Here is a 45,998-nt window from a genome sequence, read left to right as displayed (position 1 = left end):
GACGCTCGCGCCAGGCTCCAGCGCCTCCATCACGACTTGGGCCTTAAACTCGTCCGACCAGCGTCGGCGAAGCTGCCGCGGCGCTCCCTCAAGACGGTCGGCGACCGCTTCGATCATATGGAAGGTTCTAGTTCCAGAACTAGGCGCAGACATAGAAGCTCACATCGGCTCACAAACTTAGCAGCCGATAGCCGATCGTTCACCTCCTCCGCCAGACGGGGTCTCCTTGCCGCTTACCTCCGAGCGCACGGCGCGGCTGCTCGAACAGTTGGAACTGGAGCTCGAAGACCTCGTCACCACGGCGAGCGAGGATGAGCTTGCGGCGCAGGCCGCAGCGGCGAAGACTCAGAACGTCCGCCCCTTCACGCGCAAGCGGCCGGTGCGCAAGCCCTGGCCGGACGACATCGAACACGAGCGCGTCGTCATTGACGCTCCGACGAGCTGCGCCTGCTGCGGCGGATCGCGGCTGGCGAAGATCGGCGAGGATGTGACCAAGACGCTGGAGGAGATCCCGCGTCGCTTCAAGGTCATAGAGACAGTGCGCGAGAAGTTCACCTGCCGCGATTGCGAGAAGATCAGCCAGCCGCCTGCGCCGTTCCATGCCACGCCGCGCGGCTTCATCGGCCCACAATTGCTGGCGACGATCCTGTTCGACAAGTTCGGCATGCATATCCCGCTCAACCGCCAGAGTGCGCGCTTCAAGGCCGAGAGGATTGATTTGCCGCTGTCGACGCTGGCCGACCAGGTCGGCCACGGGACCTTCGCCGTCATGCCGCTCTTCCACTTGATCGAACGCCATGTGCTCGCTGCCGAGCGCCTTCATGGCGATGACACCACCATCCGTATCCTGGCGAAGGGCAAGTGCACGACCGGGCGGATCTGGACTTATGTGCGGGATGACCGGCCCTTTGCCGGGCCGGCGCCGCCGGCGGCGGTCTATTACGCCTCGAGCGACCGACGAGGCGAGCATCCCCAGAAGCATCTGGCCGCCTTCGCCGGTATCCTGCAAGCCGATTGCTACAACGGCTTCGAGCCGCTGTTCGACCCGCAAAAGAAGGTGCTGCCGATTACGCCGGCGTTTTGCTTCGCCCATGCGCGGCGGGGCTTCTTCGAGCTGGCTGACATCGAGAAGAATGCCCGGGAAGGCAAGAGAGGTAAACCGGTCTCTCCGATCGCGCTGGAGGCGGTCAGGCGCCTGGATGTGTTGTTCGAGATCGAGCGCGCCATTAACGGCTGCGGCGCCGAAGAGCGGCACGCCGTGCGCCAGGAAAAGAGCAAGCCGCTCCTCGGGGACATGCACGCCTGGTTGTTGCGTGAGCGCGAAACCCTCTCTCGCTCGTCCGAGGTCCTGAAGCCGATGAATTACATGCTCAGGCGCTGGGACAACTTCGCCCGCTTCCTCGACGATGGCAGGATCTGCTTGACCAACAATTGCGCTGAGCGCGCATTGAGAGGCATCGCCCTGGGAAGGCGCAACTGGACCTTCGCCGGCAGCCAGCGTGGTGCCGACCGTGCCGCCATCATGCTGACGATCATCACGACCTGTCGTCTCAACGACGTCGATCCCAAGGCCTGGCTCGCCGACGTCCTCGCCCGTATCGCCGATCTTCCCGCTTCGCGTCTGCACGAACTGCTACCCTGGGAATGGAAGCTCCTGCGCCAAGGCGACAAGCCTGCCGATCAGCAGGCCGCCTGATCTTCACGCAACACCATCATAGAGCTCGCCGTGCCCGCGCGCATGCATCAATCAGGCGGTCTGCGTCGTATGCGTACCGAAGAACTCCGATGCGGCCTCCAGCAGATCGAGCGAGCAGGTGCCCTCGTCGAGATCGATGTTCGTCGATAACACCCGGGCCTTGAGATCAGTTGGAACGGGATTGAGGTCGTATGCCGGCGAGAGAGACCATCCTGCCTTTCCCAGCCACAGGAAACCGTGGTTGCGGAGGTGATCGTCGACATTGGAGATCAGCACGTTGAAGACGACACGCCGATAAAGGCCATGGGCATCCGTTTTCCCTTGTGCGCCGTGTTGAGCAAGGGCATCGACGACCTCCGGATAGCTGCCGCGCTCACCGTCCTTGGCGCCCATCATGGCCATCGCCGACAGGAACGGGATGCGGATCGCACCGTCGCGATCGAAGCGCCGCGACAGCATGACCGGCTTGCCGGCGACGTCGATCAGTTCGTGTTGCGGAGTAGCGATACCTGCCTGGCCAGCCAGCCGCAGTGCGATCTCTTCCCAGGTCTCCATGCTATAGTCGTCGGTCTCCTTCGGGAATTTGGCGATGGAGAGGCGACCATGTTGGTCAATGACTGAGGCCTTCGGGCGCCCGCCGCCGAGGGAAGAGCCGGGGGCAAGGATGAGTTGGAGATCCTCATCTGTTTCTTCATCCCGGAGAATCCGCTCGGTGATTTGGAGTAACCGGCCGAGTTCGATCAGGGCAGGAACGCCGGCCCGGGTCGGTGCCCGGAAAACGTCGTCGCCGATCCAGCGGAAACGGAGCGCGCCTAGCCGGCTCTCGTCGGCGACGCCCAGCAGATAGTCGCTTTCCGCGAGGGGTGCCAACAGCACGGCCCTCGTGTTCGGCGAGGCGGCGCTCGGCGCGCTGCATGAGACGGCGGCCCCAGGTGTCCGGCGCCGAGTCGCCGATGGAGCCAAAGATGGCCAATCGGGCAGAAGGAGCGAATGCGCCGCGTGTCAGTGCAAGCGCCGGCTCCAGCGAGAAGCGGTCCGGATCCTCAAGCCATGCAGCGTCGTACTCGAAGAGGATGGTCTCCGCGCCTCTGACGCGATTGCTCCTCGCCAACCCTATCGGGCGCGTGCGGCCGTCCAGATCGATGTGCACCTCGAACTCAGCCATCGTGGGATGGTCCGGTTAGCCGCTTGAGGTGGACGTGCTTGGGAAGATGCGCGCTGGCGAGGGCCTGGCCGACGCTGTCGTTGCTGATGTCGGCGACCTGACCCAGGCCGTCGAGCAGGCCGAGTGCCTGCAGCACGCCTGCGTAGATGCCGATGCTGACGCGGGTGTCACCGGCTTCGATTCTTTGCAGTGTCGACCGGGACGTGAATGCGCGCTCGGCCACGACCGCCATCGGCAGCCGTCGGCGTCGACGGGCGTCGTGGATGTCCGCCCCAAGCTTGCGTAGCGCGCGTCGGACCGCACCGGGAGGATTGTGGGGAGTAGGCATTGACGTCTTCATGCTTCAAATTCGGGAAATATGTAGCACGAAGGCTCCAATTTTCCTATGCGGTAGGCCCACGAGCCGAACGATAGATGGTATTATTTCCCTAATTCACGCCGGTGTCGGCCTGGAGTTTCGGACCTGGGCAGCCGCCCGCGCTCTGGCTTTCACACCGGCAGACTCGCTGAAGTGTCTGTCAATCTGAGTGAAGGACCATCTGTTTCCGTCAGGATTCGATCGATTGACAAGTCGATGCCAGGGCACGGTGTCGATCCAGGCGGATCATTTCAATTTTGAGCAAGAAATAGCAGCCGAGCGTCACCGCACGCGGAGCCTCACTCTTGATTCCGAGCATGACCGTGCCACGGACCAGCGGAAGATATTGCTCGATCATCTCAGGCACCGTCGGAGCGCTTCTGTGGGCCGTGAGAATTTCGCTCCAGCTTCTGCGCATCGCATCAAGGATGCTGCGGAACGCAAGCGTTCGGATATCCAGCGATTATGGAAGCGCGTACCGGCGCCGAGGCTCACTTCGCCGACATAGCGTGTCAGACAGTCGACGCTCCCATAGCGGCAGCTCGCCCTCCGCAACGAGTTGCGGATGTCCGAGCGCCCGCCGCGCATTGCTGCCGATGGCGTCTATCGAATCATCGCCGGAGCGCTGCTCGGCAAAAAATGCATTCCGACCGCGCTTAGAAGACACCGGCCCTCGCAATTGAACGATCCGAGGGGACGGAGCCTCGCTCTGATAGATCGGCGGCTATTGTTCCGCGGCGAGCGCCGTCGATGGGGGTATCGAAAATCACCGCATCATCTTCGGCATCCCCCTAAGCACCTCTACTCCGCGATCATGGCAGTCGACGCGCGGCGAACCTCGTACGCGCTCCAAAGGAGCACGGAGCTTTTCAAATGTCCGATCCGAACACGGATAAGCCGCCGCGTTACTTACGCACGTCCGAAGCCGCGCGCTTCTTGAGTTTGTCCGGCCGCACGTTGGAGAAACACCGAACCTACGGAACCGGTCCCGAGTATCACAAGATTGGCGGGCGTGTGGTCTACTCAGTAGCTGACCTGACAGCATGGGCCAAGCTCGGCAAGAAGAAGTCGACATCGGATCCTGGTGTCGGCACCGTACTGCCCGCAAAACGGCATGCGCCAATTCCCTATGCGGGTAAAGAGCGGCGCTAGGCCATGTCCGTCAGCAAATCCTCAGCGTATCGCCGCCGGCGTCGCGGCGCACTTCAGATCCTTTTTCCCGGCGAGCTGCGGGCCCCCGAGACGCGGCTTGAAATTGACGGGAATGCTCGTCAGGATCGTGATGGCCGCCTTGTGCGGCATCGCCCGCGTCAGTTCGTCGCCGCATTTGGTGATGCTCCCGATGCGACCGGTTTGCCCGGATTTATGGCGCCGTGGCGCCAATCGGAAATGAGCCCGGACATTGGTCGACTTCCTAAATCGTCTCGGATCCAGCGACACGTCGAACCCTGCGTGCAAGTCCATCGTTCGACTTCGTCGCCGACGGCTGGAATGCGCGATTCGCTCCAGCCGCGAATCGTTGCGCGGCATCGTCGCCGTAGCGCGGCATGCAAGGGGGCACAACTCGATAGTGCTGCTAGCCATAAATACCTGGGCTTCTTTCTGGCGAACCAGGCCTCAACTTTCATGGGAACTGACTGGCAACGTCAGGCCGCCAGGCCTGCTCACCTTCAGAAGAGGCACACGCGCTTCGCTGAGCCCAAAGCATACCGTTCCCGATTCGAGCGTCAGGGAGCGGCGGCATGAACGATCTCACGGAAGTGGAAGTCTTGTGGCTCGAGAAGCGTATCGAAAACCGCATTCGGTTCGGTCGTATTGTCAAGGAACGAAAGCTTGATCGTCACCGGCGTGTCCTATCATTTGCACCGGGTAGCATCTTTGCCTTCGTCCGTTGGACATCCAACGACTTTGGCACGATCATCTCGCGGATTGACATCTTACGCGCTGTCGCACCGGGACAGCGCTGCTCGACCGTACCCTATGTGAGGCCCGGCGGAGAGATCGTGCTGCGGCTCTCTGGCTGGCAGAAGGTCGAGCGCGTGTTGCAGATGATCGATGCCGTCGAGGCGCTTGGAATCGATCCGGCTGACGTCGCTCCCGATCATTGGCATCACGTTCATAACCGTCTGTCCGTCAACGAAAACCCGCGTCCATACACGAAAACACGCCACCAGGCCTGGCTCCATCGTCGCAGAGTGATGCGATGACGAGCCGCCTGATGACGCTGACCACGACGTCTGCGGTGGCTGCCGCGCTCATCGCGACGATCGTCCTGGAACCGCTTCCACTCTACATTTGGAATGCATCGGCAAGCGTGCCAATCGGTCTCTACAGCATACGACCGACGAAGCGCTTCCATGTCACCGAGCTGGTCGCCGTTCAGCCGCCGGAGCCGCTTGCGACCCTCCTCGATTTGAACGGCTATCTGCCGGTCGGCGTCCCCATGCTCAAGCGAGTCTTGGCAGTGCCCGGGCAGACGGTCTGCAGAAGCGGGCTCACGATTTCGGTGGATGATATTGCGGTGGGCGAGGCGAAGGACCGCGACGGACGCGGCCGGCCGCTGCCCAAATGGCAGGGCTGCCGCGTCGTCGGCGAGGGCGAGCTCTTTCTCATGAATTGGCAGTCGGACGACTCCATGGACGGCCGATATTTTGGATTTCTTCCAGCGTCGGCGGTGATTGGCTGTGCGCTCCCGGTCTGGACCTGGGAGGAGTGACCGTGCGTGTTCTAAGTGTTTATCCCGCCATTCCTCGGTTGGATCGGTTGCGGGACCATTCCTCCGTCCCAGCCAACGCTCGCAAGCCTGGCGGGCGCGGCGGTGGTCCAAATGATCGGCGCGAAGCGGCTTTACGCTGCACGGGCGCGAGCACGATAGCAGACTTGGCTCGGTCAGGTGTGCCTGTTTGGGTGGTCGTGTCGCTGCTGCTTGCTCTGACCGCATCGGACACTACCGCTCTGGCCCAAAACGGGTCCGATGCGCTCCCAGCGATCTGTCGAACCAACCACACGCTTTCGGCCTTCATCGAAGAAGCCTCACAACGTTTTACGATCCCAGCGCGGTGGATATGCTCGGTTTTGAGCGTCGAAACTGCTGGAAACATGCATGCCAAGTCGCCCAAGGGCGCAATGGGACTGATGCAGATCATGCCGGCAACTTGGGCGGAACTGCGCCAACGCTATGATCTAGGAAACGATCCATACGATCCGCGTGACAACATTCTGGCCGGCACGGCGTATCTCCGTGAATTGTTCGACCGCTACGGTCCGCGTGGCGTTTTTGCTGCGTACAACGCGGGACCAACTCGCTACGAAGAACATCTCGCGGGAGCCCCTTTGCCAGACGAGACGCGAGCATATGTAGCAAAGCTTGCAAATTTGCTTAGCATCCAACCGCCGCCGTCGTGTGCCGAGAGCCGGAGGTCATCAGTAGCTGCGACGCTGTTCGTTGAGCGAGCTGACCCGATGGAAGCGCGCGGTAGGCCGACAGCGTTTGTGCTCTCGCGCTACGCAACGATCGCAATCTCGCCGGGCGATGTTACGCAGATGGCCCCCAGGCGTACTGGCGTTTTTGTAGCTCGACCGGACTCGAGGGCGTTGCGATGACCAGCAATGGCTTGCTTCAGCAAGCAATCGGCGGAGCGGCGAGAGCAGTGGGCAGGCACGACATGTGCGTCCAGGGTGCTGCACATGACGTCATGTCTTGACGAGACTAGGGGCCTCGGCCGGCAATGCGTCGACTCGGCGAGCTCCTACTCCGTGCGGGGCCCTGCCATGGCAGCTGCCGCCTTCGCGATCACTGCTTCGGCGCGCTCTATGGCGGCGCGGAATTCTCCGCTCTTCCAAGTATCAACCGAATGGCCGTCATCCTACGACTCGTCTGTGACGTCTTGCGCGGGTGAGACCAACTCGCGAAGCACCGCAATGGCTTCGGCGAGCAGCTTGGCGTTAAACTCATCGCGGGAAGATCGCGTCACCTCTTTAGACTCACCGCATCGCAATTGTGAACCGTTAGGCAACGTCGTCGCAATAAATGACTATTGCAATTGGCTACGGAACACGACGGCAGAGCGGCCCTTCAAATCGAACTTCGAGAAACCGTTGCACGGGGACAGACGCCGTGTGGTCGAATCCAGCCCGGTGCAACGACGTAGGTGGTCGTTACCACACAGGAGAGCTTCGATGAAGCTGTACGTTGGATTGGACGTCGGCCTTGAAGAAACCAGTCTTTGCATCATCGACGGCGAGGGTCTCGCCGTTCGCGAGGTCAAGGTTAGGCTGCTCAAGCGCAAACTGATCGACTTCGAAAACAACATTCGTGCGCTGCGGGCCTATGGTTTGCTCGTTGGAGCGGTCGCCCGTGGCGCCTTGGAGGTCCACGTCCGCGAGCTGATCGAGCGCGGCGATCCGATCTTCGTAATGACCATTAGGGCCATGTTGGATGTGCGCCGCGCCATCCTTGAGCGTTATGATCGGCTGCATCGTGTGCTGCTGCAGGTGGTCCAGCATGATGCTGTTTGCCGGCGCCTGATGGCGGTTCCGGGCGTCGGCCCCGTTGCGACCCTGTCGTTTAATGTCGGCTTCGATGGTTCCCGGCGCTTTGCCCGATCGCGAACGGTAGGCGCGCATTTTGGCTTGGCGCCGAGGCCGCACCAGTCCGGCACGTCGATCGATCACGAAGTGCGCATCAGCAAACAGGGGCGACGTCGCAGCGCGCGAGTCGCTTTGCGAGGCGGCCGCAAGCCTGTTGCTGCGGGTCAGGAAATGGTCGGCACCGCGAGCGTTGGGCCTGCGGATCGCCAACGGTCGAGCATGCTGTGCGCGATCACCGCCGCCGCGCGCAAGCTCGCAAGCATTCTGCACCGAATGTGGGTCAGCGAGACCGATTTCCACGTTGGTTTTGGCGCCAAAGTCGCGCGGCGGCTGCAGTGAAACCTGCACGGTAGCCGCGGTGCAGATGACGACGGATTAGCGCTGCGTTTGTGCCCGGCATGTTGAGGAGGAACGAAACTAGAGAGTCCGCGCGCGCGGTGAGCGTCACCTGGCGGGGCCGCGAAACGGGGAATGTCCGCTATCTCTTGCCTGCTGCCGCCCTTCGGGACGGGAGCCGGACTGCTTGGACAGCCCTGTTTATGAACCTGATGAAGAGCATGCGACGGCCGAAGTACTGAACGCGAAGGAACGCATGGACCCCGCCTGGTGACTGCAACCACAAGCGCGGCGCGGTGACGTTTGTGCGTTGTCGATGGAGAGAGTCTGTCATGGCTGATGTGCGAAGTGTCGAAGAAATGCGTAGGAATGAGTTGACTTTGAACGCCCGATTAGGAAGGCGAGATAAAAGGGGCTCGCCGGTCGAACCACAAGCCATTGACATGGCTTGGGTTCCGGCGTGCCGGTCGGTCGGGGCGCGTGCCGCGCCTAAGACCTTCCCCAGAACATTCAAACATGTCTTCGGCACTGTAGGTGTCGCTGCGTTCTTCGAGGCCCGGTCATGACCGCAGGCGACAGCGACCTGCGAATTCGGCCTGGGCGCATTCGCAGTACACGCGCGCCAAAGCCCAAGAGCTTCATCAACCAGGTGCTGCGGGCGGCGAAGAAAGCCGGCCACACCTCGGGTCAGACCGTAGCCGGCAGGCGTTCGGCGGCCCATGGACGCTCGACGTTTGGCCGTGGTCGCCTCGCCTTTAGCCGCGCCAGATTGTTCAGCTCGACGCGGCGCGTTGTGGTGAAAGCGCGCGTGGTCCGGCACAAAGGGCGAGCCTTCCGCTCAGCACCACTGACCGCCCACCTCTCGTATCTGAAGCGCGACGGCGTGACCCGGAGTGGTGAGCGGGCCGAGATGTTTGATGCCAACAGCGACCGTGCTGATGGCCTGGCTTTCGCAGAACGGTGCAAGGACGACCGGCATCATTTCCGGTTCATCGTTTCACCAGAGGACGCCGGCGACATGACCGACCTGAAGGCCTTCACCCGCGACCTCGCCAGGCAGATGGAAACCGATCTCGGCACGCGGCTCGATTGGGTGGCCGTCGATCATTGGAATACCGACAACCCTCACGTCCACCTTCTCGTCCGGGGAGTAGATGAGGAAGGGGCGGATCTCGTGATCTCCCGCGACTACATCAGCCAGGGCCTGCGCTCGCGCGCCGAGGAACTGGTCGCCATCGAACTGGGTCCAAAGCCCGAGCACGAGATCCGCAATTCGCTGGAGAGGGAGGTCACGGCGGAACGATGGACGCGCCTCGATCGGGAAATCCGGCTGGCAGCCGATGAGACCGGCTCTATCGATCTTCGCCCGGAGAACCCCGGCAAGTCCGATCCCGAGATCCGGCGCCTGATGGTCGGTCGCCTTCAACATCTGGAGAAGATGGGCCTTGCCGCCTCCGCCGCACCGGGGGAATGGATGGTCGGGCTCGAGGCCGAGCGGAGCTTGCGCGACCTTGGCATGCGCGGTGACATCATCAAGACCATGAACCGCGCCTTTACCGAGCGTGGCGAAGCGCGCGGCGTTGCCGACTTCGTCATCGAAGGTGGACAGCCGACGTCCCAGATCATCGGACGACTGGTCGACCGGGGATTGCATGACGAACTGACTGGTGAGGCCTACGCCCTGATCGACGGGATCGACGGACGCGCGCACCACGTGCGCTTCCGAGGGGTCGAGGCCTTCGAACAGGCGCCACCGGTCGGCGGCATCGTCGAAGTCCGACGCTTCGGTCAAGCCGGCGATCCGCGGCCGACCATGGTGCTCGCAACCCGTTCCGATCTCGATCTTGGTAGCCAGATCACGGCACGAGGGGCAACCTGGCTCGACCATCGGCTGGTTGAACGTGACCCCATGCCGCTCGCCATGGGTGGATTCGGTCGCGAGACCCGCGACGCCATGGAGGCCCGTACCGAGCATCTAGTCCAGGAGGGCCTGGCGCGGCGGAAGGGCCAGCGCATCATCCTGCAGCGCGACCTCCTGAAGACGTTGCGCCGGCGCGAGCTGGACGAGGTGGCAGCAAAGGTCTCGGCCGGCACAGGCCTGCCTCACGTGAACGCCGCCCCTGGGGAGCATGTGGCCGGCACGTATCGCCGGCGGCTGACGCTAAGTTCGGGACGCTTCGCCATGATCGACAATGGGCTCGGCTTCCAGCTCGTGCCCTGGTCGCGCGAACTCGAAAGGAACCTCGGCCAACACGTCACCGGTGTCGTGAAGGACGGCGGCGGCATCGAATGGGGCTTTGGTCGCAAGCGCGACCTCGGCCTCTAGCAATCTCTCCAATTCAGTTGCGGAAGGACGTCGGGATGTCTGGAACCAAAATCCTCTGGGGACAGGTGATCGTTGTCGGTCTAATCGTTTTGCTGGCCATCTGGGGAGCAACCGAGTGGACGGCTTGGCGGCTCGCCTGGCAATCGGAGCTTGGGCGGCCCTGGTTCGAACTGTTGGGCTTCAAGATCTATTACCCGCCCGTCTTCTTCTGGTGGTGGTTCGTCTACGACGCCTATGCGCCGCAAGTTTTTGTCGAAGGGGCCTTCATCGCTGCGTCGGGTACCTTCGTGTCGATCTCGGTGGCGATCGGCATGTCGGTGTGGCGCGCGCGTGAAGCCAAGAACGTCGAGACCTATGGTTCGGCACGCTGGGCAGATGTGAAAGAGGTTCGAGCGGCCGGACTTCTCGGTCCTGATGGTGTGGTGCTTGGCAAGCTTGATCGCGACTACCTCCGCCATGACGGGCCGGAGCACGTGTTGTGTTTTGCACCCACCCGCTCGGGAAAGGGTGTCGGCCTTGTTGTTCCCTCGCTGCTCGCCTGGCCGGGTTCGGCCATCGTTCACGACATCAAGGGGGAGAACTGGCAACTGACCGCGGGCTTTCGCTCGCGTCACGGACGCGTCCTGCTGTTCGACCCGACCAACCCAAAGTCCTCAGCCTACAATCCGCTGCTCGAGGTCAGGCGCGGGGAATGGGAGGTTCGCGACGTCCAGAACGTCGCCGATGTCCTGGTCGACCCCGAAGGCTCGCTCGATAAGCGGAACCATTGGGAGAAGACCAGTCATTCGCTCCTGGTCGGCGCTATCCTCCATGTTCTCTATGCCGAGGCAGACAAGACCTTGGCCGGGGTCGCAGCTTTCCTCTCCGACCCGAAGCGCCCGATCGAGGCGACGCTGAAGGCGATGATGACCACCGCGCACCTTGGCGAGCAGGGTGCTCATCCTGTGGTGGCCTCGACGGCGCGCGAACTCCTCAACAAATCCGAGAATGAACGCTCCGGAGTCCTGTCTACCGCGATGTCGTTCCTAGGGCTCTACCGCGATCCCGTCGTGGCCCAAGTAACCCGCCGTTGCGACTGGCGGATCGCCGATCTGATTGGAGATAGCCGCCCGACGACGCTTTACCTCGTGGTGCCGCCCTCTGACATCTCGCGGACCAAACCCCTTATCCGCCTCGTGCTGAATCAGATTGGTCGGCGTCTGACCGAGGACCTGCACGCGCGCGACCGCCGGCATCGAGTCCTGATGATGCTCGATGAGTTCCCGGCACTCGGGCGGCTGGACTTCTTCGAGTCTGCACTCGCCTTCATGGCGGGATACGGCATCAAGAGTTTCTTGATCGCGCAGTCGCTCAATCAGATCGAGAAGGCCTACGGGCCGAACAACGCCATCCTCGACAATTGTCACGTCCGGGTCAGTTTCGCGACGAATGACGAGCGGACCGCGAAGCGGGTCTCCGATGCGCTCGGAACGGCGACGGAGATGAGGGCCATGAAGAACTACGCCGGGCACCGGCTGAACCCCTGGCTGGGGCACCTGATGGTCTCGCGCCAGGAGACCGCGAGGCCACTACTTACCCCGGGCGAAGTCATGCAACTCCCGCCGATGGACGAGATCGTCATGGTGGCGGGCACGCCGCCGATCCGGGCGAAGAAGGTCCGCTACTACGAGGATCGGCGGTTCACCGAGCGGGTTCTGCCGCCGCCCGATCCGGCGAGCGCCGGCCGATCGTCGCGAACGGACGGATGGTCAGCGCTCGGACCGTTGAAGCCGACGGCTGGTCCAACCGACAAAGCCGCGGAGGCCGAGGAAGACACCGCGAACAGCGGGCTCCGTCGTGAGCCCGAACTCCCCGATCACGTCGCGATCGCCAAGGAGACGACCGAACCGACACCGGCAGAGGAATTTGCTGCCGTTCTAGATGATGACGAGGATGCGGTCCGTCAGTCCCGGCTCATACGCCAACAGATGCGCGGTGTTGCCCGTCAAGTCGTCCTGGACCCGAATGACGGTATGGAGCTCTGAGGCAATATGCGCGACCGGATGAACGTCTACTTCCCGCCAGAGCTACTGAAACAGATCTCGGAGCTCGCCGATCGCAAGAAGCTTTCTCGGTCCGCGATCGTGGAGGCGGCTGTCGCTTCGTTTCTGTCACCGGACGGCGCAGACAGGCGGGAGGCAGCGTTTACCCGTCGGCTGGATCGACTGTCGCGTCAGATGCAGAGGTTGGAGCGCGACGTTGGTTTGACAGCAGAGACCTTGGCCCTCTTCATTCGCTTCTGGCTGACGATCACGCCACCGCTACCCAACGACGCACAGGCGGCCGCGCAGGCAAAAGGCCGGGAGCGCTTTGAAGGATTTGTCGCGGCGCTCGGTCGGCGTTTGCAAAAGGGACAAAGCTTTCTGCGCGAGATTCCAGAAGATATCCGACATCAGCAACCGGCCGAAGAAACCTGATTGAACCATGTAGAAAGACCATTTCGCCGGTCCTTCTTTTTCTACGCCAGCCTACGACCGCAGCGATTTAGCCGAACTGACAAAAGCTGGACGCGCTATCGGCTCGAGCGAGCTGAGAGCAAAGGGGCCAGCATGCAAATTTCAACAGCATGGCGTCGAATCGCGCGCGTCTTTCTCCCTTTTGTAGCTGGGTACTATCTCTCTTATCTGTTTCGAACGATCAACGCTCTGATCGCCAGCCATCTCAGCTCGGATACCGGCGTTGGGGCTGCTGATCTCGGGTTGCTTACGTCAGTCTATTTTTTTGTTTTCGCAGCGGCTCAGATCCCCATCGGTATTCTATTGGACCGCTTTGGTCCGCGTCGCGTCCAGAGCGTTTTGCTGTTGCTCGCAGCAGTCGGCGCCGGACTATTCGCGGTATCGACCGGCTTCCTATCGCTCTTGATCGCGCGCGCAATGATCGGGCTTGGTGTCGCGGCGTCGCTCACGGCAGGACTGAAGTCCATCATCCTTTGGTTTCCGAGGGAGCGAGTTGCTTTGCTCAATGGCTACATGATCATGTTGGGATCGCTTGGAGCAGTGACCGCCACGGCTCCCGTCGAATACCTGCTCGCCTGGATGGGCTGGCGGCAGCTCTTTGACATCATGGCAGTCGCGGCCGGTACGACAGCCATTCTCATCTACGTCGTAGTGCCTGAACGAAGAGTGGCCCCATCAACAGCGGCCACTTCCCTGAGCTCCGTCTTCAGCGATCGGCGGTTTTGGCGAATGGCCCCATTGTCGGCGACTTGCGTCGGATCGTCCTGGTCCCTGCAGGGATTGTGGGCATCGTCGTGGCTGACAGACGTCGAGGGGTTTGATCGTTCAAGTCTTGTCAGGCAACTGTTCATAATGTCGATCATGCTTGGCGGTGGTGCCTTGTTGTTCGGCATGACGGTCCATCACATCAAACGAAGAGGAATCGGCGCGGAGACGATATTAACGATCGTTGCAGTCTTGCTTATCGCAGCCGAGCTGGCCTTGATCCTGCGAGCGCCTCTGCCGTCCATTTTTCCCTGGTCGGTTGTCGCAATTGCCGGAACAGCGACCGTGGTCAGTTTTGCGGTAATAGCGGATTACTTTCCTCGTGAGCTTGCTGGTCGTGCCAATGGAGCTTTGAACGTCTTGCACTTTGGCTGGGCCTTTCTGGCACAATCCGCAACAGGCCTGATCCTAGAGCAATGGCCGACGAACGATGGCCATAGGCCCGTCCAAGCCTATCAAGTCGCTTTTGGTCTCAACGTGATGCTGCAGATCGCGACGCTGGTCTGGTTCGCGCTGCCCTGGCGCCGATCCATCGCTTCGTGGATGAGTTCAATCCTCTTCTTCAGGCCGGCTGACATTTGCTGCGCTGTCGAGTCAGTTGGGTTGTATGAGGACTCGGTCATCCTCTTGCCCGCGAATGACGATGCGGAGTGGTGAGCAAGCCACTCCCAGCGAACCGACACCTCAAGCGTCAATTCTCAGACTTTCTTTTTCTACGCTAGTCTACGATCGCTGAAGCCGCTTGTTGCGCCAAGTCCATCGGTGCCGTTTCTAATCATCCCCATCTGAGGCGCCCCGTAGGCGCCTCGTTTAGTGGGGGCGGCGGTGGCGATCCATTCCATTCAATCGGAAGCGAACTTGCGCGGCGCGCGAATGCTGCGCAGTGCGCTTGGCTCTGCGATTGCCGGCTACCTCGAAGACGAAGCGATCATCGAGGTGATGCTTAATCCGGATGGGCGTTTGTGGATCGACCGGTTGTCGAATGGCCTGATCGACACAGGCGAAACTTTGTCGGCGGCGGACGGCGAGCGCATTGTTCGCCTGGTAGCGCACCACGTAGGTGCGGAGGTGCATGCCGGCTCGCCGCGGGTCTCGGCCGAATTGCCTGGGACCGGCGAGCGCTTCGAAGGTCTGTTGCCTCCGGTCGTTGCGGCACCGGCCTTTGCTATCCGCAAGCCGGCCGTGGCGGTGTTTACGCTCGACGACTACGTCGCCAGGGGGATCATGACTTCGGAGCAGGCCAGGAACCTGAGGGACGCGGTCGCCGCACGGAAGAACATCCTCGTCGCCGGCGGGACATCGACCGGCAAGACAACCTTGACGAACGCGCTGCTGGCCGAGGTCGCGAAGAGCTCCGATCGGGTCGTGCTGATCGAAGATACGCGCGAACTCCAATGTAAAGCGCCCAATCTCGTAGCTTTGCGGACCAAAGATGGCGTGGCCACGCTTTCCGACCTGGTTCGCTCATCGCTGCGATTGCGTCCGGATCGCATTCCGGTTGGCGAGGTTCGCGGTGCCGAAGCGCTCGACCTGCTCAAGGCCTGGGGCACCGGTCACCCCGGTGGCATCGGGACTATCCATGCGGGCAGCGCGCTCGGCGCGCTGCGGCGACTCGAGCAACTGATCCAGGAAGCCGTCATCACGGTTCCGCGCGCCCTGATCGCGGAGACCATCAACCTCGTTGCTGTGCTTGCGGGGCGCGGCGGTGACCGTCGCCTCGCTGAACTCGCCATCGTCACCGGGCTCGGGGCCGCTGGTGACTACAACCTTTCATCAGCAGGAGACTGACATGCGCCCGCAATTTCGTTTTCTTCGAGATGTATCGTTGGCCGCGTTCGGCGTGGTGGTTTTGGGAGTGACGCCGGCATGGGCGGCTGGCTCGAACATGCCGTGGGAACAGCCACTCAATCAGATCTTGCAGTCGGTCGAAGGTCCGGTCGCCAAGATCATCGCCGTCATCATCATCGTCGTGACCGGGCTCACGCTCGCGTTCGGGGACTCGTCAGGTGGTTTCCGCAGGCTGATCCAGATCGTGTTCGGTCTGTCGATCGCGTTTGCCGCCTCGAGCTTCTTCCTGTCGTTCTTCTCCTTCGGCGGCGGCGTGGTGATCTGATGGGTGATCAGGTCGCAGGCTTTGTTGTGCCCGTTCATCGCGCGCTCACCGAGCCGATTCTGATGGGCGGCGCGCCGCGGTCGGTTGCGATTGTCAACGGCACCCTTGCGGCGGCCCTTGGGTTGGGATTGCGGCTCTGGATCGCGGGTCTTGTCCTCTGGTTCATCGGCCACATGGCCGCCGTCTGGGCCGCCAAACGCGATCCTGCCTTTGTTGATGTGGTGCGCCGACATCTGCGCATTCCCGGTCATCTCAATCTCTGAGCTCTCGGTCATGATGAACCTTGCCGAATATCGTCATTCCAACGCGCGTCTCGCCGACTTCCTGCCCTGGGCAGCCCTTGTCGACGAAGGAATCATCCTGAATAAGGACGGCTCGTTCCAGCGGACAGCAAAGTTCCGAGGACCCGACCTAGATAGCGCAGTGCCGGCTGAACTCGTCGCCGTCGCGGGTCGCTTGAATAACGCTTTGCGTCGCCTGGGATCAGGCTGGGCCATATTCGTCGAGGCGCAGCGTCATTTTGCGGGGACTTATCCGCCTAGCTCCTTTCCGGACGTCGCGTCTGCGCTGGTTGACGCGGAACGCAGGGCGCAGTTCGAGGAGGCCGGTACCCATTATGAGTCCAGCTATTTCCTGACCCTCCTCTATCTGCCGCCAGAGGAGGGGGCTGCCCAAGCGGAGCGACTACTCTATGAGGGCCGCGATCGGACCGTTGGAGCCGACGCGCGCGAGGTGCTGCGGGGGTTTGTCGATCAAACCAACCGTGTGCTGCAGCTTGTTGAAGGGTTCATGCCGGAATGCGCCTGGCTCGATGACCAGGACACGCTGACCTACCTGCACTCGACGATCTCGACCAAGCGACATCGCGTTCGGGTGCCAGAAATTCCGATGTACATCGATGCGCTGTTGGCCGACCAGCCGCTGACCGGCGGGCTTGAGCCGATGCTGGGTTCAGCGAACGTGCGGGTCTTGACGATTGTTGGCTTTCCGGGTGCGACGACCCCGGGGATCCTGGACGACCTGAATCGCCTGGCATTCTCGTATCGTTGGTCGACGCGCGCAATCATGCTCGACAAGACCGATGCAACCAAGCTGCTGACCAAAATCCGCCGCCAGTGGTTCGCGAAGAGAAAATCCATCGGCGCCATCCTCAAGGAGGTCATGACGAACGAGGCGTCGACGCTGCTCGATACCGACGCGCACAACAAGGCGCTCGATGCCGACGCGGCGTTGCAGGAACTGGGGTCGGATCAGATCGGACAAGCCTTTGTTACGGCGACCATCACTGTCTGGGACCGCGATCCCAACGCTGCCGATGAAAAGCTGAGGCTGGTCGAGAAGGTCATCCAGGGCCGCGATTTCACCTGCATGATCGAGACGGTGAACGCCGTTGAAGCCTGGCTCGGCAGTCTGCCCGGGCACGTCTACGCCAATGTGCGGCAGCCGCCGGTTTCGACTCTCAACCTCGCCCATATGATTCCGATGTCGGCCGTGTGGGCCGGCGAGGCGAGGGATCTGCACTTCAAGGGTCCGCCGCTTCTGTTCGGCAAGACCGAGGGATCAACGCCGTTCCGATTCTCGCTCCACGTCGGCGACGTCGGTCATACCCTTGTGGTGGGGCCGACGGGCGCTGGCAAATCAGTGCTGCTCGCGCTGATGGCGCTACAGTTCAGGCGTTATCCGAACTCACAGGTCTTTGCGTTTGATTTCGGCGGTTCAATTCGGGCGGCAGCCCTCGCCATGGGCGGTGATTGGCAGGATCTCGGCGGCGCATTGTCCGACGGAGGTGAACAACCCGTCGCCCTGCAGCCGCTGGCCTGGATTGATGATCCTTCCGAGCGCGGATGGGCGACGGAATGGATCGGCGCGATCCTAGCGCGGGAAAAGGTCGAGATCACCCCGGAGGTCAAGGATCATCTGTGGTCTGCGCTGACATCTCTCGCCTCGGCGCCGCGAGAGGAGCGCACCCTCACGGGCCTGTCAGTCCTGCTCCAATCGAACTCTCTGAAACTCGCCTTGCAACCTTATTGCCTAGGCGGACCTTCCGGGCGCTTGCTCGATGCCGAATTCGAACGTCTCGGCGAGGCGTCGGTCCAGGTGTTTGAGACCGAAGGCTTGATCGGAACGAGTGCGGCGCCGGCCGTGCTGGCGTACCTCTTCCATCGTATTGGTGATCGTCTCGATGGCCGGCCGACACTTCTGATTGTCGACGAGGGCTGGCTTGCCCTCGATGACGAGGATTTTGCGGGGCAACTCCGGGAATGGCTGAAGACGCTTCGGAAGAAGAACGCGTCCGTCATCTTCGCCACCCAGTCGCTTTCGGACATTGATGGTTCCGCAATTGCGCCGGCCATCATCGAAAGCTGCCCAACGCGATTGTTGCTGCCGAACGAACGAGCGATCGAACCGCAGATCACTGCCATCTACCGCCGCTTCGGCCTCAATGACCGCCAGATCGAGCTTCTGAGCCGGGCAACGCCAAAGCGCGACTACTATTGTCAGTCCCGTCGCGGCCACCGGATGTTCGAACTTGGCCTTGGTGAGGTTGCGCTCGCATTCACCGCAGCCTCTTCCAAGACAGACCAGGCTGTCATCTCGCAACTCATCGCCGAACATGGACCCGACGGTTTCGTGCCTGCCTGGCTCCAGCACCGTGGCGTCGCCTGGGCGACAGGTCTGATCCCCAATCTCGTCAATCTGGAGAAATCGCTATGAGACCTTCCGGCCTATTGGCGACCACGGCCGCCTTCGCGCTGCTGCTTGGCGTTACGCTGCCCGCACGGGCGCTGATCGTCTTTGATCCCACCAACTACATCCAGAATGTCCTGACGGCCGCGCGGGAGCTCCAGCAGGTTAATAATCAGATCACCTCGTTGCAGAACGAGGCACAGATGCTGATCAATCAGGCAAGGAATCTGGCAAACCTGCCGTATTCGTCGCTGCAGCAACTGCAATCATCAATCCAGCGTACCCAGCAATTACTGGCCCAGGCCCAGCGCATTGCCTACGACGTGCAGCAGATCGACCGCGCCTTCTCGACCAGCTACGCGCCAGCGACCAGTAACCAGTCGAACCAATTGTTGATCTCCAACGCTCAATCGCGGTGGCAGAATTCCTATGCCGCGACGCAAGACGCGCTTCGTGTCCAGGCCGGCATCGTTGGCAACCTCGACAACAATCGCATCCAGACGTCTGCCCTCGTAACCTCGAGCCAGAGTGCCAGTGGCGCCCTGCAGGCAACTCAGGCCGGCAACCAGATCCTCGCGCTTCAAGCGCAACAACTCGCCGATCTCACAGCGGCCGCGGCGGCGCAGGGCAGGGCGCAGAGCCTCGAAGCAGCTCAGCGCGCCTCGGCTCAGGATCAAGGACGAGAACAGCTTCGGCGGTTCCTGACGCCAGGACAGGGCTATCAATCCTCCAATGTGCAGATGTTCCACTGATGACCGACGTAAAGGCATTCAAGGTGCTGTCGCTGCTTACCACAATCGGCCTAGTGGCCGTCGCGGCCTGCACAATTCAGCTGCGCGGCCGAGACGAGTCTCGGTCGGCACCGAAGGCGGAGCGGAGGACCGATGCAGCCAACGCCGACCTCGTACACTGCCGCGGCGTCACTCCGGAGGAGACGGAAGGCTATCGCCGCTGCCAGCAGATTTGGGCCGAAAACCGGCGTCGCTTCCTTGGCAAGAAAGACGGCGCTGTAGCTCCCGGCCACGATGACTCGGCCAGTTCGACGCCTGTCCCAAAGGATCAAAGCCGGATCCCGCAAGGATATCCGAACGCGGCGGCGCCTGAGGCGAGCAAGCCATGACTGGTACGGGGATCATTGACCAGTTTCTGGAAACGTTCACGCGCTATATCGACAACGGTTTTGGGCTGCTCGGCAGCGATGTCGGATATCTCGCAACAACCCTTGCTGCGATCGACATCACGCTCGCCGCGTTGTTCTGGAGTTGGGGAACTGACGAGGACATCATCGCACGTCTTGTCAAGAAGACGCTCTTCGTGGGGGTCTTCGCCTACCTGATCGGGAACTGGAACAGCCTGGCGCGCATCGTCTTCGAGAGCTTTGCCGGTCTTGGACTGAAAGCATCCGGCGCAAGCCTATCCGCATCCGATTTCCTGAGACCGGGAAAAATCGCCCAAGTCGGGGTCGATGCCGGCCGACCGCTACTCGATTCGATCTCGAACCTGATGGGCTACATCAGCTTCTTCGAAAACTTCGTACAGATTGTTGTTCTCCTGTTTGCATGGGTCGTGGTGCTACTCGCCTTCTTCATTTTGGCGATCCAGCTCTTTGTCACCCTGATCGAGTTCAAGCTCACAACGCTGGCCGGCTTCGTGCTCATTCCCTTTGGGTTGTTTGGCAAGACAGCCTTTGCAGCGGAGCGGGTTTTGGGCAACGTTATATCTTCGGGGATCAAAGTTCTGGTCCTTGCCGTCATCGTCGGCATCGGCTCGACCTTGTTTTCGCAATTCACCGCTGGCTTTGGCGGCAATCAGCCGACCATTGAAGACGCGGTGACGTTGGTGCTCGCGGCGCTCTCCTTACTCGGTCTCGGTATCTTCGGTCCGGGTATCGCCAACGGCCTGGTGTCAGGCGGACCGCAACTCGGCGGCGGCGCCGCAATTGGAACAGGCCTTGCTGCTGGCGGCATTGTTGCGGCGGGTGCGGGTCTTGCCGCCGGCGGTTCTGGTCTCGCTGGTGGCGCGACCGCGGGCGCCGCGCGTAGTGGCGTCGCTGCCATGACCGTAGCATCAGCGGCCTATCGGAGCGGCGGCCTTGCCGGTGTCGCGGAGGCCGGCGCTTCCGGTGCGATGAGCCCGTTGCGTCGTGCAGCGGCTGCGCTCGGCGGAGGTGGGGAAGCCGGCACGCAGGGCGCGAGCACTCCGGCCGAAGGGCAGCCCGATTGGTCGCGGCGCATGAAGCGTGCCGAGGCTGTTCGGCACGGTGCGTCGGCAGTCAGCCACGCGGTCCGCTCAGGTGATCACGGTGGCGGCGGCTCTTCCGTCGATTTGTCTGAAGGAGAGCGCTGACACTTAGCCACTGCGCCTTCGACAGCCGCTGCGCGGCCGACTGAAACGCGGACACCGAACAACTCGAAAAACGATTACTTGATCTCAGGGGCAACTATCGATGTTCAAACGACCTTCCGTACACTACGGGCGCATGCCCGAGCCGATCACGCCTTACCAAAAGGCAGCGCAGGTTTGGGACGAACGCATTGGATCTGCCCGCGTGCAGGCCAAGAACTGGCGCTTGATGGCGTTCGGCTGCCTCATGCTGTCAGCCGGTCTCGCTGGCAGTCTTGTCTGGCAATCGAGCCGGGGCTCGATCACGCCTTGGGTGGTCGAAGTCGATCATCTCGGCCAAGCCCAAAGAGTTGCGCCGGCTTACATCGACTATCAACCCACTGATGCGCAGATTGCCTACCATCTGGCGCGCTTTATTGAGGATGTCAGAGGTCTACCGGCCGACGGCATCGTTCTGCGCCAAAACTGGCTCAGGGCCTATGATTTTACGACCGATCGCGGCGCCGCGGCGCTGAACGACTACGCGCGCAACAATGACCCCTTTGCCAGGCTGGGCAAGGCGCAGATCTCCGTGGACGTCTCGAGCGTCATTCGCGCGTCGTCGGAAAGCTTTCGGGTCGCGTGGACCCAGCGCGTCTACGACAACGGCTCGTTGAGTTCGACTGAGCGCTGGACTGCAATTCTCTCGATCGTGATCGAGACACCCCGCGATGCCGAACGCCTGCGCAAGAATCCCCTTGGCGTCTACGTCCGCGCCATCAACTGGTCAAAGGAGTTGAGTCAGTGACCAAGACGCCGCATGACATTCATTCGAATCGTCCTTTCCCACAGATCAGGCGCAACTCGGCTTGGTCCCGGTTCGTGACCTCGAGGCGAGCACTTCTGTCAGCGCTCTTGCTTTGTTCGTCGGCGCTCGGTGGGTGCGCGACCTATATTCCTCCCGAGATCAGCTATGACGCTGAAGTCCCGCCGGTGCCGGCGGCGCCAGCGGCGTTGGACGACAGGTCGCAGCCGCTTCACGTTCCGCCGCTCTGGAAGCCGGTTCTCGGCGGCAAATCGGGAGGGAAGGAAGAGCCCGAGCCCGTGAATCGGGTTGAGACGGCAAACAGCGCAGCCCGAGTCGAACCGCGCAAGCGCGGATATTTCAATGCGGCGCAGATCTACGCTTACAGCCCCGGTGCGCTCTATCAGATTTACGCCGCGCCGGGGCAGATTACGGATATCGCACTCGAGGAAGGAGAGCAGTTGACGGGATCGGGGCCGATCGCGGCCGGAGATACCGTACGATGGGTCGTGGGCGATACCGAAAGCGGGAACGGCGACACGCGCCGCGTCCATATCCTGGTCAAGCCGACCCGGGCTTCGATTGAGACCAATCTCGTCGTCAATACCGATCGGCGTACCTACCTGATCGAACTACGCTCCCGCGAGCGGCCATATATGCCGTCGGTTGCCTGGTACTATCCGGAAACCGTGCGTGAACGATCGCGCTCAGTCGCTCTGAAACCCGTTCTGCCTGATCCGGCACAACGCATCTCCCGCTACGCCATCGAAGGGGACAGTCCTCCTTGGCGGCCGCTCGCCGCATATGACGATGGCCGCAAGGTCTATGTCGAATTCCCGCTCGGCATTGTGCAGGGCGAGATGCCTCCGCTCTTTGTCATTGGCCCGGATGGCAAGACCGAACTCGTCAACTACCGGGCCTACGGGAACGTGCTGATCGTGGATCGGCTGTTTGCTGCCGCCGAACTCCGGCTCGGCGGTGAGCACCAGCAGAAGGTCAGGATTGTCAGGACGGACGGGAGGCCGTCGTCATGATTGCGCCGAACGAGAACGACCAGGCCCAAGTCGCTCCGCCGCAAACGCAAGAGGAGCAGTCCAGGAGCTTTCGCTTGAGAGCAGAGCATCCGCCCGTGACAAGGTTGTCGCGAAAGATCCTGGCTGGCGGGAGCGCGGTTGCCCTGCTCGTCATCGGCGGTGCGGTGCTATGGTCGTTGCAAAATAATCGCTCCCGCAATCAGGCGGCCGACGAGCTTTACAGTACCGACCACCACAATGTTGCTGATGGCATTACGACACTGCCGAAGGACTATGCTGGCGTTCCGCGCCAGCCAGTTCCGCAGCTAGGTCCGCCGCTTCCCGGCGACCTCGGCCGACCGATCCTTGCCGCTCAAGGCCAGTTGCCGACGAACGGCGTTGATGCGGACCAGCAGCGGCGGGATCAAGAGACCGAAGCAGCCCGCATCAGCCATCTGTTCGCTTCGACCAGTGGACGAGAAATGCGTCCGTCCGCCGCTGCGGCGGTTGGCGGCGACCGCGTCGTGCCTGCGAGCGCAACGAGCACCGGCGATGATGGATCCGCGCAGAACGGTCAAGATCGGAAGCTTGCCTTCGTCAATGCCTCTGTGGACCGTCGCACGGTAAGCCCCGACCGTGTTACCAAGCCCGCGTCACCCTACATCGTGCAGGCTGGAACGGTGATCCCGGGGGCGCTGATCACCGGGATCAGGTCAGACCTGCCAGGCCAGATCACGGCGCAGGTGACGGAAAACGTATATGATACGCCGACCGGCCGCCTTCTGCTCGTGCCTCAGGGTGCGCGTCTGATCGGCATCTACGATAGCCAGGTGACTTTCGGCCAGTCCCGTGTCTTGCTCGTTTGGACCCGGCTGATCATGCCGAATGGAAGTTCTATCGTTCTCGAGCGGCAGCCTGGTGCTGACACCGCCGGATATGCGGGCCTCGAAGATCAGGTCGACAATCACTGGGGTGAGTTGTTCAAGGCTGCGGCACTATCGACGTTTCTAGCGGTCGGGACCGAACTAGGGGCTGGCTCCGACACCAATAGCAACGACAGCGCCATCATCCAGGCATTGCGACACGGCGCCGCGGATTCACTGAATCAGACCGGACAGCAGGTGATTCGACGTAGTCTCAACATCCAGCCTACTTTGACCGTGCGGCCTGGTTTCCCGGTTCGTGTTCTTGTCAATCGTGACCTCATACTTACGCCGTATAGAGGGTGACAACATGCCAAAGCTCAAAATAGGAGAGCTTCCAGACGACAAGCCGGTCAAAGTGAGTGCGGAGCTGCCGGCGGCCGTGCATCGCGATCTCATTGCATATGCAGAAGCCCTTACGCGTCAAGGTGGTCAAGTGGTCGAACCGACTAAGCTCATCGCTCCCATGTTGGCGCGCTTTATGGCCACGGATCGAGGATTTTCTAAATTGAAACGTGAAGGCCACGTACCGGTCGCTGGCGAATGATAGTGATGCTCAAGGCTTCTCGAAGCTGCCGGTCAAAGCTAATAGTACGATGTATCAACCTAGACGCTGCCGGGTTTGGCCCGAGAGCTAAGATATCGTGTCGGAAAGCGTGTTCCTGCGTCTGCCCCGAAATAACTCCGATTGCCAGGCTTTCTCTGTTTACAGATGCAAGAGCGCTGAGCGTCGATAGGCATTTATTCGGTCACCTTCAGGCGCGTTACACTGCTCCGGCCATCGACGGTGATAGGCACGTCCCCCTCGATCGTCGCCCGACGTACGACGCGATGCCGGTCACCGTAATCGTTGACGGCGTAATGCTGCGTTGCGCGGTTATCCCATATCGCGATATCGCCCTCTAACCAGTTCCAGCGCACAGTGTTTTCGGGCGCGGTGATATGAGACTGGAACAGATCGAAGAGCTTTTGTCCGTCGTATTTGGAGATCCCAACAAAGTGCTTCACCAAAGCACCGAGCACTAGCGTCCGCTCGCCTGTTTCGGGGTGGACGCGCACGACGGGATGCTCGGTCTCAAAAACCGTTCTGGTGAATACCTCGTCAAAGTGTTTCTTGTCCACCTCGCGGACACGCGCGATCCCGGCGTAATCGAAAACGTTGCTGTGAACGGCCCATAGCTCCTCGGCAAGCCGTTGTAGCGGCGGCGGCAGATCGAGATAAGCGGAAGCTGTGTTCGACCACACGGTGTCGCCACCGAAAGTTGGCATTACAACGGCCCGCAGGACTAAAATCTTGGGATAGGCGTCGGCGAAAGTCCCATCCGTATGCCAAACATCGGCGCGACCGCCGCCGCGAGTGGAGTCCAGTTCGAGGAGCGAGGCCGTCCCCCTGGCGGCGCCGAGCATCGGATGCGGCGTTAGCTTTCCAAGACGAGCAGCAAAACGCTCCTGTTCAACGTCATTGAGATGTCGTTGGTTGCGGAAGAAGATCACCTTGTGCTCGAGCAGCAAGCTGTTGATCGCAGCGATCGTGCGGTCCGGTAGATCGCCCGATAGCTCGATATTTTTGACTTCGGCACCGATGCGCGCTGCACGTTTCAGAACATCGGCGCCCGGAATGACGTCACCGATCAAAGCCGTTGTGCTCATGTTGTTTTTCCAAGCCCTCGAAGTTTCTGCTTCTCGGAGCGGATGATCTTCAGCAAGCATCGTGCCAGCGAAAGAAGAACATGTAGCTCCCCATGACAACGAATTGCGCTGTTTGGCGCGAGTTCTCGGACTAATCGATGATTCGACCGAGTGACAAAGAAGCTCCATCGTCGGCCTCACCCACCGAATATGGTGCAATCGTGAAGAGAGCGGCAGCAGGAGCGTGCCGACGGAAGATATTCAGTTATGTTATTGCAATCACTCAACTGCCCTCAAAAAGGCAATGCTTCTGTAAGATTGGTAATAATTCATGATGATCATAAATCATGTAGTCGGGCCCCGCCGCGCGTAAGCGCGCTTCGGAAACATATCCTCCCACGATTGATACGTTGATAAGGCCAAGATTGCGGGCAATCTCCGTCTCAACTGGCATATCGCCCACGATGACAGTTCTTTCTGGGGACAGATCATTGGCCTGCATATACAAGCGCAGCCGTTCTTGCTTGCTCATGCTCCTAAACTGAGTTGCGCGGCTCTCAAATGCCAAAATGTCGGTGACGTGAGACTTGATCCCAAGTCTTCGCACTTGTGTGCGAATTGGTCCAACAATGTGGTTGCTGACAATGACGGTTTGGATGGCTCGCTGATCAGCGGCGAGCAAAACATTTCGAGCCCCTTTACGTAAGGCCGCGTTGCGCGCCAGGAACTCATAAGTGTCGTGAAAAATGGCGTTGTCGTTGCTCTGTACGACTTCGATTTCATCTTTCGACATGTCCAGGTTGCGGAAAAGAACCGAAGGAGGGAGTTCGAACTTCTCTCGAAGCTTGTGCATATCCACAGCTGCGCGACCGAAGCGGCTCAAAATTGCATTGATGGTTTGCAGCACCGCGTTGGCATCATCGAGCAGCGTGCCATTCCAGTCGAAAATAATCGCGGATTTCATGCGTGAACCTAAGGCAAATGTGATCGTACGATAGAATGTGTTCGAGACTTAGATATTTACTGGTCTACATGTCTGGGGGATCGTGGTGGTTCGAACAGAGTCGTCACGGGTGCAACGCGTGCCAGTGAGCTGAACGGGCGGACCGTTCTTCCGAGGCGAGAGACGGGTGGAGAGCGTGAGCATTGCTGCTTCTGTAGCTCTATTTCTGGATCGATTTGGTTGAAGCAACGGCCGTGCCAGTCAGCGTTGGCATGCAATAAGGCCGGAAGGGCTTTGGAGGGTCTCAACGCTTACTATGCGCGCTGTACTGGACCTGACACGACATTGCGTCTCTGTCAGAATACGGACAAGAGTCTATACGGTGCGGTACGTTCGAGCTGACCATTCCGTATGTGAATTTTGCGAGTTAATCGATGGCCCAGGTTGATCTCTCGGAGATCGGTTCACTCTGGCGAGGCAAATTGGGTTCTCAGTACTCGGAATACTAAGTCGAAGCTCCGGGGTGTTGAACAACTTTTGACCGAGAGGACGCGGCTGCAGCCAATCCTCAATGCCTCGACCGGCGTCACGGCAGGACTAATGCCGCTGGAGCCTGTGAGAGCTGCAGATGTAGGCTCGCTCTCCGTCGACCGGCCCTGTTGGCGCCAGTCATTCACATTGTCGCCTCAGCCCTGAACCAGGATAAGAGCTGCAACTTCCTGATCCCGTGGCAGTTTGCTCGCCGCCAAGCCGATGGCGACACCAAGGCGGTCAGGCGCGGGGCGGTTTTGACTCATCTTGCGCTTGCCTTCGACCCTGGTGATGGGGATGCGCACGCCAACGATCTCACGCAACTGGGCGGCGATGAAATCCGCGGGAGCATCGCTGACCGCCCAAGGCGTCGCACGTGACGTCTCATGGATATTCGTCAGGCGCCTCACGATTTCAAGCAGGCGATCGGGATCCTCGAAGAACTCGGTCGGCCCATGGGCGTGGACCGCGATGTAATTCCATGTCGGCACCACACGTTCAGCTTGTCGTTTGCTGGGATACCAGGATGGCGTCACATAAGCCTCTGCGCCAGCAAAGATCGCGAGAGCTTCTCCGATCGCGGGCCTGCGCCATTGCGGATTGCCCCTCGCTAGGTGCCCGTACAGCGCGCCGTGTTCGCCTTCGCTCTCATCGAGAAAGAGCGGAAGAGGCGTCGCAAGGGGCCCGTCTGACGTGGCCGTAATCAGGTTGGCCAATCGGGCGCAGCGGATTGTCGCTCGAATGTTCTCGAGGTCGTCATCTCGAAAGTGGGGTGGTATGTACATGAAGGTTCTCCGTTGGAGGTCGTCGAGATAAACCCAGGTCAGTATGCTAGAAAACTGCCAGTTTCAGTCGCCCCCGTAGAGGTTCCAAGTTGGATCGAGCCGCCTTGTTCGGCCCGGCCGGCCGATGATCGCGCCTCCTCACGCACTTCTGGGGCCGTGATATAGCTGAGCAAGGCAATTGTGACGGACCAGGCGGCAAGTCCGGTGCAGCGGTCGCTCGGTTTTATTCGTCGCTCTGAACGTCTGGGTTCGCTTGGACTGCTGCCCGTTGCCGAGCCATATTTTCACTTGGAATCTACAGCAGCGGCTTGCTGAGGGCGGAAAACACGGCGGGGCCTCACGGGCATGATTGCAGCAGTTGAGAAGCCGGTCATCGCAGCGATCAACTGGCTGTGCATGGGTGGAGGCTTCGAGCTTGCGCTGGCGTGCGATCTGCGCGTCGCCGGGAATCCGTCACAGCAATCGGTCTGCCGGAGACGCGCATCGACAACTTTCCCGGTAACGGCACTACCCAACGCTTCCCGAAGATCATTGGTAAAGCCAAAACGCTTGAGATAATCCTGCGGGGCTGACCCTGACGGGACGCGAGCCCACGAAATTGGGTTCGTGCATGAGGTCGTCGCCGGCCCAGTCGCTCGCGCCTTGAGATGGTGTAGGGATATCGAGCCGAGGTGCCGAGGGCCTGGCATTGGCCAAAAAGCCTTACCAGGGCCTGCCCTGAACCGTCCTATGGCCAATGGCTTGACCGACGAACGTAGGAGCTTGAGGATGGCCTCGGCCCGCGAGGGCAGCCGCTCGCTCGCCGGCTCAAATGCAGAAGCCTTAATGCCGACGGAAAGCTGGTCTCAGGTGAGTGTCAGGGCTCCGCTGGACGCACAGACGCATGACGTCTCACATCGCGAGAGCTCAAGTGCCGCATTGCGCCGACCGTTAAGGGAGCCCGAGGGGTCTCGCGCCGATTCCAGTCTAATCTGCTGACGAGGAATTCGAGTGGCTCCTCATTTGGAAACGATTGGCTAGCTATTGAAATCGCTGGCGGGTGTTTTTCTTATTTTTTTCCAAAAGGGCCTTGATATCGTTCATTAATCTAGTTGATTTTGATTCCGCCATTCGGAGGTTCGATCCCTCCCGCCCCAGCCAGCAAGCAAGCCGTTGATTTCAAGAGAGGAATCGTTTTTTTTGCCGGCCGCCCCCGCCGCCATTTCGGGCGGATTGGGCCGGCTTGGCTGGAAATCTGTGCCGCTTTCGCTTCCATGGCGGCGGGCGACAAGCCCCGAGTCGCCCGGAGATCCAGGTCAACGGGCGATCGTAATCACGACATAACGACGGATCTGACGTGGCGAATACCAAGAAGGCCCGCGCTGCTGCTGGCGCGAAGAAGAAAAGCAAGGGATCGGCGCGTTCCGGGATCTCGTCTTCCTCACCGCTTGGCATGCTGGCGCTTCATCTTCTCGAGCAATGGAAGAAATCCGGGCGGGACGGCATCGTTTTCCTTGCGGAAAGCGAGAACAGGGCAGAGCGCCTGGGCAGCGTGCTGCATTCGCTCGATCCCTCGCTCGAGGTGCTGGTGTTCCCGAGGCTGAATACCTTGCCCTTTGACGGGCTGGAGCCGTCACGAGAGATCGCCGGCCGGCGCAGTTCGGTGTTGAGGCGCCTCGCCCGGAGCAAGAAGCCGGTCTTCCTGGTGTCGACGGCCGAGGCGATCATGGAGCGGTTGCCGTTGCCCGCCAGCTCGGCGCGCCTCAGCATCAGCCTGAAGGTGGGGGCGGGCTATTCCGAGCAGGAACTCAAGGATCGTCTGGAAGCTCTGGGATACGATCTCGACGAAGAGGCGGATTATCCCGGCAGCGCTCTGTTCCACGGAATGACGTTCGAGGTATTTCCCGCGGGCGCGCTGGGGCCGTTCAGAATTGAGCATTCCGGTGGCGTGATCCGCAGAATCGCCGGTGTCGATCCAGACGAGCACGACGTCGTGTTCGACGCGGAGGAACTGCACATCGACCCGATGTCCGAACGGATCGCGTTGGGAGGCAAGCGGGCACAGCGGGCGGCGCTGCCGGATTATTGTCAGCGCGCGCGCTGGATCGCGGACGCCGGCGTTTCGGGCCACGCCGATAGCTGGCTGAGCACGATCAAGGAGGCGGCCGGCCGCAGGGAGGCGGAGCGCGAGTATCTGGGGCCCGCTGACTGGAAACGGCTGACCAAACGGATGAGCTCGCTGCCCCGAAAGGCAGCTTTCACCGCCACGCCTGATTTCTCGAAGGTCGCCTCATCGCGGAAGGCTCTTCGCGCATTTGTCGCCGACACCGAGCGCGCCGGATCGCGGCTGCTGTTTGTCGCGGCGGTCGAAGATGACCTGCGCGCGATGGAGCGAATGAGCGGGATCAAGGCGGAGCGCTTCGCCGACTGGAACGAGGCGGCGAAGGGGCGGGGCGGCGAAGGCGCGCTGCTGGCCGACTTCGACACCGGCTTCATCGGCTCAGGGCGCAAGCCGCTCGTCGTCGTGACGGCGACCGACGTGCTCGGCAGCAGGGCGCATCATCCGCAGCCCATGGCGCGAGCCTGGAGCTCGGCTTTCGATCATCCCGACGTGCCGGAGCGCGGCGCGGTCGTCGTGCATCTGCAACGCGGGCTGGCCGTGCTCGATGGCTTGCAGACCTTCGATATGGGGAAGGGATCATCGCGCGAGATGATCAGGCTGGCATTCGCGGGGGATGATGCCGTCCTCGTTCCGCCGGCCGATCTTGCGCTGATCTGGCCGTATGCCGCGGAGCTCGGCAAGCTGGCATTGGACAGGGCCGATGGCAGTACGTGGTGGACGCGGCGTGGCAAGGCGGAGCGGGAAATCCAGACTGCCGCCAAGGCGCTTGCCAAACACATCGCGCAACGGCGCCGCCGGCGCGCTCCCAAGCTGGTCGCTCCCGGTCCCGCCTATGAGCGGTTCGTCGCGCGCTTTCCGTATTTCACGACCGTCGACCAGGCGAAGGCAATTCGCGACGTCCTCGATGATCTGGCGTCCGGTCATCCGATGGATCGGGTCGTCTGCGGCGACGTCGGGTTTGGCAAGACCGAGGTGGCATTGCGCGCGGCGGCGGCCGTTGCGCTGTCGGGCAAGCAGGTCGCCGTCGTCGTGCCGACGACTGTTCTGGCAAGGCAGCACGTTGCAACCTTCCGCAAACGGTTTGCTCCGCTTGGCATCGAAGTGGGAAGCCTGTCGCGGGCGACGTCGGCTCCGGAGGTGAAGGAGACCAAGGAGGGCCTGCGAAGCGGCAAGATGAAGGTCGTGGTCGGCACGCAGGCGATCGCATCGAAGGACGTGAGGTTCGCCAAGCTGAGCTTGGTCATTGTCGACGAAGAGCAGCACTTCGGCGCGGCCGAGAAGGCGAAGCTTTCAGGGCTGGCGAAGGGCGCCCATACGCTGTGGATGAGTGCCACGCCGATTCCGCGCACACTTGCGGCGGGCCTTGCGGGATTCAGGGAGCTGAGCGTGATCGCATCCCCGCCCGTTCATCGGCTTCCGGTCGCGACCAAGATCGCTCCGCTCTCGGACGCCGCCATCGCCGCAGCATTGCTGCGCGAGCAGCGACGTCACGGGCAAAGCTTTCTGATCTGTCCGCGCATCCAGGATCTGGATCCGATGCTGGCGCGCGTGCAGTCGATGGCCCCGGAGCTCCGCATCGTCTGCCTGCATGGCAAGCTACCCGTCGACGAAATCGACGATCGAATGATGAGCTTCGTCGAAGGCGAGGCGGACGTCCTCCTGGCGACCAACATCGTGGAAAGCGGTCTCGACATCCCCCGGGCGAACACCATCGTGGTCTGCTGGCCGGAAAAGTTCGGTCTGGCACAGCTCCACCAGCTCAGAGGCCGGGTGGGACGCGGCGGGACACGAGCCTTCGCATACATGCTGACCGAATCCAGTTCGGAACAATCCGGGAGGCGTTTGGCCGTTCTGGAGGAGTTCAGCAGACCGGGCGCCGGTTTTGCGATCAGCGAGCGGGATCTCGACCTCAGAGGCGCCGGGGATCTGCTTTCGGAGCGGCAATCCGGCCACGTGCAGGTTTTCGGTCCGGTGCTCTACAGCCACCTTCTGAAGCAAGCCTCGGAGAAGACCAACGACCGGTCCGCCGATATGTGGGTGCCCGATCTCAACCTTCCGCTCGCGGATCTGCTGCCCAGGAGCTATGTGCAATCGGAATCCGTGCGGCTTGAAATCTATGGCCGTGCCGCGAGGTGCCGGAGCGAAGACGATCTGGAGGATCTCGAGGAAGAGACCTCGCGCCGCTTCGGCAGGCTGCCGTCGGCGGGGCGGGACTTCTTCGCCGCGGCGAGGCTCAGGATCGATTGCAAGCGGCGAGGGATCGTGAGGCTCGATGTCGGTCCGGAGGCCGTCGCGGCGACGTTCCTTCCCGGGAGGCTGCCCAAATCCAGAGCACGTTCGCTCCAGCGCGACGGCGATCGCGTGTTCTATTCGGACAACATACACGAGCCGCCTTTCGAGCGGATCGAGGATCTCCTGGACATTTTGGACGAGTGAGGGCGACGCGGCTACGTCGGAGACGAGCCTTGCGGGTGCGCCGCGCGCAGTAGAGATATTTCAGCGCGCCGGAGCTGCGGAGAACAAATCGACCGATTCTGCGCGCTGACATCCCAGTGACATGTAGCATCGTTACTGCACATGCGTGGCGAACCGCCCGCCGTCATTCGGCCTGCTCCGAGCCATCGGAAAGCCCTTCCAGGCGCGAGTCGACGGTATTCAGGGCGGGTTATGTTGTTCAAATCGCGGCGTTTTGGGCCGAAACGTCGTGCCCGGATACCGGAATCAGCGCTGCCGAAGCCGGCTTCAGCAATCGCTTTCTCAGTAGGACTACGCGTTTTGCACACCGTTCCGCGTGGTGTTGCCCAATCTTGTGCCCGATAGCGGTAACTGAAATATTCGTATTTTGTTTCAATGGCTTGCGGAAATGCCGCAATTCAAAAGTCCGTGATATTTGTGCAACATTTGCCCGAAAACAGCCGCAACTCGCCCCAAACCGAGCGGTCTTTTGTTGCGTGATCGGGGGCCTTCTGTCTCATATGGAACTACGACGGAGGGGGGCATCCCGAGGTCGTCCCGTTCTAGGTGGTTCGCTTAAGTCCCTCGCGTTCATGCGGGTGTGTCCGAAGACGCGAAGCGACTAAGCGGGGATTTAAGGGACAAGGGAACCAACCTGAGGGTGTTTTACCCGGCGGATCCGGAACCTTCCCTGAGATAGAGCAACTTGGAGGTTTAACATGAAGATGGTTAAGAGCCTTATCCTCGGCTCGGCGGCGGCTCTCGTCGCGGTCGGCGGAGCTCAGGCGGCCGATCTTCCCGTCAAGGCCAAAGCGGTCGAGTACGTGAAGGTTTGCTCCCTGTATGGTCCCGGTTTCTACTACATCCCGGGCACCGACACTTGTATCAAGCTGGGCGGCTACCTGCGCGTCGACGTTCTGGCGAACACCAACTCGGACCACACCGGCAACACCTCGGGTGCTGGTGGTGCGAACAACCGCTTCACCAACGGCTACACCTGGCGTTCGCGTGAAGATCTGAACATCGATACGCGCACCGCGACCGAATACGGCGTGGTCCGCACCTTCTTCGATGCGACGTTCTCCTGGACGACAGACAACTATGCCGGTCTGGGCAACGGCTCGACCGTTTACTCGCCGATCGGTACGTCTGCGGCTCCGAACAATGCCGGCTCTGGTAACGTCGCCGCTGGTACGGTCGGTGTCTACTACGCATTCATTCAGTTCGCCGGCTTCACCATCGGTAAGGCGGTCTCGCAGTTCTCGGCTCCGTGGGCCAACTACCCGGGCAACAGCTACGACGGTCTCGTCGGCGGCGGCGGCACGATCACTGGTGTGAACCAGTTCACCTACACCGCGCAGTTCGGCAACGGCGTGTCGCTGTCTTTGTCGGCTCAGGACCAGACGGCTTACTATCAGGCTGGCGTGGTCAACCTCGGCGCGCCGGTCACCTTCGGCGTTCCCGGCAACACCAACGTGTTCGGTATCAGCGACTACGCCGGCACGATCGCTCCGGATCTCGTCGCGATGCTGCGCGTCGATCAGGCCTGGGGTTTGTTCCAGGCATCGTTCGCCGCGCATAACAACCACGCGGCCTACTACGGCGGCACCGAGTTGACCGGTCATCCGGACGACAAGTGGGGCTGGGCTGGTGCGTTGGCCTTGTCGATCAAGAACATCCCGACCGGACCTGGCGACACCATCAACTTGCAGGGTGTCTACACCAACGGTGCAACCCGCTACAACATCCAGGACCTCGCCGGTTCGGCTGGTGGCAACACCATCTTCGGCGGAACCAACGTTCCGGGCGCCTATCAGAGCATCGGCTTCGGCATCGCGCCGGACTCGATCTTCGTGACCGGCGGTCAGCAGCAGCTGATCACGACCTACGGCTTCCGCGGTGCCTACGTGCACAACTGGAACCCGAACTGGAACACCAGCATCTACGGTGCCTGGGCCCAGGTTAACTACAACAGCACGGCCAAGGGCTACATCTGCGGTCCGGCCGGCAACGGCGTGGGTGGCTCGCTCAGCAACTTCTTCGGTGCTGGTTCGGCTCTGACGTCCTGCAACCCCGACTACAGCATCGCGCAGCTCGGCACGCAGACCCAGTGGACCCCGGTGAAGAACCTGACCTTCTCGGCCGACTTCACCTACACCCGTCTGGACCAGAGCTTCGCCGGTACGGTCGCCTTCCCCGGCAGCCCGACGATCGGCAAGCCCGGCGCAATCTACGAGCTGAAGGACCAGAACACCTACATGTTGCTGCTCCGCGCTCAGCGCAACTGGTAATACCGGTTGATCTGATTGCGATCTAACAGAGCCCCCGGCGCGAAAGCGCCGGGGGTTTTGCTTTGTGATATTGGTTCTGGCACGTCACGCGGCGAGCATGTCGCGCACCATCGGCACCACCTCGCGGCCATAGAGCTCGATGCTCTTCATCAGTTTGTCGTGCGGCAGCGGGCCCGCCGAGTATTTCAGCTGGAAGCGCGCCGCGCCGAGCGCCTTGACGGTCGCCGCGATCTTGCGAGCAACGGTTTCCGGCGCGCCGACATAGAGCGAGCCGTGCTCGGCCTCGGCCACGAACTCGTCGCGGCCCATCGGCGGCCAGCCGCGCTCCTTGCCGATACGGTCGCGCATGACCTTGTAGTCCGGCCACAGCTCCTCGCGTGCCTGCGCGTCCGTCTCGGCGACATAGCCCGGCGAGTGCACGCCGATCGGCTTCGGTTCGCGGCCGAACTGCTGGTAGGCCCGCTGGTGCAGGTCGACATAAGGTGCAAAGCGCTTGGGATCGCCGCCGATGATGGCAAGCATCAGCGGCAGGTCGTAATGCGCCGCGCGCACCACCGATTCGGGACTGCCGCCGACGCCGATCCAGGTCTTCAGCCGGCCGTGCTCGACCGGCGGATAGACCGACTGGTTCTTGAGCGGTGGCCGCAGCTTGCCCTGCCAGGTCACCGGCTCCTGCTTGAGCAGTTCGGTGAACAGATCGAGCTTCTCCTCGAACAGCTCGTTGTATTGCCTGAGGTCGAAGCCGAACAGCGGGAACGACTCGGTGAAGGAGCCCCGGCCGAGGATCACCTCGGCGCGGCCGTTCGAGACCGCGTCGACCGTGGCGAAGCGCTGGAAGACGCGGATCGGATCGTCCGAGCTCAGCACGGTCACCGCCGAGCCGAGGCGGATGTTTTGGGTGCGTGCCGCGATTGCCGCCAGCACGGTCTCGGGCGAGGAGATCGCAAAATCGGCGCGGTGGTGCTCGCCGAGCCCGATGAAATCGATCCCGAGCTGATCGGCCAGCACCGCTTCGTCGACGACGTTGCGGATCACCTGGGCATGGGGCAGCGGCGTGCCGGCGGCGTCGTTGGTGACGTCGCCAAACGTATCAAGCCCGAATTCGACGGAGGTCGTCATGGTCAGTCCGGTTGTCGGCGTGGCGGAGCATCCGCCACGGGCCACCCATCGCACGCAGGCCGAAAGGTCGGGTTGCTGCGGATCGATCCGCAAGCCTGCGCTGTGGAGCCTTGGGTTGGAGATAGATGGGAACTATTGCCGGTTCAGCGGGCCGGCAAGGTCACGCCGCGAAACGCAGCGTTTCCAGGCCCGCTTTCGGAGCAGCCTGCGCCAATCAGCCCGGGACCACCAGGAAGCCGGCGCGCGGGAAATGCACCACAACCTCGCCGACGCGCTCATCCGACCGGCGGATCGCGATGTGTTGCGCCGACAGCGAGATGATCTCGCCACGCACCGGGATCTTGCCGTAGTCATCCGGCATCACGGCAACGACGTCGCCGGGCTTGCGACCGTTCGGGTCGGTGGGGTCGCCGAACACGGGCGACTCCGGCCGCGCCTTCGCCGCGATCTCGAGCGCGTCGGCCGACGACATCTCGGTGCGCGTGCCGTGGCCGATGGCGCGGATGCGCTCCTCCCATGCCACAACGCGCGGAAAGGAATTCATGATCTCGTCCATCGTGGCGAGGCTCTGCCGCGCATACCACACGTTCATGTAGGCGCTGACGTCCGCGAGGCTGAACTCGCCGAACAGCCACGGCCGGCCGTCGCCGAGTTGCGCCTCGATCCAGTCGATATTGGCGCGGAACTGGTCGCGCATCTGCGGCAGCGCCGCGGTCATGGCGGCGACGTCGAACTTGCCGCCGCGCAACTTCTCGCGATCCTCGATGAAATCCCGCGGGACCTTGTCGCCGATGAAGCCGAACACGAGGTTGACCGTGTTCTGGAAGAACGGCCGGTCGGCCCACATGCCGAGCGCCCAGGGCATGCCGGCATTGCCGGCCGGAAACAGCGTCGGCGTCGGGTAGCGCCGCTCCAGCTCGCGGATGACGATCTGGGTGTCACAATAGATGTCGGCGCCGATCTGCATCGTTGGCGTGCGGCGATAGCCGCCGGTCATCGGCATCAGGTCCGGCCGCGGCATGATCCGCGAGATCCGCACCGAGCTCCAGGCGAGCTTCTTGAATCCGAAGATGATGCGGATCTTCTCGGAGAACGGCGATTGATCGAAATGGTGCAGGATCGGCGTGGGCTGCGACATGGCCTTCTCCCGGGACAGGGTGCGATCTCGACGGACCTTGCCGCATAAGCTGACAAGATTCCGGCCGATCGCAACCTATATTCACGGGCGGGAGGGCGGCGCAGCGCGTTCAGAACTGCTCCGCCCACGGCCGCAGGTCGAGCTCCAGCGTCCAGGCGCTGCGATGCTGGTGATGCAGCACCCAATAGGCGTCGGCGATGGCCGCGATGTTGAGCATGCCGTCCGGCCCGCGCTCGTCCTTCAATTGCGGACGCATGTTCAGCAGGCGGTCGCCCTCGATCCCGCCATCGACCACGACATGGCCGACATGGATGCCCTGCGGCCCGAATTCCCGCGCCACGCTCTGCGCCAGCGCGCGCAGCGCGGCCTTGGCGGCGGCGAACGGTGAGTAGTTGGCCTTGCCGCGCAGCGAACCGCTGGCGCCCGTAAAGACCAGCGTGCCGCCGCCGCGCGCAAGCAAAGCGGGGATCGCGGCCTGTGCCAGCTGGAAACCGCCGAGCGCGTGTTCGCGCCAGTGCTCCTCGAAGCGCTGCTCGCTGACCTTCAGAAACGGTGCCGGCCGGTTGGAGCCTGCATTGTGCACAGCCATCGCGAGCGGTGCGAGCCGCTCGGCCGCCGCGACGAAGCGCGCGACGTCGGCCGCCGTGGAGGCGTCGCCGACCACATGCGCGACCGTTGCGCCGCTTGCGGCCAGCTCGGCCGCGGTCGCGGCGAGCTTGTCGGCATTGCGGCCGGCGATCGCGACGGGATAGCCGCCGGCGGCAAAGCGACGCGCAATCGCGGCGCCGAGGCCGTTCGACGCGCCGACGCCGGCAATCAGCACGCTTCCTTGTACGGCGGTCGGCTCGAGGGCGGATCGGTCGTTCATGGCTTGCTCCATCAAGGTGCCCGCGGCGCGGGCGAAATCATTCGTCGGACGCCATCGCGATGATGCTGTCGCGCACGGTGCGCAGGACGGCATCGGACCGCTTCTGGTCGGTGAGGACGCGCGAGATCGCCAGCGCCCCGACCATCGCACTCACCGCGAGGATTGCGTTGCCGTCGTCATCGTCGCCGAACGTCTCGGCGACCTTGGCGATGAAGGATTCGATGTGCGGCTCTATCACCGCGCGGCACTGCGCATCGGCGCGACCGACATCCGAGATCAGCGCGCCGATCGCGCAGCCCGACTTGGGCGAGTCGCGATGGGCGCGGCTGAGATAGCTCCGCACCAGTGTGTTGATATTGCCCGGCTTGTCGGGATCGCGCGCCGCGTGAGCCGACGCTTCGCCTGCATGCAGCGCTTGTTCCAGAGCCGCGGCGATCAGGTCGGAACGCGAGGCGAAGTGCCCATAGAAACCGCCATGGGTCAGCTTCACCTGCTGCATCAGGCCGCCGATGCTGAGCGCGTCGAGGCCCTTGTCGCGGATCTGCGTCGCAGCCTCGTTCAGAATACGCTCACGGCTCCTGGCCTTGTCGGCCTGGGAATGGCCCATCTCGCCTCGCCCCTGTTTGACTCTCTTTCTGGATTATGACCATCATGCATCTGGATGACAACCATCATTCAGAAATTATCCAGTCACAAAGCAGGGAGGAACTGATGTCCGGCAGCGCGAGCGAAGGGCGGGTCCGCCACGAGCGGCACGACCACATCCTCAAGATCATCATCGACAATCCCGCGAAGAAGAATGCCTTCAGTCCGGAGATGATGGCTGAGCTTTCCGACGCGCTGACGCTGCTCGACAATGACGACGGCCTCTGGGTCGGGGTGCTCTGCGCCGCCGGCGGCAGTTTCACCGCGGGTCTCGACATGCCGAAATTCTTCGGTCCGACGGCGACGCGCAAGCCGCTGCCGGAGGGCAACGTCGACCCGTTCGGATTGTCGAAGCGCTGCCGGAAGCCGATCGTCACGGCGGTGCAGGGTATCGTGTTCACCGTCGGCATCGAGATGATGCTGGCCGGCGATATCGTGATCGCCGCGGACGACAGCCGCTTCTGCCAGATGGAAGCCAAGCGCGGCATCGCGCCGCTGGCGGGCGCGCATTTCCGCTATATCAGCCGCGCCGGGTGGGGCGATGCGATGTATCACCTGTTGCTGTGCGACGAGTTCACCGCCGCCGAGGCGCATCGGATCGGTCTCGTGCAGGAAGTCGTGCCGGCGGGCCAGCAGGTCGAGCGCGCGATGGCGCTCGCGGAGATCATCGCGCGCAATGCGCCGCTTGGAATCCAGGTGACCAAGGAGGCGGGCCGCAAGTTCATCGAAGCCGGCGAGCAGGCGGCAATCGCGATCATTCCGCAGATCCGCGAACGTGTGCTCAACACATCAGATGCGGCCGAGGGTATCAAGTCGTTCATTGAGCGCCGCGCCGCGGTGTTTCAGGGACGCTAGTTGCGTTCACGATACGCGCTCGAAGAAGCTGTGACAATGATGTCGCAGCTTCTTGATTTCGATCACGACAATGTAGCAGCGACTCTTGTCGAGATTCATCGAATCAGGGAGATTCGATCCATTCATTAAATTCTGTTTCGTCCTGCTTTCACTCAAGCGTCCGGTATGGATTCCCATGACAAACGCACGAGTAATAGTTGTCGGAAATAACAAGGGCGGCTCGGGCAAGTCGACAATTGCCATGCATATCGCCATCACGCTGATCAAGGCGGGTCAGCGCGTCGCTACCATCGATCTCGATAACAAGCAGAAGTCGCTGACGCACTACGTCGAGAACCGGTGGGACTGGGCGCGGGAAACCTCGCTGGATCTCGGCGTTCCCGCGCATATGTGCTTCGAGACGGTGAGCGGCAGGAGCGGCGAGGTCGAGACGCTCGGGCGCAGCGCGCTTGCCGAGATCGTCGAGCGGCTCGGCCGGTCGCACGATTTCGTCGTCATCGACTGTCCCGGCCATGACACCTATCTGACGACGTTCACGCATTCGCTGGCGAACACGTTGATCACGCCGCTCAACGACAGCTTCCTCGATTTCGACGTGCTCGGCACCGTCGATCCGAACGAGTTCAAGGTGACCGGCATCAGCCACTATTCGAAGATGGTGGAGGAGGCGCGGCGCCAGCGCAGCACACACGATCAGCCGGCATTCGAGTGGGTGGTGCTGCGCAACCGCCTCTCCACGCTTGGGTCACGCAACAAGCGCTTGGTCGGCGAAGCCTTGAGCGAATTGGCCAAGACGCTGAATTTCCGCCTGGTCGATGGCCTGGCCGAACGCGTGATCTTCCGCGAATTCTATCCGCGCGGACTGACGGCGATCGACGACGTCAGCCAGCTCGCACTCGGTAGCCGGCCGACCATGTCGCATGTCACCGCGCGGCTCGAGATGGAGCGGCTGATGACTGCCATCATGCTCGGCCATCTGGTGGCGCGCCCGCCGGAATCCTCCAACGCCAGCCGCGACGCGGCGTAAGGCGACGTCGGGCCGCTACCGGCAATTGGCGTTGCCGGCGTCGGCGACGATCAGGAACGTGATCGTTCTGGGTGCGAAGACGATCGTTCCGGCGACAGCCGCGTCGCTGTTGAGGGCGGGGATACGGTCAGAGGTCCCGAGCAAGAGCGTCGCGCCATTGAGCTGAACGTTGCCGTCGGCAGGCTTTTCGCTCGCGAGCGTGTAACGTTGCGAGGCGGCTGAGAGCGTGAGCTTGTGCCGCATCCGCCGGTCATTGTTGATGACGAGCAGGGCTATTCCATCAGGCATGTCGCGCGCGCAATGCGCATAGACATGGAAGCCGTGACGCTCCGCGATACCGGCATCGAGCACAATGGTGCCCATCAACCGCCGCCACAGCAGCGCAGCCCAATAGTTCGGCCGCGGCAGATGAGTTCGCTCGTCCAGCAGCCCGTAGTCGCTCGCCGCAAGCGTGTTGTGCATCACCACCTGGACGCCGGCCTTGGCCAGCCGTCCGAGTTGATCGAGGTAACGGAACGTGTCGGCGAAGGTTGCGGCCAGGCGATTGCCGCCGCATGCGGTCTCGGCCGTCTCGGTCAGCCAGATCGGCTTGCCCGGCGCAAGCTGGTCGCGCAGCGTCTCGTAGAGGGCGAGGCTCTCGCCGGTTCGCGCCAGCCATTCGTCCGACAATGCATGCCTTGCCCTGCGATCACCTTCGCATCGCGCCGAAAGCGCGCCATAGTGATGATAGGAGACCGCGTCGACGCCGGCTGCCGATACGGCGAAAAGCGCTTGGGCCTCAGCGCCGGTGCCGATCGTGCCGGGGCCGAGGATCGTCACGTCGGGCGCGGTGTCCTTCATGAAGGCGCGGAACGCTGCAAAATCCCGGCCGTAGGCCGCAGCATCGTAGCGGTTAGGGGCGCTGCCGATGGTCGGCAGATCGGGCTCATTCATGAACTCGGCTGCGGCGATACGCCCGCCGGCCGATCGCGTGAAAGCGAGAAGTTGCCGGGCCTGCCCGGGGCTCCATTGCCCCTCGGCGTCACGCGCGCCCGCGCTGATCGCAAAGGACGTGACGATCGGAGCGTCGACGGCACGCGAGAACTCGATCACGTCCCGCCACTGCCGTCGCGTCAGCACGCCGTTGAAGCCGGCCGGCGGTGCAGCCGGTGGCGTTTCGGAATCTGCAAAGAACGTGCTGTTGGCCCAGGTCCCGCTGACGCGCAGATAGGCAGGGGAGAGCTCGGCGGCGAGCTTGCGCAGCCTGCCATCGTGCAGGTCGATCGGAGTGCGAGCTGCGAACCGCTCCGTCTCTGCACGCCGACGCGTGGCGGCGGTTGCATAGGGCTTCCAGAACCGTCCGCCGGTCACCTCGACCATCTCGATGTTGTAGGACTGAAAACGCGGGTCGATGGTCGCGACGCGCGGCAGGGTCGCGACATTCAGGGCGAGCTCTGCCGCGGCCGCTTTCGTATGCGCGAAGGCTGCCATGGCCGAGACGGCGGCGAGGCATCGAAGCGGATAAGCCCAGCGGTCGCGCACAAGTCCTCGCGGCGTTCCGGATTGTGGCGTTCAGGATGCCGCCGTGGCTTGCTTGAATCAATGCGGGAGCGCGCCTTGCGGCTCGTTCGCGATACGATCCCACAGCGCGCGGATCATGTCCTTCATGACCAGCGCATCCTGCCAGCGGTCGGACAGTTCCCTGCCGTCGGGCCCGGTGATGGCATAGGGCGGGGGACCGAGCTCGCACAGGAAGGTCAGGGTCGCGTCGGGACCGGCGCGCTTGCGCCAGGAGCGGATACCGTAGTCCCACCAGCCCATGAACAGCGACACCCAGCCCTGGTGCTGCGGAAAGCCGAGCGAGACCTGCACCTGCTCGCGGCTCGCGATGCGGCCGTGGATGCCCCAGGCATTGTCGAGGATGCGATGGATCATCGCGTGGTTGACGTCATCGACCGGCCAGGCGAATTCGCGGCCGACCAGATAATGCGAGAGATCGGCGGTGAGCCGCAGATCGGGAAAGCAGTCGAGCAGGTCGAGCATGAAGAACAGGTCGGTCGTCATGCGGTCGCGATGGGTCTCGACATGCACGGCGATGCCGGCCTCGGCAGCAAGCCACCGCCAGCCTTCGAGCAGGGGAATGCAATCCGCGAGCCGGCGCGGCCGAACGTCCGGCTGCAGATTGACGTGATCGGCGCCGAGCCGGGCGACCAGCTCGAGCACCGGTTTCAGGTCGCCGACGCTCTTCGGGTAGCATTGCGCCTGCCAGATCATGCCATGCGCGCGAAGGAAGCTCGTCGCCTCGCGCGCAAAGACAGGATCGATGAAGCGCACGCCGGCGCCGTCAAACCCGGCATCGCGGATCATCGCGAGCTGGGTTTGCAGCGGCCATTCGGCCTCATCGGCCAGCCGTCGCTCCATCGCCCAGAGCGACTGCAGGACGCGCAGTTGCTGCGCCACCGATCAGGCCCGCGCCGGGATCGCCGCGGGAAGCTCGGCCTGTTCGCCTTCGTCGGCGGCGATGTTCTCCTGGTAGGTCTCGGGCCCGATCCAGATCGCAACGACGGTGCAGGCGGACAGGAACATCGCGTAGCAGGCGACCGGCCACCAGGTGCCATAGGCCGCCACCAGTGCGGTGGCGACGAACGGCGCCGGACCACCCGACAGCAGCGAGCCGAGCTCGCGGGCGAAGGCAAAGCCCGCGAAGCGGCGTTGCGGCGGGAACAGCTCGGCGAAATACGCCGCCTGCGGCCCGAACATCGCCGCCGTCACCACGGCGCGCGCCAGGATGAAGGCCAGCGCGATCATGATCCACTCCTTGGTGCCGACCATCCAGAAGAACGGGAAGGCGAGCGCCACGCCGGCCAGCGCGCCGAACATGTAGACCGGCCGCCGTCCGATCCGGTCCGACAATGCCGCGAAGCCGAGGATCGCAAACAGTTCGACCGTGAATGCCAGCATCAGCGCGCTGAGCGCCTCGGCTTTCGGCACGCCGAGCGTGGTGATCACGTAGCTCAGCCCAAACACCGGGAAGAAATAGCCGAGCCCGTTCTCGGCCATGCGGGCGCCGAGCACGACGAAGAAGTTGCGCGGGTGTCGGCGCAACGCTTCCATCGCCGGATTGCTCTCGACCTTGCCGCGCGCGACCACCGCCTCGGTGTAGACCGGCGTCTCGGTGATGCGCATGCGGACGAAGATGCCGACCACGATCAGGAGGAAGCTCGCCAGGAAGGGCAGGCGCCAGCCCCAGCTCATCAAATCCTCGCGCGGCAGCATGGTCACCAGCGCGAAGGCGCCGGCCGCAAGCAGGTTGCCGACGGAGACGCCGAGCGGCGCGAAGCCGCCCCAGAAGCCGCGATGCTTCGACGGTGCGTTCTCGACCAGATAGATCACCGCGCCGCCATATTCGGCGCCGGCGCCAAGGCCCTGGATGACGCGCATCGCGACCAGGAGGATCGGCGCCCAGATCCCGATCTGCCCATAAGTCGGCAGGAAGCCGATCGCGGTGGTGCCGATGCCGATCATCAGGAGCGTGGAGACCAGCACCGGCTTGCGGCCATAGCGATCGCCGAGGATGCCGAACAAAAGGCCGCCGAACGGCCGCACCACGAAGCCGACGCCGAAGGTCAGGAACGACAACAGCGTGCCGACCACCGGATCGCTCTTCGGAAAGAACAATTCGCCGAACACCAGCGCGGCGGCGGTGCCGTAGAGGAAGAAGTCGTACCATTCGAGCGCGGAGCCGATGCTTGCGGCCAGGATCACACGCAGGCGCGATGTGCGAGCGCCATCTCTTGCCATCTCGGTCATTCGTTTCCCCGTTATGTCTGTTTTTATGGTCGTCTTGATCGGGCACGATCTCCGCGCAAACGCGTGCTGCGTTGTCGCGGGGGATCGTGCTCGTGAAAGCAACAATGCCCGCGGCCTGGCCGCGGGCATTGTCTCAGGTCTCAAGCGGCGCGCGTGAAGTAGGATTTCTTCGACGCCGACTGTGTCTCGTAGATCGATCCCTGCCGTTTCGCCGGCGGCAGTGGCATCCGCACCGGCACATCGGTGAGCCGCGGTGCGACCACCGGCGGACCAGCCAGCAAGCGGCTGTTGAACTCGTCGAAGTCCTTCACGCCCATCAGCGGCCAGGCGTCGCTGGCGGCCACTTCATAGAGCAGCAGGTTGCGCGGCCGGTTCGATGTGTTGGTCGCCGAGCCGTGCAGCGCGCGCACGTGATGGAACGACATGCTGCCGGCCTTGCCCATGCAGGGTACCGCGCGCTTGATGTCGTCCTGAATCTGGTCGGGATCGATCAGGCCTGCGAAGTGGCCGTCCTCGCCGTGATGATCCCACATCGTGGCGCCGGTGTGCGACCTCGGCGTCACCAGCATCGGACCGTTCTCGATATCGCAATCGTCGAGCAGCACGCCGATCGCGAGGATGTCGTCATTGGTGTGCGGATAGAATGCCCAGTCCTGATGCCACTCAACCGGCGAGCCGTATTGCGCCGACTTCATGTTGAGCTTGGAGCCGTGCAGGCGAAGGCCGGGGCCGATCAGCTTGGTGAGGATCGAGATCACGGCGGGGCTGCGCCCGATCTCGTCGAAGATCGGGTGCACCTTGTGCGGCGCCTTGATGCGGCGGACGCGCGGATTGTCAGGCGAATGGCCCGGCTCGAGGTCGTAGACGTCGGTGTGCTCGCTCACGCTGGCGGCGCCGGCCACGAGCTCCGCGAGTACCGTGCGCACCTTCGCCAGGGTTTCCTGGTTGAGCACCTCGGGGACCACGATCACCCCGTCGCGCTTGTAAGCTTGGGCCTGTTCGTCCGAAATCATGCCGCTTCTCCCTTTCTGTTCCATGTTAGCGCTAACATTAGGTGATGCTAGCGCTAACATCATGGCTTGGCAACCCGGAATCGTGCAGGCTCCGGCCCATGAGCTCCGAACTGACCGCCCCCGGGACCGGCCCGGCCGGTGCCGCGCCCACCCTTTCAGAGGTGGCCAAGCGCGCCGGCGTTTCCTCGATCACGGTGAGCCGGGTGGTGCGGATGCCCGACCTGGTCGCGCCGGAGACCCGGGCGCGGGTCGAGCGGGCGATGCGCGACCTCGGCTATATCCCGAACCTGGTGGCGGGCGCGCTGGCGAGCGCACGGACCAATTCGGTCGGCGTGCTGGTGCCGACCATCGCCAACTCGATCTTCGCCGACACGGTGCAGGGCCTGTCCGACAAGCTCGAGCCGCTCGGCTTCTCCGTGATCCTGGCGCAGTCGCGCTATGACGCGGAGCGCGAGGACCGCATGCTGGCGGCGCTGCTGTCGCGGCGGCCCGAGGCGATCATCATGGTCGGCTCGCCGGCGACCGAGGAGGGCAGCCGCCTGCTGCGCAATGCGCGCATCCCGATCGTCGAGACCTGGGATCTGCCGGCAAACCCGATCGACGCGGTCGCGGGCTTCGACAATTACAAGGCTGGTGTCGCCGTCGCGAAGCATCTGGTCGCGCAGGGCCGCAAGCAGCTCGCCTTCATCGGCGGCGACGATCCACGCGGCACGCGCCGCTGGTTCGGCTTCAGGGACGAGGCACTGGCCGGCGGCCTTGCCGAGCCGCGCCGGTTGATCCTGGACCGCAAGGATTCCGGCAGCGTGGCGGCGCACGCACGGCTGCCTGGTGTCGATGCGGTGTTCGCCGCCAACGATGCGCATGCGATCGGCTTCATGTCCGGGCTGCGCAAGGCCGGGCTGCTGCGCGACGGGCCTGCATCGGCGCAGCCGGTCGCCGTGATCGGGCTTGGCGATCTCGAAATGGGCCAGCTGATCTCGCCGACCCTGAGCACGATCAGCGTGCATGGCGACGCGATCGGCCGTACCGCGGCGACGCTGACGCTGGAGCGCGGCGGCGAGCGCCGCGTCGATCTCGGCTTCGAGCTGGTGCTGCGCGACAGCGGCTAGTGTGCTGAATGCGAAGTTCGTGCGATTTCGCGGCAGCCACTTTCACGAACTTCGCATTCATAAAGCACACTAGAATCATAAGTTTGCTAGTGTCCTTATCGAATCC

The 45,998-nt window shown here is 62.5% G+C and carries 42 protein-coding genes and 2 pseudogenes; 27 read left to right on the top strand and 17 right to left on the bottom strand.

Translation table 11 applies throughout. From position 1 onward, the window contains the following. Positions 1 to 117, bottom strand: a 117-nt coding sequence (locus ACZBJS_RS35395; protein ID WP_463439837.1) for a transposase, incomplete at its 3' end; no start/stop codon positions are given. Between the two features lie 121 nt (positions 118 to 238). On the opposite strand from ACZBJS_RS35395, the pseudogene tnpC reads away from it, so the two are divergent. Then, positions 239 to 1,696: pseudogene (gene tnpC / locus ACZBJS_RS35390) on the top strand (IS66 family transposase); the annotation flags it as partial. Positions 1,697 to 1,747: 51 nt separating this feature from the next. Here the strand turns inward: tnpC and ACZBJS_RS35385 are convergent. The 3 genes and pseudogenes from ACZBJS_RS35385 to ACZBJS_RS35375 form a co-directional block, all read right to left on the bottom strand. Beyond that, positions 1,748 to 2,861, bottom strand: a pseudogene (locus ACZBJS_RS35385) (type II toxin-antitoxin system HipA family toxin). Further along, positions 2,854 to 3,189, bottom strand: a complete 336-nt coding sequence (locus tag ACZBJS_RS35380; RefSeq protein ID WP_229158329.1) for a helix-turn-helix domain-containing protein — start codon at positions 3,187 to 3,189, stop codon at positions 2,854 to 2,856. Before ACZBJS_RS35380 ends, ACZBJS_RS35385 begins: the two are co-directional and overlap by 8 nt. 220 nt (positions 3,190 to 3,409) lie before the next feature. After that, positions 3,410 to 3,577 (bottom strand): hypothetical protein, encoded by a 168-nt coding sequence (locus ACZBJS_RS35375; protein ID WP_229158330.1) that lies wholly within the window; start codon positions 3,575 to 3,577, stop codon positions 3,410 to 3,412. 515 nt (positions 3,578 to 4,092) lie between these two features. Here ACZBJS_RS35375 and ACZBJS_RS35370 point away from each other — a divergent pair. After that, positions 4,093 to 4,371, top strand: a complete 279-nt coding sequence (locus ACZBJS_RS35370) for a helix-turn-helix transcriptional regulator (RefSeq protein WP_463439836.1) — start codon at positions 4,093 to 4,095, stop codon at positions 4,369 to 4,371. A gap of 21 nt (positions 4,372 to 4,392) precedes the next feature. Here ACZBJS_RS35370 and ACZBJS_RS35365 read toward each other — a convergent pair whose 3' ends face one another. Beyond that, a complete protein-coding gene (locus ACZBJS_RS35365) occupies positions 4,393 to 4,749 on the bottom strand; it encodes a transposase (protein WP_463439835.1) in 357 nt (118 codons plus the stop codon). 212 nt (positions 4,750 to 4,961) lie between these two features. Between ACZBJS_RS35365 and ACZBJS_RS35360 the strand changes: the two genes are divergently transcribed. From ACZBJS_RS35360 to ACZBJS_RS35270, 19 genes are all read left to right on the top strand, one after another. Beyond that, the gene (locus ACZBJS_RS35360; RefSeq protein ID WP_463439834.1) at positions 4,962 to 5,426 is read left to right on the top strand and encodes a DUF2840 domain-containing protein; all 465 of its coding nucleotides are present in this window, start codon (positions 4,962 to 4,964) and stop codon (positions 5,424 to 5,426) included. Next, positions 5,423 to 5,935, top strand: coding sequence for a S26 family signal peptidase (locus ACZBJS_RS35355; RefSeq protein WP_463439833.1), 513 nt, complete (start codon positions 5,423 to 5,425; stop codon positions 5,933 to 5,935). The genes ACZBJS_RS35360 and ACZBJS_RS35355 overlap by 4 nt, the downstream gene beginning before the upstream one ends. Next, positions 5,932 to 6,822: a lytic transglycosylase domain-containing protein gene (locus ACZBJS_RS35350; protein WP_463439832.1), complete on the top strand. Its 891-nt coding sequence runs from the start codon at positions 5,932 to 5,934 to the stop codon at positions 6,820 to 6,822. The genes ACZBJS_RS35355 and ACZBJS_RS35350 overlap by 4 nt, the downstream gene beginning before the upstream one ends. 576 nt (positions 6,823 to 7,398) lie before the next feature. Beyond that, positions 7,399 to 8,148, top strand: coding sequence for a transposase (locus tag ACZBJS_RS35345; protein WP_463439831.1), 750 nt, complete (start codon positions 7,399 to 7,401; stop codon positions 8,146 to 8,148). A gap of 559 nt (positions 8,149 to 8,707) precedes the next feature. After that, positions 8,708 to 10,471 carry a relaxase/mobilization nuclease domain-containing protein gene (locus ACZBJS_RS35340; protein WP_463439830.1) on the top strand — a complete coding sequence of 588 codons (1,764 nt, stop codon included), beginning with the start codon at positions 8,708 to 8,710 and terminating at the stop codon, positions 10,469 to 10,471. A 35-nt stretch (positions 10,472 to 10,506) separates the two neighbouring features. Then, on the top strand, positions 10,507 to 12,495 hold the full coding sequence (locus ACZBJS_RS35335) for a conjugal transfer protein TraG (protein ID WP_463439829.1): 1,989 nt from the start codon (positions 10,507 to 10,509) through the stop codon (positions 12,493 to 12,495). Between the two features lie 6 nt (positions 12,496 to 12,501). Further along, positions 12,502 to 12,927, top strand: coding sequence for a ribbon-helix-helix domain-containing protein (locus ACZBJS_RS35330; protein WP_229158341.1), 426 nt, complete (start codon positions 12,502 to 12,504; stop codon positions 12,925 to 12,927). Positions 12,928 to 13,059: 132 nt separating this feature from the next. Next, positions 13,060 to 14,388, top strand: a complete 1,329-nt coding sequence (locus ACZBJS_RS35325) for an MFS transporter (protein ID WP_463439828.1) — start codon at positions 13,060 to 13,062, stop codon at positions 14,386 to 14,388. Between the two features lie 216 nt (positions 14,389 to 14,604). After that, a complete protein-coding gene (trbB, locus tag ACZBJS_RS35320; protein WP_229158368.1) occupies positions 14,605 to 15,519 on the top strand; it encodes a P-type conjugative transfer ATPase TrbB in 915 nt (304 codons plus the stop codon). A 1-nt stretch (position 15,520) separates the two neighbouring features. Then, positions 15,521 to 15,844, top strand: a complete 324-nt coding sequence (locus ACZBJS_RS35315) for a TrbC/VirB2 family type IV secretion system protein (protein ID WP_229158345.1) — start codon at positions 15,521 to 15,523, stop codon at positions 15,842 to 15,844. Then, entirely contained in the window at positions 15,844 to 16,107 is a 264-nt protein-coding gene (locus ACZBJS_RS35310; RefSeq protein WP_229158346.1) for a VirB3 family type IV secretion system protein, read from the top strand. Before ACZBJS_RS35315 ends, ACZBJS_RS35310 begins: the two co-directional genes overlap by 1 nt. Before the next feature lie 10 nt (positions 16,108 to 16,117). Continuing rightward, positions 16,118 to 18,559: a conjugal transfer protein TrbE gene (gene trbE / locus ACZBJS_RS35305; RefSeq protein ID WP_463439827.1), complete on the top strand. Its 2,442-nt coding sequence runs from the start codon at positions 16,118 to 16,120 to the stop codon at positions 18,557 to 18,559. Beyond that, positions 18,556 to 19,284 carry a P-type conjugative transfer protein TrbJ gene (trbJ, locus tag ACZBJS_RS35300; RefSeq protein ID WP_463439826.1) on the top strand — a complete coding sequence of 243 codons (729 nt, stop codon included), beginning with the start codon at positions 18,556 to 18,558 and terminating at the stop codon, positions 19,282 to 19,284. The genes trbE and trbJ overlap by 4 nt, the downstream gene beginning before the upstream one ends. Next, complete coding sequence (gene trbK-alt / locus ACZBJS_RS35295) at positions 19,284 to 19,652, top strand: putative entry exclusion protein TrbK-alt (RefSeq protein WP_229158349.1); 369 nt, start codon at positions 19,284 to 19,286, stop codon at positions 19,650 to 19,652. The genes trbJ and trbK-alt overlap by 1 nt, the downstream gene beginning before the upstream one ends. After that, positions 19,649 to 20,878: a P-type conjugative transfer protein TrbL gene (gene trbL, locus ACZBJS_RS35290; protein ID WP_229158350.1), complete on the top strand. Its 1,230-nt coding sequence runs from the start codon at positions 19,649 to 19,651 to the stop codon at positions 20,876 to 20,878. Before trbK-alt ends, trbL begins: the two co-directional genes overlap by 4 nt. A 100-nt stretch (positions 20,879 to 20,978) precedes the next feature. Continuing rightward, a complete protein-coding gene (trbF, locus tag ACZBJS_RS35285) occupies positions 20,979 to 21,662 on the top strand; it encodes a conjugal transfer protein TrbF (protein ID WP_229158352.1) in 684 nt (227 codons plus the stop codon). After that, complete coding sequence (gene trbG / locus ACZBJS_RS35280) at positions 21,659 to 22,693, top strand: P-type conjugative transfer protein TrbG (RefSeq protein ID WP_229158354.1); 1,035 nt, start codon at positions 21,659 to 21,661, stop codon at positions 22,691 to 22,693. The genes trbF and trbG overlap by 4 nt, the downstream gene beginning before the upstream one ends. Next, positions 22,690 to 23,901 carry a TraB/TrbI/VirB10 family type IV secretion system protein gene (locus ACZBJS_RS35275; protein ID WP_229158360.1) on the top strand — a complete coding sequence of 404 codons (1,212 nt, stop codon included), beginning with the start codon at positions 22,690 to 22,692 and terminating at the stop codon, positions 23,899 to 23,901. The genes trbG and ACZBJS_RS35275 overlap by 4 nt, the downstream gene beginning before the upstream one ends. 4 nt (positions 23,902 to 23,905) lie before the next feature. After that, on the top strand, positions 23,906 to 24,142 hold the full coding sequence (locus ACZBJS_RS35270) for a DUF2274 domain-containing protein (RefSeq protein WP_229158361.1): 237 nt from the start codon (positions 23,906 to 23,908) through the stop codon (positions 24,140 to 24,142). 194 nt (positions 24,143 to 24,336) lie between these two features. On the opposite strand, the gene ACZBJS_RS35265 is transcribed toward ACZBJS_RS35270, so the two are convergent. The 3 genes from ACZBJS_RS35265 to ACZBJS_RS35255 form a co-directional block, all read right to left on the bottom strand. Further along, complete coding sequence (locus tag ACZBJS_RS35265) at positions 24,337 to 25,245, bottom strand: TauD/TfdA dioxygenase family protein (RefSeq protein ID WP_229158362.1); 909 nt, start codon at positions 25,243 to 25,245, stop codon at positions 24,337 to 24,339. 262 nt (positions 25,246 to 25,507) lie between these two features. After that, a complete protein-coding gene (locus tag ACZBJS_RS35260) occupies positions 25,508 to 26,188 on the bottom strand; it encodes an HAD family hydrolase (protein WP_229158363.1) in 681 nt (226 codons plus the stop codon). Between the two features lie 665 nt (positions 26,189 to 26,853). Then, on the bottom strand, positions 26,854 to 27,483 hold the full coding sequence (locus ACZBJS_RS35255; RefSeq protein WP_229158364.1) for an FMN-binding negative transcriptional regulator: 630 nt from the start codon (positions 27,481 to 27,483) through the stop codon (positions 26,854 to 26,856). A gap of 345 nt (positions 27,484 to 27,828) precedes the next feature. Between ACZBJS_RS35255 and ACZBJS_RS35250 the strand changes: the two genes are divergently transcribed. From ACZBJS_RS35250 to ACZBJS_RS35240, 3 genes are all read left to right on the top strand, one after another. Further along, positions 27,829 to 28,041 carry an enoyl-CoA hydratase-related protein gene (locus tag ACZBJS_RS35250; protein WP_463439825.1) on the top strand — a complete coding sequence of 71 codons (213 nt, stop codon included), beginning with the start codon at positions 27,829 to 27,831 and terminating at the stop codon, positions 28,039 to 28,041. Positions 28,042 to 28,915: 874 nt separating this feature from the next. Beyond that, positions 28,916 to 32,020, top strand: a complete 3,105-nt coding sequence (locus tag ACZBJS_RS35245) for a DEAD/DEAH box helicase (RefSeq protein ID WP_076824471.1) — start codon at positions 28,916 to 28,918, stop codon at positions 32,018 to 32,020. A gap of 737 nt (positions 32,021 to 32,757) precedes the next feature. Beyond that, a complete protein-coding gene (locus tag ACZBJS_RS35240) occupies positions 32,758 to 34,329 on the top strand; it encodes a porin (RefSeq protein WP_057015232.1) in 1,572 nt (523 codons plus the stop codon). 84 nt (positions 34,330 to 34,413) lie between these two features. Here ACZBJS_RS35240 and ACZBJS_RS35235 read toward each other — a convergent pair whose 3' ends face one another. The 4 genes from ACZBJS_RS35235 to ACZBJS_RS35220 form a co-directional block, all read right to left on the bottom strand. Continuing rightward, entirely contained in the window at positions 34,414 to 35,448 is a 1,035-nt protein-coding gene (locus ACZBJS_RS35235) for an LLM class flavin-dependent oxidoreductase (protein ID WP_253624168.1), read from the bottom strand. 214 nt (positions 35,449 to 35,662) lie between these two features. Next, on the bottom strand, positions 35,663 to 36,586 hold the full coding sequence (locus ACZBJS_RS35230; RefSeq protein ID WP_463439824.1) for a glutathione S-transferase family protein: 924 nt from the start codon (positions 36,584 to 36,586) through the stop codon (positions 35,663 to 35,665). A 109-nt stretch (positions 36,587 to 36,695) separates the two neighbouring features. Further along, positions 36,696 to 37,454 carry an SDR family NAD(P)-dependent oxidoreductase gene (locus ACZBJS_RS35225; RefSeq protein WP_057015277.1) on the bottom strand — a complete coding sequence of 253 codons (759 nt, stop codon included), beginning with the start codon at positions 37,452 to 37,454 and terminating at the stop codon, positions 36,696 to 36,698. 37 nt (positions 37,455 to 37,491) lie between these two features. After that, positions 37,492 to 38,061, bottom strand: a complete 570-nt coding sequence (locus tag ACZBJS_RS35220) for a TetR/AcrR family transcriptional regulator (protein ID WP_463439823.1) — start codon at positions 38,059 to 38,061, stop codon at positions 37,492 to 37,494. Positions 38,062 to 38,165: 104 nt separating this feature from the next. On the opposite strand from ACZBJS_RS35220, the gene ACZBJS_RS35215 reads away from it, so the two are divergent. After that, the gene (locus tag ACZBJS_RS35215; RefSeq protein WP_463439822.1) at positions 38,166 to 38,954 is read left to right on the top strand and encodes a crotonase/enoyl-CoA hydratase family protein; all 789 of its coding nucleotides are present in this window, start codon (positions 38,166 to 38,168) and stop codon (positions 38,952 to 38,954) included. 6 nt (positions 38,955 to 38,960) lie between these two features. Here the strand turns inward: ACZBJS_RS35215 and ACZBJS_RS35210 are convergent, their stop codons facing one another. Beyond that, the gene (locus ACZBJS_RS35210; RefSeq protein ID WP_463439821.1) at positions 38,961 to 39,197 is read right to left on the bottom strand and encodes a hypothetical protein; all 237 of its coding nucleotides are present in this window, start codon (positions 39,195 to 39,197) and stop codon (positions 38,961 to 38,963) included. Between ACZBJS_RS35210 and ACZBJS_RS35205 the strand changes: the two genes are divergently transcribed. Continuing rightward, positions 39,196 to 39,981 (top strand): division plane positioning ATPase MipZ, encoded by a 786-nt coding sequence (locus ACZBJS_RS35205; RefSeq protein WP_463439820.1) that lies wholly within the window; start codon positions 39,196 to 39,198, stop codon positions 39,979 to 39,981. The two genes, ACZBJS_RS35210 and ACZBJS_RS35205, sit on opposite strands and share 2 nt — an antisense overlap. 15 nt (positions 39,982 to 39,996) lie before the next feature. On the opposite strand, the gene ACZBJS_RS35200 is transcribed toward ACZBJS_RS35205, so the two are convergent. The 4 genes from ACZBJS_RS35200 to ACZBJS_RS35185 form a co-directional block, all read right to left on the bottom strand. Further along, positions 39,997 to 41,502, bottom strand: a complete 1,506-nt coding sequence (locus tag ACZBJS_RS35200; protein ID WP_463439819.1) for a hypothetical protein — start codon at positions 41,500 to 41,502, stop codon at positions 39,997 to 39,999. A gap of 57 nt (positions 41,503 to 41,559) precedes the next feature. Then, the gene (locus ACZBJS_RS35195) at positions 41,560 to 42,420 is read right to left on the bottom strand and encodes a sugar phosphate isomerase/epimerase family protein (protein WP_463439818.1); all 861 of its coding nucleotides are present in this window, start codon (positions 42,418 to 42,420) and stop codon (positions 41,560 to 41,562) included. Between the two features lie 3 nt (positions 42,421 to 42,423). Then, positions 42,424 to 43,770 carry an MFS transporter gene (locus tag ACZBJS_RS35190; protein ID WP_316398696.1) on the bottom strand — a complete coding sequence of 449 codons (1,347 nt, stop codon included), beginning with the start codon at positions 43,768 to 43,770 and terminating at the stop codon, positions 42,424 to 42,426. Between the two features lie 140 nt (positions 43,771 to 43,910). Further along, complete coding sequence (locus tag ACZBJS_RS35185) at positions 43,911 to 44,783, bottom strand: phytanoyl-CoA dioxygenase family protein (protein WP_463439817.1); 873 nt, start codon at positions 44,781 to 44,783, stop codon at positions 43,911 to 43,913. A gap of 98 nt (positions 44,784 to 44,881) precedes the next feature. Here ACZBJS_RS35185 and ACZBJS_RS35180 point away from each other — a divergent pair, with 98 nt between their 5' ends. Beyond that, a complete protein-coding gene (locus tag ACZBJS_RS35180) occupies positions 44,882 to 45,892 on the top strand; it encodes a LacI family DNA-binding transcriptional regulator (protein WP_316398694.1) in 1,011 nt (336 codons plus the stop codon). The last annotated feature ends 106 nt before the right edge of the window (positions 45,893 to 45,998 follow it).

The organism is Bradyrhizobium sp. KZN70725, assembly GCF_055264925.1.
The sequence above is the reverse complement of the archived record's forward strand: the minus strand, read 5'-3'. Positions and strand labels throughout refer to the sequence as shown.

Excerpts from the sequence above, each read along its gene's own strand:
- ACZBJS_RS35210 (WP_463439821.1), bottom strand. The coding sequence starts at position 39,197 with ATGGCAATTGTCGACTTGCCCGAGCCGCCCTTGTTATTTCCGACAACT.
- ACZBJS_RS35345 (WP_463439831.1), top strand. The coding sequence starts at position 7,399 with ATGAAGCTGTACGTTGGATTGGACGTCGGCCTTGAAGAAACCAGTCTT.
- ACZBJS_RS35265 (WP_229158362.1), bottom strand. The coding sequence starts at position 25,245 with ATGAGCACAACGGCTTTGATCGGTGACGTCATTCCGGGCGCCGATGTT.
- trbF (WP_229158352.1), top strand. The coding sequence starts at position 20,979 with ATGTTCAAACGACCTTCCGTACACTACGGGCGCATGCCCGAGCCGATC.
- ACZBJS_RS35185 (WP_463439817.1), bottom strand. The coding sequence starts at position 44,783 with ATGATTTCGGACGAACAGGCCCAAGCTTACAAGCGCGACGGGGTGATC.
- ACZBJS_RS35215 (WP_463439822.1), top strand. The coding sequence starts at position 38,166 with ATGTCCGGCAGCGCGAGCGAAGGGCGGGTCCGCCACGAGCGGCACGAC.
- ACZBJS_RS35260 (WP_229158363.1), bottom strand. The coding sequence starts at position 26,188 with ATGAAATCCGCGATTATTTTCGACTGGAATGGCACGCTGCTCGATGAT.
- ACZBJS_RS35335 (WP_463439829.1), top strand. The coding sequence starts at position 10,507 with ATGTCTGGAACCAAAATCCTCTGGGGACAGGTGATCGTTGTCGGTCTA.
- ACZBJS_RS35315 (WP_229158345.1), top strand. The coding sequence starts at position 15,521 with ATGCGCCCGCAATTTCGTTTTCTTCGAGATGTATCGTTGGCCGCGTTC.
- ACZBJS_RS35275 (WP_229158360.1), top strand. The coding sequence starts at position 22,690 with ATGATTGCGCCGAACGAGAACGACCAGGCCCAAGTCGCTCCGCCGCAA.
- ACZBJS_RS35380 (WP_229158329.1), bottom strand. The coding sequence starts at position 3,189 with ATGCCTACTCCCCACAATCCTCCCGGTGCGGTCCGACGCGCGCTACGC.
- ACZBJS_RS35205 (WP_463439820.1), top strand. The coding sequence starts at position 39,196 with ATGCATATCGCCATCACGCTGATCAAGGCGGGTCAGCGCGTCGCTACC.
- ACZBJS_RS35235 (WP_253624168.1), bottom strand. The coding sequence starts at position 35,448 with ATGACGACCTCCGTCGAATTCGGGCTTGATACGTTTGGCGACGTCACC.
- trbK-alt (WP_229158349.1), top strand. The coding sequence starts at position 19,284 with ATGACCGACGTAAAGGCATTCAAGGTGCTGTCGCTGCTTACCACAATC.
- ACZBJS_RS35325 (WP_463439828.1), top strand. The coding sequence starts at position 13,060 with ATGCAAATTTCAACAGCATGGCGTCGAATCGCGCGCGTCTTTCTCCCT.
- ACZBJS_RS35190 (WP_316398696.1), bottom strand. The coding sequence starts at position 43,770 with ATGACCGAGATGGCAAGAGATGGCGCTCGCACATCGCGCCTGCGTGTG.
- ACZBJS_RS35220 (WP_463439823.1), bottom strand. The coding sequence starts at position 38,061 with ATGGGCCATTCCCAGGCCGACAAGGCCAGGAGCCGTGAGCGTATTCTG.
- trbJ (WP_463439826.1), top strand. The coding sequence starts at position 18,556 with ATGAGACCTTCCGGCCTATTGGCGACCACGGCCGCCTTCGCGCTGCTG.
- ACZBJS_RS35330 (WP_229158341.1), top strand. The coding sequence starts at position 12,502 with ATGCGCGACCGGATGAACGTCTACTTCCCGCCAGAGCTACTGAAACAG.
- trbB (WP_229158368.1), top strand. The coding sequence starts at position 14,605 with ATGCTGCGCAGTGCGCTTGGCTCTGCGATTGCCGGCTACCTCGAAGAC.
- ACZBJS_RS35240 (WP_057015232.1), top strand. The coding sequence starts at position 32,758 with ATGAAGATGGTTAAGAGCCTTATCCTCGGCTCGGCGGCGGCTCTCGTC.
- ACZBJS_RS35310 (WP_229158346.1), top strand. The coding sequence starts at position 15,844 with ATGGGTGATCAGGTCGCAGGCTTTGTTGTGCCCGTTCATCGCGCGCTC.
- trbL (WP_229158350.1), top strand. The coding sequence starts at position 19,649 with ATGACTGGTACGGGGATCATTGACCAGTTTCTGGAAACGTTCACGCGC.
- ACZBJS_RS35225 (WP_057015277.1), bottom strand. The coding sequence starts at position 37,454 with ATGAACGACCGATCCGCCCTCGAGCCGACCGCCGTACAAGGAAGCGTG.
- ACZBJS_RS35365 (WP_463439835.1), bottom strand. The coding sequence starts at position 4,749 with ATGCCGCGCAACGATTCGCGGCTGGAGCGAATCGCGCATTCCAGCCGT.
- trbE (WP_463439827.1), top strand. The coding sequence starts at position 16,118 with ATGATGAACCTTGCCGAATATCGTCATTCCAACGCGCGTCTCGCCGAC.
- ACZBJS_RS35180 (WP_316398694.1), top strand. The coding sequence starts at position 44,882 with ATGAGCTCCGAACTGACCGCCCCCGGGACCGGCCCGGCCGGTGCCGCG.
- ACZBJS_RS35245 (WP_076824471.1), top strand. The coding sequence starts at position 28,916 with ATGCTGGCGCTTCATCTTCTCGAGCAATGGAAGAAATCCGGGCGGGAC.
- ACZBJS_RS35230 (WP_463439824.1), bottom strand. The coding sequence starts at position 36,586 with ATGTCGCAGCCCACGCCGATCCTGCACCATTTCGATCAATCGCCGTTC.
- ACZBJS_RS35360 (WP_463439834.1), top strand. The coding sequence starts at position 4,962 with ATGAACGATCTCACGGAAGTGGAAGTCTTGTGGCTCGAGAAGCGTATC.
- ACZBJS_RS35270 (WP_229158361.1), top strand. The coding sequence starts at position 23,906 with ATGCCAAAGCTCAAAATAGGAGAGCTTCCAGACGACAAGCCGGTCAAA.
- ACZBJS_RS35340 (WP_463439830.1), top strand. The coding sequence starts at position 8,708 with ATGACCGCAGGCGACAGCGACCTGCGAATTCGGCCTGGGCGCATTCGC.
- ACZBJS_RS35250 (WP_463439825.1), top strand. The coding sequence starts at position 27,829 with ATGATTGCAGCAGTTGAGAAGCCGGTCATCGCAGCGATCAACTGGCTG.
- ACZBJS_RS35355 (WP_463439833.1), top strand. The coding sequence starts at position 5,423 with ATGACGAGCCGCCTGATGACGCTGACCACGACGTCTGCGGTGGCTGCC.
- ACZBJS_RS35370 (WP_463439836.1), top strand. The coding sequence starts at position 4,093 with ATGTCCGATCCGAACACGGATAAGCCGCCGCGTTACTTACGCACGTCC.
- ACZBJS_RS35255 (WP_229158364.1), bottom strand. The coding sequence starts at position 27,483 with ATGTACATACCACCCCACTTTCGAGATGACGACCTCGAGAACATTCGA.
- ACZBJS_RS35375 (WP_229158330.1), bottom strand. The coding sequence starts at position 3,577 with ATGATCGAGCAATATCTTCCGCTGGTCCGTGGCACGGTCATGCTCGGA.